At 44.5% G+C, this 57,671-nt stretch carries 46 protein-coding genes (1 of these 46 running past the window's edge); 19 read left to right on the top strand and 27 right to left on the bottom strand.

Translation table 11 applies throughout. The annotated features are described in order from the left end of the window. Window positions 1–278: 278 nt before the first annotated feature. From CLV31_RS17195 to CLV31_RS17205, 3 genes are all read right to left on the bottom strand, one after another. Window positions 279–692 (bottom strand): type II toxin-antitoxin system VapC family toxin, encoded by a 414-nt coding sequence (locus CLV31_RS17195; RefSeq protein WP_111394310.1) that lies wholly within the window; start codon window positions 690–692, stop codon window positions 279–281. Further along, window positions 676–948 (bottom strand): DUF6364 family protein, encoded by a 273-nt coding sequence (locus CLV31_RS17200; RefSeq protein ID WP_111394311.1) that lies wholly within the window; start codon window positions 946–948, stop codon window positions 676–678. Before CLV31_RS17200 ends, CLV31_RS17195 begins: the two co-directional genes overlap by 17 nt. A 160-nt stretch (window positions 949–1,108) precedes the next feature. After that, a complete protein-coding gene (locus CLV31_RS17205; RefSeq protein ID WP_111394312.1) occupies window positions 1,109–3,268 on the bottom strand; it encodes an alpha-glucuronidase family glycosyl hydrolase in 2,160 nt (719 codons plus the stop codon). Window positions 3,269–3,424: 156 nt separating this feature from the next. On the opposite strand from CLV31_RS17205, the gene CLV31_RS17210 reads away from it, so the two are divergent. Together CLV31_RS17210 and CLV31_RS17215 are read left to right on the top strand one after the other, a co-directional pair. Next, window positions 3,425–6,664 carry a UvrD-helicase domain-containing protein gene (locus CLV31_RS17210; protein ID WP_111394313.1) on the top strand — a complete coding sequence of 1,080 codons (3,240 nt, stop codon included), beginning with the start codon at window positions 3,425–3,427 and terminating at the stop codon, window positions 6,662–6,664. Then, window positions 6,661–9,498 carry a PD-(D/E)XK nuclease family protein gene (locus tag CLV31_RS17215; protein ID WP_111394314.1) on the top strand — a complete coding sequence of 946 codons (2,838 nt, stop codon included), beginning with the start codon at window positions 6,661–6,663 and terminating at the stop codon, window positions 9,496–9,498. Before CLV31_RS17210 ends, CLV31_RS17215 begins: the two co-directional genes overlap by 4 nt. 108 nt (window positions 9,499–9,606) lie before the next feature. On the opposite strand, the gene CLV31_RS17220 is transcribed toward CLV31_RS17215, so the two are convergent. Both CLV31_RS17220 and CLV31_RS17225 read right to left on the bottom strand, forming a co-directional pair. Next, window positions 9,607–10,059, bottom strand: coding sequence for a YciI family protein (locus CLV31_RS17220; RefSeq protein WP_111394315.1), 453 nt, complete (start codon window positions 10,057–10,059; stop codon window positions 9,607–9,609). Window positions 10,060–10,071: 12 nt separating this feature from the next. Continuing rightward, window positions 10,072–11,445, bottom strand: coding sequence for a TIGR00341 family protein (locus CLV31_RS17225; RefSeq protein WP_111394316.1), 1,374 nt, complete (start codon window positions 11,443–11,445; stop codon window positions 10,072–10,074). Window positions 11,446–11,848: 403 nt separating this feature from the next. Between CLV31_RS17225 and CLV31_RS17230 the strand changes: the two genes are divergently transcribed. From CLV31_RS17230 to CLV31_RS17245, 4 genes are read left to right on the top strand one after another with little or no spacing between them, the layout of a single operon-like run. Next, window positions 11,849–12,220: a response regulator gene (locus CLV31_RS17230; protein WP_111394317.1), complete on the top strand. Its 372-nt coding sequence runs from the start codon at window positions 11,849–11,851 to the stop codon at window positions 12,218–12,220. Between the two features lie 58 nt (window positions 12,221–12,278). Continuing rightward, window positions 12,279–13,076: an MlaE family ABC transporter permease gene (locus CLV31_RS17235; protein WP_111394318.1), complete on the top strand. Its 798-nt coding sequence runs from the start codon at window positions 12,279–12,281 to the stop codon at window positions 13,074–13,076. Between the two features lie 3 nt (window positions 13,077–13,079). Next, on the top strand, window positions 13,080–13,838 hold the full coding sequence (locus CLV31_RS17240; protein WP_111394319.1) for an ABC transporter ATP-binding protein: 759 nt from the start codon (window positions 13,080–13,082) through the stop codon (window positions 13,836–13,838). Further along, window positions 13,835–14,815 carry an MlaD family protein gene (locus tag CLV31_RS17245; RefSeq protein ID WP_111394320.1) on the top strand — a complete coding sequence of 327 codons (981 nt, stop codon included), beginning with the start codon at window positions 13,835–13,837 and terminating at the stop codon, window positions 14,813–14,815. The genes CLV31_RS17240 and CLV31_RS17245 overlap by 4 nt, the downstream gene beginning before the upstream one ends. Before the next feature lie 71 nt (window positions 14,816–14,886). On the opposite strand, the gene CLV31_RS17250 is transcribed toward CLV31_RS17245, so the two are convergent. Genes CLV31_RS17250 through CLV31_RS17260 form a run of 3 tightly spaced genes read right to left on the bottom strand, consistent with a single transcriptional unit; the run spans window position 14,887 to window position 17,207 of the window. Continuing rightward, entirely contained in the window at window positions 14,887–15,621 is a 735-nt protein-coding gene (locus tag CLV31_RS17250) for an energy transducer TonB (RefSeq protein ID WP_111394321.1), read from the bottom strand. A gap of 20 nt (window positions 15,622–15,641) precedes the next feature. Continuing rightward, a complete protein-coding gene (locus tag CLV31_RS17255; protein WP_111394322.1) occupies window positions 15,642–16,388 on the bottom strand; it encodes a hypothetical protein in 747 nt (248 codons plus the stop codon). Between the two features lie 27 nt (window positions 16,389–16,415). Next, the gene (locus CLV31_RS17260) at window positions 16,416–17,207 is read right to left on the bottom strand and encodes a hypothetical protein (protein ID WP_111394323.1); all 792 of its coding nucleotides are present in this window, start codon (window positions 17,205–17,207) and stop codon (window positions 16,416–16,418) included. Window positions 17,208–17,372: 165 nt separating this feature from the next. Here CLV31_RS17260 and pgi point away from each other — a divergent pair, with 165 nt between their 5' ends. Next, window positions 17,373–19,022 (top strand): glucose-6-phosphate isomerase, encoded by a 1,650-nt coding sequence (gene pgi / locus CLV31_RS17265; RefSeq protein ID WP_111394324.1) that lies wholly within the window; start codon window positions 17,373–17,375, stop codon window positions 19,020–19,022. Here the strand turns inward: pgi and CLV31_RS17270 are convergent, their stop codons facing one another. Further along, a complete protein-coding gene (locus tag CLV31_RS17270) occupies window positions 19,023–20,567 on the bottom strand; it encodes a hypothetical protein (RefSeq protein WP_146250922.1) in 1,545 nt (514 codons plus the stop codon). It lies immediately after the preceding gene. A 135-nt stretch (window positions 20,568–20,702) separates the two neighbouring features. On the opposite strand from CLV31_RS17270, the gene CLV31_RS17275 reads away from it, so the two are divergent. Continuing rightward, complete coding sequence (locus CLV31_RS17275; RefSeq protein ID WP_111394410.1) at window positions 20,703–21,110, top strand: LytR/AlgR family response regulator transcription factor; 408 nt, start codon at window positions 20,703–20,705, stop codon at window positions 21,108–21,110. On the opposite strand, the gene CLV31_RS17280 is transcribed toward CLV31_RS17275, so the two are convergent. Next, the gene (locus tag CLV31_RS17280; RefSeq protein ID WP_111394326.1) at window positions 21,107–22,315 is read right to left on the bottom strand and encodes an S-adenosylmethionine:tRNA ribosyltransferase-isomerase; all 1,209 of its coding nucleotides are present in this window, start codon (window positions 22,313–22,315) and stop codon (window positions 21,107–21,109) included. The genes CLV31_RS17275 and CLV31_RS17280 overlap by 4 nt on opposite strands. Window positions 22,316–22,378: 63 nt before the next feature. Between CLV31_RS17280 and CLV31_RS17285 the strand changes: the two genes are divergently transcribed. Beyond that, window positions 22,379–23,461 carry an o-succinylbenzoate synthase gene (locus CLV31_RS17285; RefSeq protein ID WP_111394327.1) on the top strand — a complete coding sequence of 361 codons (1,083 nt, stop codon included), beginning with the start codon at window positions 22,379–22,381 and terminating at the stop codon, window positions 23,459–23,461. Here the strand turns inward: CLV31_RS17285 and CLV31_RS17290 are convergent. After that, window positions 23,458–24,606 (bottom strand): lactonase family protein, encoded by a 1,149-nt coding sequence (locus CLV31_RS17290; RefSeq protein WP_111394328.1) that lies wholly within the window; start codon window positions 24,604–24,606, stop codon window positions 23,458–23,460. The genes CLV31_RS17285 and CLV31_RS17290 overlap by 4 nt on opposite strands. A gap of 173 nt (window positions 24,607–24,779) precedes the next feature. On the opposite strand from CLV31_RS17290, the gene CLV31_RS17295 reads away from it, so the two are divergent. Further along, window positions 24,780–27,314, top strand: a complete 2,535-nt coding sequence (locus CLV31_RS17295; protein WP_111394329.1) for a phosphoenolpyruvate carboxylase — start codon at window positions 24,780–24,782, stop codon at window positions 27,312–27,314. Between the two features lie 58 nt (window positions 27,315–27,372). Here the strand turns inward: CLV31_RS17295 and CLV31_RS17300 are convergent, their stop codons facing one another. Then, window positions 27,373–28,602 (bottom strand): BamA/TamA family outer membrane protein, encoded by a 1,230-nt coding sequence (locus tag CLV31_RS17300; RefSeq protein ID WP_111394330.1) that lies wholly within the window; start codon window positions 28,600–28,602, stop codon window positions 27,373–27,375. A 283-nt stretch (window positions 28,603–28,885) separates the two neighbouring features. Here CLV31_RS17300 and CLV31_RS17305 point away from each other — a divergent pair, with 283 nt between their 5' ends. Then, a complete protein-coding gene (locus CLV31_RS17305; protein WP_111394331.1) occupies window positions 28,886–30,295 on the top strand; it encodes a sugar porter family MFS transporter in 1,410 nt (469 codons plus the stop codon). A gap of 39 nt (window positions 30,296–30,334) precedes the next feature. On the opposite strand, the gene CLV31_RS17310 is transcribed toward CLV31_RS17305, so the two are convergent. From CLV31_RS17310 to tamL, 3 genes are read right to left on the bottom strand one after another with little or no spacing between them, the layout of a single operon-like run. Beyond that, entirely contained in the window at window positions 30,335–30,910 is a 576-nt protein-coding gene (locus CLV31_RS17310) for a phosphatase PAP2 family protein (RefSeq protein ID WP_111394332.1), read from the bottom strand. After that, window positions 30,907–31,818, bottom strand: a complete 912-nt coding sequence (hemF, locus tag CLV31_RS17315) for an oxygen-dependent coproporphyrinogen oxidase (RefSeq protein ID WP_111394333.1) — start codon at window positions 31,816–31,818, stop codon at window positions 30,907–30,909. Before hemF ends, CLV31_RS17310 begins: the two co-directional genes overlap by 4 nt. A 12-nt stretch (window positions 31,819–31,830) precedes the next feature. Beyond that, on the bottom strand, window positions 31,831–34,248 hold the full coding sequence (gene tamL, locus CLV31_RS17320) for a translocation and assembly module lipoprotein TamL (protein WP_111394334.1): 2,418 nt from the start codon (window positions 34,246–34,248) through the stop codon (window positions 31,831–31,833). 19 nt (window positions 34,249–34,267) lie between these two features. On the opposite strand from tamL, the gene CLV31_RS17325 reads away from it, so the two are divergent. Further along, window positions 34,268–35,017: a TrmH family RNA methyltransferase gene (locus tag CLV31_RS17325; protein ID WP_111394335.1), complete on the top strand. Its 750-nt coding sequence runs from the start codon at window positions 34,268–34,270 to the stop codon at window positions 35,015–35,017. Next, window positions 35,014–36,006, top strand: coding sequence for a bile acid:sodium symporter family protein (locus tag CLV31_RS17330; protein ID WP_111394336.1), 993 nt, complete (start codon window positions 35,014–35,016; stop codon window positions 36,004–36,006). The genes CLV31_RS17325 and CLV31_RS17330 overlap by 4 nt, the downstream gene beginning before the upstream one ends. A 28-nt stretch (window positions 36,007–36,034) precedes the next feature. Here CLV31_RS17330 and CLV31_RS17335 read toward each other — a convergent pair whose 3' ends face one another. The 10 genes from CLV31_RS17335 to CLV31_RS17380 form a co-directional block, all read right to left on the bottom strand. Further along, the gene (locus CLV31_RS17335; RefSeq protein WP_111394337.1) at window positions 36,035–36,295 is read right to left on the bottom strand and encodes an acyl-CoA-binding protein; all 261 of its coding nucleotides are present in this window, start codon (window positions 36,293–36,295) and stop codon (window positions 36,035–36,037) included. 120 nt (window positions 36,296–36,415) lie between these two features. Further along, window positions 36,416–37,702, bottom strand: coding sequence for a citrate synthase (locus CLV31_RS17340; protein WP_111394338.1), 1,287 nt, complete (start codon window positions 37,700–37,702; stop codon window positions 36,416–36,418). A 250-nt stretch (window positions 37,703–37,952) separates the two neighbouring features. Beyond that, on the bottom strand, window positions 37,953–38,375 hold the full coding sequence (locus CLV31_RS17345) for a BrxA/BrxB family bacilliredoxin (RefSeq protein ID WP_111394339.1): 423 nt from the start codon (window positions 38,373–38,375) through the stop codon (window positions 37,953–37,955). Between the two features lie 25 nt (window positions 38,376–38,400). Continuing rightward, window positions 38,401–38,742: an iron-sulfur cluster assembly protein gene (locus tag CLV31_RS17350; RefSeq protein ID WP_111394340.1), complete on the bottom strand. Its 342-nt coding sequence runs from the start codon at window positions 38,740–38,742 to the stop codon at window positions 38,401–38,403. Between the two features lies 1 nt (window position 38,743). Beyond that, window positions 38,744–39,175, bottom strand: coding sequence for a SufE family protein (locus CLV31_RS17355; RefSeq protein WP_111394341.1), 432 nt, complete (start codon window positions 39,173–39,175; stop codon window positions 38,744–38,746). Next, complete coding sequence (locus CLV31_RS17360) at window positions 39,172–40,395, bottom strand: cysteine desulfurase (protein WP_111394342.1); 1,224 nt, start codon at window positions 40,393–40,395, stop codon at window positions 39,172–39,174. The genes CLV31_RS17355 and CLV31_RS17360 overlap by 4 nt, the downstream gene beginning before the upstream one ends. A 4-nt stretch (window positions 40,396–40,399) precedes the next feature. Beyond that, window positions 40,400–41,668: a Fe-S cluster assembly protein SufD gene (gene sufD, locus CLV31_RS17365; RefSeq protein WP_111394343.1), complete on the bottom strand. Its 1,269-nt coding sequence runs from the start codon at window positions 41,666–41,668 to the stop codon at window positions 40,400–40,402. Between the two features lie 17 nt (window positions 41,669–41,685). Continuing rightward, entirely contained in the window at window positions 41,686–42,450 is a 765-nt protein-coding gene (gene sufC, locus CLV31_RS17370; protein WP_111394344.1) for a Fe-S cluster assembly ATPase SufC, read from the bottom strand. Between the two features lie 46 nt (window positions 42,451–42,496). Continuing rightward, complete coding sequence (gene sufB / locus CLV31_RS17375; RefSeq protein ID WP_111394345.1) at window positions 42,497–43,942, bottom strand: Fe-S cluster assembly protein SufB; 1,446 nt, start codon at window positions 43,940–43,942, stop codon at window positions 42,497–42,499. Window positions 43,943–44,184: 242 nt separating this feature from the next. Continuing rightward, on the bottom strand, window positions 44,185–44,658 hold the full coding sequence (locus CLV31_RS17380; RefSeq protein WP_026965952.1) for an Lrp/AsnC ligand binding domain-containing protein: 474 nt from the start codon (window positions 44,656–44,658) through the stop codon (window positions 44,185–44,187). 373 nt (window positions 44,659–45,031) lie between these two features. On the opposite strand from CLV31_RS17380, the gene CLV31_RS17390 reads away from it, so the two are divergent. The 3 genes from CLV31_RS17390 (at window position 45,032) to CLV31_RS17400 (ending at window position 50,422) form a co-directional block, all read left to right on the top strand. Then, window positions 45,032–45,571: a hypothetical protein gene (locus CLV31_RS17390; protein ID WP_111394347.1), complete on the top strand. Its 540-nt coding sequence runs from the start codon at window positions 45,032–45,034 to the stop codon at window positions 45,569–45,571. 87 nt (window positions 45,572–45,658) lie between these two features. Next, entirely contained in the window at window positions 45,659–47,578 is a 1,920-nt protein-coding gene (locus tag CLV31_RS17395) for a M14 family metallopeptidase (RefSeq protein WP_111394348.1), read from the top strand. A gap of 12 nt (window positions 47,579–47,590) precedes the next feature. Continuing rightward, complete coding sequence (locus CLV31_RS17400; protein ID WP_111394349.1) at window positions 47,591–50,422, top strand: alpha/beta hydrolase family protein; 2,832 nt, start codon at window positions 47,591–47,593, stop codon at window positions 50,420–50,422. 95 nt (window positions 50,423–50,517) lie between these two features. Here the strand turns inward: CLV31_RS17400 and CLV31_RS17405 are convergent, their stop codons facing one another. Both CLV31_RS17405 and CLV31_RS17410 read right to left on the bottom strand, forming a co-directional pair. Further along, window positions 50,518–51,135 (bottom strand): response regulator, encoded by a 618-nt coding sequence (locus tag CLV31_RS17405; protein WP_111394350.1) that lies wholly within the window; start codon window positions 51,133–51,135, stop codon window positions 50,518–50,520. Next, on the bottom strand, window positions 51,132–53,087 hold the full coding sequence (locus CLV31_RS17410) for a tetratricopeptide repeat-containing sensor histidine kinase (protein WP_111394351.1): 1,956 nt from the start codon (window positions 53,085–53,087) through the stop codon (window positions 51,132–51,134). Before CLV31_RS17410 ends, CLV31_RS17405 begins: the two co-directional genes overlap by 4 nt. A gap of 224 nt (window positions 53,088–53,311) precedes the next feature. Here CLV31_RS17410 and CLV31_RS17415 point away from each other — a divergent pair, with 224 nt between their 5' ends. The 3 genes from CLV31_RS17415 to CLV31_RS17425 all read left to right on the top strand — a co-directional run. Continuing rightward, window positions 53,312–54,763: a hypothetical protein gene (locus CLV31_RS17415; protein ID WP_111394352.1), complete on the top strand. Its 1,452-nt coding sequence runs from the start codon at window positions 53,312–53,314 to the stop codon at window positions 54,761–54,763. A 94-nt stretch (window positions 54,764–54,857) separates the two neighbouring features. Next, the gene (locus tag CLV31_RS17420) at window positions 54,858–56,936 is read left to right on the top strand and encodes a tetratricopeptide repeat protein (RefSeq protein ID WP_111394353.1); all 2,079 of its coding nucleotides are present in this window, start codon (window positions 54,858–54,860) and stop codon (window positions 56,934–56,936) included. A 2-nt stretch (window positions 56,937–56,938) separates the two neighbouring features. Further along, window positions 56,939–57,671 carry the 5' portion of a hypothetical protein gene (locus CLV31_RS17425; RefSeq protein ID WP_111394354.1) on the top strand. Its footprint extends 362 nt past the window's final position, so 733 of the gene's 1,095 nt are visible here — the first part of the coding sequence; its start codon is at window positions 56,939–56,941; the stop codon falls past the right edge of the window.

Consider the following 57,671-nt stretch of genomic DNA (forward strand, 5'->3'; position numbering starts at 1 on the left):
CTTATCGATCAAAGAAAGAAGTTGAGAAAAAATCGGCTGTCCGAAGAAATGTGTATTTTTCATCCGCTGTAATTTGAAGTTGTGGTAAACCTAAAATACAGCAAAAAGGGTAGGCTTCTGCTCAGAAGCTTACCCTAAATTTTAAAACCGTTTCTCGGACAGTAGTGAATAAAAATTAGCGTAGAAATACGGTCGAAATTCAATAGAAATACAGCCTTCGGCTGAAATACACACCTCAGATTTTGTTATCCTGCTTCTCCAGAAGCAGGATTTTTTTTCTAAAGCCTTTCCAAAAACTGAATGGGTGTCAAAATTGGAAGTTGAGGCTTGGAGTGCCTTAAAAATTTCTGATCATTTGTTACAATTCCTTCCATTTCAGAATTGATAGCGATAAAGTAGTGAATAGCATCCTCTAAGTCATCAAAATCAGATTCAATGGCACTAAGTACCTCATATTTTGAGCCTTCCAAAAAGTCAAATCTTTTAGCAATTACACCTGCAATTTCTTTAGTCACTTCCAAACCTTTTGCAAGCTCGAGGTAATAACAGCAAGTTTGGAGCACTGAAATCGAGATAAAGCCATGAATCTTTCTCTCTTCAAGTTTTAGGAAAAATTCATTTAATCGATCTTGGTCGGGGCTTCTTTCCAGAAAGAAATCCAAGATCACATTTACATCAAAGAAGATCTTCATAGCCCCATTTTTTGGCTTTGGCACGGTAGTACTCCTCTTTCCAATCTATTCCTTCAGGAAATTCGACCTTGGATTTCGGCAGTGACTTCATGTACTCCACCAACGTCATCCCATTGGGCAAAGGCGGACGCGGCTTTAGAAGGGTCTCAAAATGCTCCTGCACCAAATCCGACACGCTTCGGTCTTTGGACTCGGCGTAGGCTTTGATTTTTTCCAGCAGCTTTTCCTCGATGGTGATGTTGAGCTTCTTTTTCATCGTATGCGTATGATTGCCCTAATGTACGTATAAATGACTGGAAATGATATCATTCCAAAACCAGAAATAGGGTTGTAATAAAATAGAAATACAGCCTTCGGTTGAAATGCACTACCTCAGATTTTGTTATCCTGCTTTGCCCGAAGCAGGATTTTTTCTTCTACCACCTCGGTCTTATCCCCGGCGCAGTGGGAAATCTCAGGCTTTTGTAATACTCCAGATCTCCCTCGGGCTGTTCGATTTCGCTTGGAAATGGTCTTTTGGATATGGATTGAAAATACAGCAGACAGGCATTTCTCCACCATTCGGCTTCTTGAACTTGGATTCCAAGAAGTTGACTCACATGAGAAAATTGCTCTGGATCGATCGCACCATTGAGGCTTTCCCAAGTAGCTTTCATAGTTCTGGCACTTTTTACCCCATGATCATAGTGAATCCCGATTTCTTCCCAAAGTGTTTTTCCGGATTTCATGGTGTAGTCCCAGGGCAGATGATGAAACCAAAGCAGGTATTTCTCAGGAATCTGTTCCGAGTCAGACCAAGCTCTGATGATCTCCGGCGCGTATTGTTCCAAAGCTTTGCTTCCTGTAGCAGTGCGGTCAAAACCGATTCCTATGCTATCTGCTCGGTGATAATAAAGCGCAGTCCAATCCGCTCTTCCTCCGGTCACCCAAGGTCCAGGGCCGTAGTGATGATCCCATCCCATGATGTGATGCAAGCCAAGCGGAGTCATGTAGTTGACAGCTGCTTCGTGGGAATTGAGCATAATTTCCTTGATGTTGACCAGATTTTCGGGATTTTGACCAAAGGTTAGCTTGGTCCATTCCTCAGCGATCTGCTCCGAACTCAAGTAAGGATCCCAAGCCAACCGCCCAAAAGCATACCAGTTGGCTTGGCCAAAGAGATGCCCTGTCCAATTGCGGTCGGTGCCGATATTGGACACGCCGGCCATGAGGGTGAGCTTTTGGCCGGAGTCCGAACCGTCCACAATTCCAGCCACGGTAGAGGTGGGTGTAGGACGGTAGGTTTTGCTTTGCAGCACTTCCTTCCACATTGGAGACAGGTAAACAAGCTGGGTGGCCTGACCGAGATATTCCTGGGTGATTTGAAACTCAACTCCCAGATTGGTTTGCTTCACTGCCCCAAAAAGTGGGTGGAAAGGTTCCCTTGGCTGGAAGTCAATCGCACCATTTTTGACCTGAATGATCACATTCTCACGAAATTTTCCATCCAAAGGTTCAAATTCCAGATTGGCTTGCTTGTGCCTGTCTTCGTCAATTTCGTGAGAATAGACAAAAGCCCTCCAGATCAACACTCCTCCATGCGGGGCCAAAGCATCGGCAAGCATATTGGCACCTTCGGCATGCGTTCGCTTGTATTCATGCGGCCCGGGCTGTCCTTCGGAATTGGCTTTGACGAGGTATCCCCCAAAGTCGGGAATGTGTTGATACATTTCGTCGGTCTTCTTTTTCCAAAAAGCAATCACCTCCGGATCGAGCGGATCGGCAGTTTTGAGTCCTCCGATTTCGATGGGAGCGGAGAAACGGGCCGTTAGAAAAACTTTGATGCCATACGGTCGGAAGATATCGGCCAGCACTTTGGCCTTTTTCATAAAGTCTGTAGTCAAAATCCTTGCATTGGCATTTACATTGGTAAGGGAAACCGCATTGATGCCGATACTCGCATTGGCACGGGCATAGTCAATGTAGCGAGGATCGATGTAGACAGGCAGCCGGTGCCAGTCCCAAATCGAAAAGCCTGCATAGCCTCGCTCTACCGTTCGGTCCAGATTATCCCAATGGTTGAGCATGCGAAGCTGGATTTTTGGACTTTCCATTTTTACTTTATTCAAGTCAAAACTTCCGTTTTGCAGGCTTTTGAGCCATTCAAAAACTCCATAAAGCACACCTACAGGCCGATTCCCAACGATTGTAAAGTAGGTTTTTCCCTGAAAAACCACCGGCCCCATCCAGTAACCATCTTCGCCCAGATTTCGGATCGTGACCTGATCCTGAAGTCCAAAAACCTGTGCCAGTTCTTCCCGCGTTCCAAGCCAAACCTGGGTTTGGTTCAGTCGCTCGTTGGAGAAAATAGGCGCTTTTCCGGTCATTTTGGGAGCAGCGAGTTGAAGCTCTTTTTGGATGGCCTCGTAGGTAGGATTTTTCCCGAAAAAAAAGATGCCAGAGAAAAGTCGATCTGCTTCCGAGCGCATAATTGAATTTTCGATCGGTCGGTAGTCGAGCCAAAGTTCGTAGCCATCCTTGGCAAAATTGGGAAACGAAAAAATTAGCAAGAGCGCTAGAATCAGGTATTTCTTCATGGGTTTATTAGTTTCGAGGGGTTGAAAATGGCCAAAAAGCCATGGAATTCCAATTGGTTTTACGCAGTCGATTCCTGACAATAATCGTCAAAGTGATTTTTTGGCTGTAGGAAAAAGGTCCTGCTTTCCTATCTTCGACCTGTTACTTTTTGACACATGAACCAGAAACCCTTCATCATCTACAAATCCTCGGCAGGCTCGGGTAAGACCTACACGCTCACGCTGGAGTACCTCAAGTTGGCCCTGCAAAATCCAAGGTCAGGCTTTAAGCAGATTTTGGCGGTGACTTTTACCAATAAGGCCACGGCCGAGATGAAAGAGCGGATTTTGGAAGTGCTCGAGCGCATGAGTCAGCATGTGAAACCTGCTGAGTTTTTGGATCAGGAACTGATGAAGCATCTGAATCTGGATGAAAAGCAACTCCAAACCAGAGCTCGAGAGACTCTTTTGAGTATTCTTCATGGTTACGGCTATTTTTCGGTCAGTACGATTGATTCATTTTTCCAAAAAGTCATCCGATCATTTGCAAGAGAAATGGATTTGCAGGCAAAGTTTGATTTGGAGATGGATACCGATGCGGTCTTGGAGCGATTGGTGGATCGGATCGTGGAGAAGGTGGCTCAGGATAAAAATCTCCGAGCTTGGCTGATCGGCTATGCCGAGGAACAGATCGAAGATGGAAAAACCTGGGATATCCGAAACGGCATCAAAGGTTTGGGTCGGGAGATTTTTCAGGAGCGGTTTAAGGCCTTTCGGGCACTTTTCCAGGAAAGTGTGGCTCAGGAAGGGTTTTTGGGAGAATTCCGAAAACAATTGCATACTGAGCGTCGAAAACTGATCGCCGAGGCAGAAGAAATGAAAGTAAAATCGGAGTCGATTCGGGTGCAGTTCGGACTAGAATGGACTGATTTCAAAGGGGGATCGAGAAGTTTTGCGTTGCGATTTTCCCGATTGGGAGATCCAAAATTTCCTTTTCCCGAACTCACAGAAGTGATGCTTCGGGATTTGCCGGATTCTACTAATTGGTTTTCCAAAGGAGCAAAAAATGCCGCCAACATCATTTCTGCAGCTGAAGGCGGTTTGATTGCCATTCTTTTTTCTTGGCCAGAAAAAGTCCTTCACTGGAATACGCTCTCCGCTTTGCAGCGTAATCTGAATGCTTTTGGGGTTTTCCGAGATTTGATTTTGGAGCTTCGGGACCTGAAAGATGAGGAGAGTATTCTCCTGATTTCGGATGTCAATGACTTTCTCAAGCAAATCACGGAAGGTAACGAGGCGCCTTTTATCTATGAGAAAATCGGCAATCAGTACCGTCACTTTCTGATCGATGAGTTTCAGGATACCTCCGATTTTCAGTGGTCCAGCTTTCGACCTTTGCTTGAAAACTCCCTAGCCTCCGGAAATACCAACCTGCTCGTGGGCGATGTAAAGCAATCCATCTATCGCTGGCGAGGCGGGAAATTGGAGCTGCTTTTGAATGAAGTTCAGCGGCAGATCCGGGAGGATTTGATTGATGTTAAAGATCTTAAAACCAACTTCCGAAGCCTTCCAGGAATCATCGAGTTCAATAATGCACTTTTTGAGCAATTGCCGGCCTTGATGCAATCCGGTATGCAGGACTATTTCGCAGTGGATTCTCAAAATCTGCTGAATGATGCCTTTCTCGAAGTCTCTCAGAAGGTGCCTCAGAAGAAAAAAGACCTCGAGTTTCAGGGAAAAATTCACCTGGAGTTTACCGAGAAAAGCAACTCTAGAAGTTCGTCCGAGGAAGAAGAAACAGAGGAAGATGAAGCGGACGAAACCGTTTTGGCCAAACTGCCCGGCTTGGTGATGCAGCTGCAGGATCAGGGCTATGGATTAAGCGACATTGCTTTTTTGGTGCGAAAAAATGCTCAGGGAGCTGAAATTGCCGATTACCTGATGAATTACCATCGGGAAAATCCTGATTCGGGATATCGCTTTGATGTGCTTTCAGAAGAGTCTCTTTTTATCGACAAATCCATTGCCGTCAAATGCCTTTTGGCTTTTTTTACCTACCTCAATAATCCCTCGGACAAAGTCGCCCTGAAGACCCTTTGGCATTATTACGCCCTGCTTTATGAGGTCGAGCTCAGCCATTCGCTTTTTTATCAGCATAGCCTGCCAAATGCACTGATGGAAAAGGAGACTCAACTGCTTTCGATGGAAAACAGGCTTCTTCAGCTTCCTTTGGTGGAACTGATGGAGGAAGGCTTGGCCTTTTTGGGTTTGACCGAAAAGCAGCAGGATTTGGCTTATGTCTCCGGATTCAAGGAGGCGGTGTTTGATTTCGTGAAGAAGAATCGAGCGAATCTGATGGGTTTCCTCGATTGGTGGGAGCTCAATAAGGGCAAACGAACGGTGAAAATCCCCGAGGATCACGATGCCATGCGCATCCTGACGATTCACAAGTCCAAAGGCTTGCAGTACAAAGTGGTGATCATGCCGTTTTTGGACTGGGGAATTGTATCAAGCGGACAGCAGGCGCCCGTGATTTGGGCGCCTTATCCCATAGAAAATCCTACCACTGTGGTGCCGCTTACCCATCAAAGTCTTTTGAAGAATTCCAATTTTGCCTCTTTTTATGAAGATGAGGTACGTTTGGCCTACCTCGACTCGCTTAATATGCTATATGTGGCATTTACCCGTGCGGAGGAAGTGATTTGGGGCTTTTCGGATTTTACGAGAAGTAAAGAAGGCGTTAAGCTCAACCAAACCGGAAATGTACTTTACACGCTCTTTTCCACTGGGTTTCATATACCCGATCCATCCGATCAAGGTTGGAATTCTGAAATGCTGACCTTCGATTGGGGAGAGTGGGGGAGAAAAATTCCTCCAAAAAATCAAAAGCCGAAAGCACCTTTGGGTTTGCGATGGGAGATTTTGGACTGGAAGGAAAAGCTCAAAACTCGGAAATATGCCTGGGACTTTTCCGAGGACGGTCTGCAGGCCAGAAATCAGCGAAAGCTGGGTGTGATTATTCATGAGCTTTTGGCTGATTCCCAAAGCTTGGAGGACGCCTTGCGATTGCTTCGTGAGTTTACTTTCGAAGGGCGATGGGATGAGGCCACGGCTGAGGAAGTTAAGTTGCAGTTGGAAATGCTGTTTGCACTGGATCAGATTCAGGATTGGTTTGGTCCTGCCTACCAGTCGCTTTCCGAACAGGGAATTTTGCTTCCCGGAGGAGCACAAAAGCGTCCAGACCGAATCCTGATCGGAAAAGATCAAGCCTTGGTCATCGATTTTAAAACCGGAGAAAAGCGGGAAACCCATCTAAGCCAAGTCAAGGAATACATAGGCTTGGTCGCCAAACTCAGTCAACTCCCGGTCAAAGGCTATTTGTGCTATCTCGAACCCACTGAAATTTTGGAAGTATGAACCCATTTTTGAAAGAAACCGCCCAAAAGATCCTCAAGTCGGGTCGAGACCTGAAGGAAATCACTATCGTCCTTCCCAATCGACGTGCGGGTTTTTTTTTCACCCGATACATGGGAGAGTTGATCGATGAGCCGGTTTGGATGCCGGAGGTGATCACGATCGAGCAACTGTTTTACCGATTGGCGGGGAATACACCTGCGGATGAGCTGACATTGATCTTTGAATTGTACGAGCTGTACCGTCAGATTCAAACTGAGCCGGAGGACTTTGATCGCTTTTATTTCTGGGGTGAATTGATCCTGAAAGACTTCAACGACCTCGATCAGTTTTTGGCTCCTGCGAAGACCGTTTACACCAATCTGGCCGAAATCAAAGAATTCGAATCTGATTTAAGTTACCTCTCTGAGGAGCAAAAAGAGCTGATTTCGCAGTTTTGGAAGGCTTTTGAGCGGCAGAATGCATCCGAGCAAGAGCGATTCCTGAGATTTTGGCAGATTTTGGCCCAGCTCTATGAGGGCTTTCAGGCTAGACTTCGCACGGCGGGTTTAGCCTATTCCGGTCAATTGTACAGGCAGGTAGCGGAAAATACAGACCTTATCACAAAGCCTGAGAAGCATATGGTCTTTGTGGGTTTTAATGCCTTTACCCTGACCGAGGAAAAGCTGATCAAGCATTTTGTGAAGGAATTTGGGGCGGAGATTTACTGGGATGTGGATGCCTATTACTTGCATGATCGACTCCAGGAAGCGGGTTTGTTTTTCAGGGATTACCAAAAAGATCCCGTGTTGGGAAAGACTTTCCCGGAGGAAATCCCTGGTGAAATCAGTCAAAAAGCCGCTGCAATCCATACACATGCCATTCCGCTGAAAACCAATCAGGCCAATTTGGTCGGGAAACTTTTGGAAAAAGTGGGTACCGAGGAAGCCTTGGAAGAAACGGTGATCATCCTGCCTGATGAGCAATTACTTTTTCCGGTACTTCATACGCTTCCTGAGACGATTTCCAAACTCAACGTGACCATGGGTTATCCCATTCGAAATGCGCCGATCTATGCCTTTTTGGATGCGGTCTTGGACTTGCAGCGTTATGCGAAGTGGAAAGGTGGACATGTGTTCTTTTATCACAAGCCGGTGATTGACTTGCTTTCATTTTCTTACCTGAAAGCCTCAGATGCGGGATTTGCTAAGGAAATCTCAGAAAAGATCAAGCTGGATAATCTCTTGGATGTGCCAGTAGAAGTTTTGGCCAAAGAAGGTACCTTGTTTCAACTGGTCTTCCGAAAGGTCGAGCCACAGGATCTTTTTGATTATTTGGGAGAAATCATCCAATACCTCGCGCAGGAACTGAAAGAAGATGTCATTCAGCGCAGCTATTTGTATCAAGCTTTCAAACAGCTAAATCGCTTGAAGGAAGTTTTCCGAACTAACCAGGACAAGGGATTGAAGATGGACTTTGTGCTGAAGTTGTTTCGGCAGATTTTTAGGGAGTTGAAATTGCCATTCGAAGGAGAACCGCTTCAAGGTCTGCAGATCATGGGCGTGTTGGAGTCTAGAAACTTGGACTTCCGCCGTGTGATCATCTGTGATGTGAACGAGGGCAGCTTTCCTCCGGGAGGAGGAATTAATTCGATGATTCCGTTTAACCTTCGCCGAGCTTTTGGTTTGCCTGTTCAGGAGCAGAATGACGCGATATATGCCTATACTTTTTACCGTCTCTTGCATCGGGCAGAAGAGGTTCACTTGATTTACACCACAGCAGCTGATCAGGGGAAAGCGAACGAGGTAAGTCGATTTGTGCAGCAGATGCAGGCGGAGCTTCATGTCGCCAAACCTGAGACCGTGATGATTCCCGTGCAATTGACTCCCGGTAAGGAGATCACCTTGGAAAAGACGCCAGAGATTTTGCAGCGGCTTTCCGGCTATTTCAAGAAAGAGGAGAAAGATCCTGATGCGAAAGGATTTTCCGCCTCAGCGCTTTCCATGTATTTGGATTGTCGCTTGAGATTCTATTTCCGCTATGTGGCGGGTTTGAAGGAAAAGGAGGAAGTGGTGTCGGAGATCGATCCGATGACGTTTGGAACGCTTTTGCACAGTGCATTGGAGTTCCTTTATGAGGTGGAAAAGGGTAAGTCCCATCGGGATATTGATTCGCATACCATTGATCGCTTGCTGCCTCAGGTGCCCGAGGCAGTGGATAAGGCCATTCGCAAGTTTTACAAAAAGGAAGCAGGAGAGGAGTTTGAGCTGAGCGGGCAGTTGGTGATCGCCCGGGAGGTTTTTATCAAGTATGTCAAGGAAATTCTCAGCTATGATCAAAAAAATGGCCCTTTCCGGGTGATTGGTTTGGAGGAAGAATACCAAGCTGGAATACCAGTTGAAACCGCCCATGGCAGGGTAGAAATCGCACTCAAAGGCGTGATCGACCGAATGGACGTCAAAGACGGCGTGGTGCGATTGCTGGATTACAAAACAGGAAAAGACAACAAAACTGTGCGTTCGATCGCTTCGCTTTTTGATCGGGAAGATAACAAGCGAAACAAGGCGGCCATGCAAACCTTGCTTTATGCTTACTTCTATCAATACGAGCACCGAGCTAATCAGCTTCCTTTGAAACCGGGAATTTTCAATATCAAGGAAATCTACAATCCTCAGTTCAGTCCATTTCTAATCATGGATAAAGAAGAAATCTCCGATTACCGGGATTTTGCCGCCGAGTTTGAAAGCGGATTAAGCGGATTATTGGCTGAGATTTTCAACCCAGAGGTTCCTTTTGACCAGACGGAAGATGAGAAAAAGTGCACCTTCTGTGCTTACAAGGAAATCTGTGGGAGGTGATTTAGTGGGCTGTGATCAGTGTTCAGTAGGCAGGAAAAGCAGATTTTGTTAGTAGTAAAAAGTAAGTAGTAAGTGGGTTTTTTACTTGACAACTCACTATTTACAAACTTAAAAACTCTGTTTCGTCACCTTCGGATACAGCTCCGGCAGCATCATCAAGGCAGCGGAACCATACCACTCTTTCAGGTCCATTTTGAGAACTCCAGCTTGGATAGCGGGGTCGGTTTCTGTTAGAGCTTTTGCTTCTTCCAGCGTTTGCACATCGAAGATGTAAATGCCGCGGAGGTCATCATTTCCGAAGAAAGGTCCGGCCACGATCAATTTACCCATGTCGGCCATTTTGCCGATGTTGGCCATGTGTCCGGCCTGGATTTCCTGCCTTTGTTCTGGGGTATATTCCGCCACTCGGTCCCCTTTGAGGAGGAATGCCATCACATATTTTTTCATTCCGCGTTCGTCAGCTCCGAGCTTTTTGGCAAGGGCTTCATCGTACTGGCTTTGGGCTAAGCAGGAGATTATTCCTCCACAAATCAGGGTCAGGGTGATCAGAGCTTTTTTCATTTGAGCTGAGTTTTAGTCTAAAATTAAGGCAACTGTATCAGCTTTGGTTCGCACCTTGAGCCAATCATGCAATTTTTTTATTTCACTTGATCCTGGTTTGGATTTGAAGGAGGCATACGCCGCCAGAAGGGTATCTTGTTTCTTTTTCTCCAAATCTGTGAAAATCGATCGCCCAAGACTGAATTTGATTAGGTTAGGGTGGTTGATTTTGGCTTCCCGAGCTACTTCTCCACTGAGATTTCGAATTTTCGCATCCTCAGCAAGCTCGTTTTCCAAAAGGGCTATCCGTGCATCTTTATCTCGTAGAAGTTCTTCATTTCGCTCGTAGAGATCCTTCAGGATGTCATTTCTCAGGACTTGCATGTTGGTAGAGCTTCCACTTTGGTTGATTACCAGCTGAGTTTCTTTAAGTCCTAATTCGAATACTTTCTTTTGTAGAATATTGATTTCTTCTTCTGAGATTGGTTCTCCGATCAGGCTTACCTCAATGGTTCGTTCCTGTCGGTTATATGTCAATTCGGTGTTTAAAACCTGGGTTTTTGGAAACTGCATTTCCACTCGGACAAATTGCCGGGCCTGTTGATTCCAAAGCGATTGCTTGACCAATCCATAGGCCAAATACACACTGGGGATGATGGTCAAAAGGGTGAAAATTGTGATATAAGTCTGTACCCGCTTTTCTCTTTTTCTGTCCAAAAACTGCTTTTTGGGATACTTCATAAAGCGCACGATCAGGTAGGTCGATAAACTGATGAAGACCGAATTGATGAAGAACAGGTAAAACGCTCCGATAAAATAAAGTAAGTTGCCGGTCGCCAAGCCATAACCCGCCGTGCAGAGTGGGGGCATGAGCGCAGTGGCAATCGCTACTCCCGGTATCGCATTGCTTTTCTCTTTTCTTGAGCCAGCAACGATACCAGCTAAGCCTCCAAACAGCGCGATCAATACATCCCAGACGGTCGGCTCAGTACGGGCCAAAAGTTCGGATTGTGCGTCGTGAATAGGGGTGATGTAAAAATAAATCGTCGAGGTCAAAATGGAAATAAAGACTGCTACAGCGAGGTTTCGAAATGAGCGTTTGAGAAGGTCAAAATCATTGATCCCTGCGGCCAAACCGATACCCATGATGGGGCCCATAAGTGGAGAAATAAGCATGGCACCAATGATGACAGCGGTGCTGTTTACGTTTAGTCCTACCGAGGCTACAAAGATTGCGAAAATCAAAATCCAAAGATTAGCCCCTCGGAATTCGACATTTTTTGAGATGTAATCAATGGTCTCCAGCTCGTCCTCTTTTCCTTCCTCCAAGTCAAACCGATGGCGGAGATAGAGTAGCATCCTGATCAGTTTGCCACGTCGCAGCTGACTAGGTTTGTTGTTTTCCATAGGATCAAAATAAGTGAAAGATTAATCAAATTCGACTTGATAGTTGAAATCTATGGGAAAAAGTATCAAAGTAAAGCACTCATTTCCTCGGCTTCTTCAGCGTGAGTTTTCTTCATTCAAAGGAAAAAAGATGTGGATTTAAATATCAATCTTTACTTGCTATTTTTAGGGTTAAATAATTGAATTTTAATGTGTTAAATAGAGTTTAAATGAAACTAAATTTGATTAAGCTAAATAATTTAGATTAATCTAAAAAATAAAATTCCCAAGAATACCCCCGGTTGAAATTGATGAGCGCCTCTTTCGATATAAAAAAATGAAAAATCTTCATGTCGTATTTCTTTCGTTTATTTGATGGGTTCAATCTCAAACCTCCATCTTAGTAGATTCCGTATTTTTACTCATGAATCACTTTTCTCAAAGGCAGCTAGTAGTCCTGGATGATGATAAAATCCAGCATATCCTCATTCGAAAAAAAATCCAGTTGATCACCTCGGAGGTTCAGCTTCATTTTTTTGAATCTGCGGAAAAGGTCCTCACCTTTTTGAGGAACCATTCGGTAGATATTGTCATTACTGATCTCAACTTGGATACCATGGATGGTTGGGATTTTGTTGAGGAATTGGATCGCTTGGGATTCAAAGGCAAGCTTTTTGTGTTGACAGGTTCGATTATGGCTTCCGATCGATTGCGGGCACAAAATGATTCCAGAATTTCGGGGTTTTTCGAAAAACCCATTTCAGATACCAATCTTATCCAAATACTGGCCCCTTAAGTCATTTTCGAATCTCATTAAAATAAAAAAACGTATTTTCGAACATCCGAATTAAATTATGGCAGGAGAAGCAGATGATCGAAAGCCCCTGCTTTCGAAAAAAATAGATAAGTTTTTTACGGGTTTGGCAGATGCCTGGAATTTTGTCAGGCGCTTTTTTCAGGAAGTGTTTTTGCCCCCTTATGAATTCAAGGAGGTGATCCATCAGTGCTACCGAATTGGGGTGGAATCATTGCCCCTCATTTCTCTTACAGGCTTTATTGTGGGGATTGTATTTACCAATCAATCCCGACCCTCCTTGTCTGAGTTTGGGGCTACCTCCTGGTTGCCTGCCCTGATTGCAATAGCGATAGTCAGAGCCATGGGACCCCTGGTTACCGCACTCATTGCCGCCGGCAAAGTAGGTTCAAGTATTGGCGCGGAAATCGGGTCTATGAAAGTAACCGAGCAAATCGATGCCATGGAGGTTTCGGCTACAAATCCTTTCAAGTTTTTGGTGGTCACCCGGGTGTTGGCTACGACCTTCATGATTCCGATTTTGGTGATGTATACCGACTTTGTGGCGCTGATCGGTTCATTTATCAACGTCAACGGCAAAGAGCTGGTCAGTCTATCCACCTTCTTTGTCCAGGTGTTTGATGCCATTACGTTTTTGGATGTGTTTTCTTCCGTCATCAAATCCCTGGTGTTTGGATTTACCATCGGCATAGTGGGATGTTACAAAGGGTACCATTCTTCCAAAGGAACGGAAGGGGTGGGACGTGCGGCCAATTCTGCGGTCGTTATTTCCATGTTCTTGATTTTTATTGAGGAGTTGTTAGCACTCCAGATCGTCAACGCAATCAGAGGCTTGTAAATCATGGACAATCGGGAAAAAGTAGTTGTAGTAAGAGATTTATACAAATCCTTTGGAGACTTGGATGTTTTGGAAGGGGTGGATTTGGATTTGCATAGGGAGGAAAACCTTGTGGTCCTGGGCCGGTCAGGAACAGGGAAATCTGTTTTGATCAAAATCATGGTTGGACTGCTCAGGCAGGATAGTGGTACCATGCAGGTTTTGGGAAAGGAAGTTTCAAAGCTTCCATTGAAGGAACTGAATGCGCTAAGACTCAAAATTGGTTTTTCTTTTCAAAATTCCGCCCTGTACGATTCCATGACCGTTCGGGAAAATATGGAGTTTCCTTTGGTGCGAAATGTGAAGAATCTGACCAAAAAGGAAATTTCGATGCGTATCGAAGAGCTTCTGGAAGCGGTAGGCCTACCACAATCCATCAATCAGATGCCTTCAGAACTTTCCGGAGGACAAAAAAAGCGGATCGGTGTGGCAAGGACTTTGGTGCTCAATCCGGAGATCATGCTTTACGATGAACCGACTGCGGGATTGGATCCGATCACCTGTGTGGATATCAACAATCTGATCAATGAAGTGCGAGAGCGGTATAAGACCACTTCCATTGTCATCACACACGATCTGGCATGTGCCAAGCAAACCGGTGACCGCATGGCGGTACTTCTTGACGGAAAATTCAAAGCAATGGGCACTTTTGAGGAAGTTTTTCCCAGAGCTGTCGATGAGCGAATCAAATCATTTTACGATTATAATTTTATCAACTCATGAGAGGAGAAAATAAACGATCTGTCTTAGTAGGCATTTTTGTTTTTCTGGGAATTGCCATACTGGTTGTCGGCATTCTGACCCTGGGAGGACAGCAGAAAAAATTTGTAAAGGCGATCCATCTTAAAGCGGTATTTGATGATATCGGAGGCTTGCAAACAGGAAATAACATCTGGTTTTCGGGAGTGAAAATCGGTACGGTCCGGAAAATCAATTTCTACGGGGATTCTCAAGTAGAGGTGGAAATGAATGTAGAGAAATCCGTTTCCGAATTTATTCGGAAAAACTCCAAAGCGACCATCAGTTCAGATGGTCTGATCGGCAATAAAATCATCGTGATCTACGGAGGAAGTACGGATTATCCTGTGGTGGAAGAAGGAGATCGACTGGAAGCGGTGATGCCTTTGGATACGGATAAGATGATGGAGACCCTTCAGGAAAACAATAAAAATCTGGTCGACATCACCAATGACCTTAAGCTGCTTACCGGAAAATTGGCTGCAGGAGAAGGAATTGTTGGTGCGGTGATGACGGACTCGACTCTGGCCAAAAATTTCCGTTCCATCTTGGCCAACCTGGAAAGGGCTTCAGTCAACAGTAATAAGATGGTTGCAGATTTGAACTCATTTACCGCTAAGCTCAATCAGGAGGGGAATATGCTCAATGATTTGGTGACCGATCAGTCCATTGTCCCAGACCTGAGAGCTACCATGGAAAATCTCAAAGCGACCAGTGCCAATACCGAATTGTTGACCAAAGAGTTTCAGACTATCACTGAAAAACTCAATTCTCCCGATAATTCCTTGGGAATGTTGTTGAATGATCCGGAGTTTGCCAAGTCTTTGAAAAGTACCTTGGAAAACACAGACTCAGCGACTTTCAATCTGAACAAAGGCATGGAAGCACTGGAGTATACCTGGCCCTTCAATAAGGGATTCAAGCGAAAGGCAAAAGCGGAAGAAAAGGCAGGCGGAAATTAATCCTAAACCTCACCATCAAAAAAGCCAAAGTTGAATTTTTCAGCTTTGGCTTTTTTGATTTGGCAGAAGGGTCATCCAAGACTAAAACGGATGGGCAAATAGAGCCAAGCCTTCACAGGCCGACCTTGATGATCTAAAGCTGGTATGTAGGAGCCCTTAAACTTCTCGACCATTCTCAGTCCTTCTTTGACTAGATTTTTGTCCATTGTGGCTTCATTGGCTACCTCATATTCCAAAAGCTCCCCAGTCTCCGAAATCAACAGGGCCAAGAAAACAGTTCCAGAAATCCCGGCTCTTCTCGGTGCGAGGGGGTAGGCTAGGTTTTTTGCTAAAAAATCAACCCAAGCCTCCAATTCATATCCGGGCATAAAGTCATCATAGTGGAGCTCGTAAGTTTCTTCCTTATTCGCTCTCCAAATCTCAAAGTGTTTGTAATCATGCTTGATGACTTGGCCTTTTTTGACTCCTTGGTCAAAATATAGGGTCAGGGATTTTTTATTGTCCAAGTTGAGAAGCGTTTGACTGATCAGATTGCCCAGCGTATCGTAGGTATCGGTGACTTCCTGATTAAATTTTTCCTCAGCATTGTAGCTGACTTTGATTTGTCGGATCCGTCTGTTTTGGTCATCAAATACTAGATAAAACAGGTCTCCCGAGGGAGTCTTTGATTCAGTCATGGTATATACCTTATTGTCCAAATCTTTTTTTGAGATTTCATAAAAGTGCCGGTTGAGCGGGGTGGTTTTTTGCGCGAGCGTGCCCAAGGCAAAAAGCAAAAACGGAAGAAGAAAAGAGAGTTGTTTCATGTTATAACGATTAGATTTGTTTATTGTCCAAGATTAAATGGGATCGTGATCCATTTGCCTTCAGGAATTCCAAAAGCATTTTGGGCAGGCAAGAATTTCCAATCCCAGTTCTTTACCAATTCCAGAAAGCGGTCCGCGTATTTTTTTTCGGCATCCAGGGGATTTGCCCATTCCACTTCTGAGACTTCTCCGGATTCAGTTACATAGAGAGCCACAATTATTTTTTGATTATTGGCGGGCATTTCGGAAGGCTTAATGCCGAGGTGATTACTCAAATAATTCCTCCACTCTTCCTTGGAATTGATCAAAAAGGGTTCAAAATCATTTTCATAAGTCATCATGGGCTCTTCCTCTCCCGATCGGATGATTAGATAGTTATTGCCTCCTTCGTAAAGCACCTGACCTACCTGCTGTTGATCAAAAAAGTAAGTGGTCAGAAATTTCCCGTTGACCAGATTCAGGGTTTTCTTCCACTGAATTTTCCCCATGGGATCGTAGTGTTCGGTGATTTGTTCCTGAAATTCCTCCTTGGGTTTTGCAGTGCGGATGATGCGGTTGATTTTATTGTTCAGCGAGAAAATCCGCTGGATTTGGGTAGAGTCAGGAGTATAGGATATCAGTTTGTTGAACGAGTGATGGACTGAATCATTCGGTGCGATTTCATAGTAATGCCGGTTGAGTCGGATCACCTGCTGCTGAGCTTTCAGGATATTTTCCTTCCACGGTAAAGTGAAAAAAAACAGCATAAAAATCGCGTTGAATTTCATATGGTTAGTCAAATAAAGGCCCGGTGGTTAGGGCCTATTGAAGTTGATGATCAGTTGTGCACTTTCTATCCTTCCACCTGCTCTATAATGATAATAAGTCCAGGCCTCTACCGGATTTCCCCACTCATCCATTGCCGGCAGAAATCCCTTTTTCCAAGCTTGAAGGGCTTTCAAAAATTTATCTGCCACCCGCTTTTCAGCTCCCAAAGGATTTGCCCAAACAACCTCTTTAACCGTTCCAAATTCGTCCACAAGTACGCCAATAACCACATGATGCCGGATGCTAGGCCATTCATTTTTTGAAAATTTAGTACGTTCTCTCAGAAAAAAGCCGAAATCGCTCTTTTTTTCATTGGGCCTAGGTTCAAAATCATTTTCCAGGGTTTGTCTTGGACTTTCATATCCGGGTCGAAAGATCGAGTATTTGTGTTCTCCCCGATACATCACCTGAGCTACCTGTTCTCCATTAGTGAAATAACTCGTAATAAATTTACTGTTAGCCAGGTTGGCGGTGGTTTTAGACTTTAATTGACCGTCAGCATCAAATTGTTCTATCGTCTGTTCTTGATATTCATCGACAAGAGGAGAGGTCCTGGTAATTCGGTTGATCTGATTATTCCGAGTAAATACCCGCTCAATTTTAGTCGAATCAGCCGTGAAGGAGACCAGTTTGTAAAATACCTGATTTAGGGAATCTTCTTCCGGGATTTCGAAATAGTGCTTGTTGAGAGGAATTGGACGAATGGACTGCCCTGATGCACTAAATGAACCACTCCCAATGGTGAAAAGTATAATGAGATAAAAACAAACTCGAATCACTGCGAATCAACTAAATCGATGTGTAAAATATGTCAGAGCCTAGAGTTTTGCAAGGAATCAACCAAGTCTTTTATTCTTGCCATTTCTTAGATGGTCCATTTCTCTGGGTCAGGGTTCTAAAGACGGGGATTAATCTTATTTTTGCCCAAACCTTACCTATTTCCCATGAATGCAAAAAATCCCACCACTACTCCAGCTTGGGGTAGATTGGTTGATCTTTCTGAAAAATACAAATCCCTTTCCATCCCACATCTTTTTGAAAAGCCTGAGCGATTTGAGCGTTACAGTTTACTGCACGAAGACGTGTTGGTGGATTTTTCCAAAAACCGAATCAATGGGGAAATTTTTTCAGCCCTGATGGACCTTGCCAGGGAGGCAGACCTCCACGAAGCAATTGAGCAGATGTTTGGCGGCAGCCCGATCAATCAGACTGAAAACAGAGCCGTTCTTCACACAGCCCTCAGAAATCGATCCAACCATCCCGTCAATGTAGAGGGTAAAAATGTGATGCCTGAAGTCAATGCCGTTTTGGCACAAATGAAGGCTTTTGCTGACCAGATTCATGGCCAAACCTGGCTTGGCTACACTGGTAAACCGATCAAGTCATTGATCAATATCGGTATAGGAGGATCAGATCTCGGTCCGGTAATGGTCACCGAAGCCCTCAAGCCTTTTCAAAACCCTAACCTGGAGATCTTCTTTGTATCCAATGTGGACGGGACACATATCTCCGAAACGCTTAAGAAAGTCGATCCGGAGACCACCTTGTTCTTTATTGCATCCAAGACTTTCACCACCCAGGAAACCATGACCAATGCCCATACCGCGAGATCGTGGTTTTTGGATCAGGCAAAAGATGAATCTGCGGTTGCAAAGCACTTTGTGGCTCTTTCTACCAATACCAAAGCAGTCGCCTCTTTCGGGATTGATACAGCTAATATGTTCCAGTTTTGGGATTGGGTAGGCGGAAGGTATTCCTTATGGTCTGCCATTGGTCTTCCTATTGCCTGCGTGATTGGGTTCGAAAATTTTGAAAAGCTCCTCTCCGGTGCTTATTCCATGGATGAGCATTTCAGACATTCGGTGTTTGAGCGCAACATTCCTGTGGTCTTAGCCATGATTGGGATTTGGAATACCAATTTCCTCGGCGCTGCTTCTGAGGCGATTTTGCCGTATGATCAATACCTGCACCGCTTTGCTGCTTACTTTCAACAGGGAAATATGGAAAGCAACGGTAAGTATGTGACACGCGATGGTCAAAAGGTCAACTATACTACCGGACCGATCATCTGGGGCGAACCCGGCACCAACGGGCAACATGCATTTTATCAATTGATCCATCAAGGTACGCACTTGATTCCTTGTGACTTTATTGCTCCTGCCATTTCTCATAATCCTATCGGAGACCACCATCAGAAGCTGCTGTCCAATTTCTTTGCGCAGACCGAAGCCCTGATGAAAGGAAAGTCTCTGGAAGAAGTCAAGGCAGAGATGGAAAAGGCCGGAAAGTCGGCAGATGAAATCGAGAAAATCGCTCCTCATCGTGTATTTGAAGGAAATCGTCTTACCAACTCCATTCTGGTGAAAAAGATCACACCATATACCTTGGGACAATTGATCGCCATGTATGAGCACAAGATTTTCGTTCAGGGAGTGATTTGGAATATTTTCAGCTTTGACCAATGGGGTGTGGAACTTGGGAAAGTATTGGCCAACGGAATTCTTCCGGAACTGTCCGGTGAGGAAGAGGTGAAATCTCATGACAGCTCCACCAACGGGCTGATCAATGCTTATAAAACTATGAGAAAAGGCTGATCAGGGAATAAAAATCCCATGAAGGTCCAACTCGAATAATTTCGGGGGAACATTCACGCCGCCAAGGCTGATGCCTTCTCCCGAAATTTTTGTTTCCGGACTATTCATGAAAACAATTCCCTCCGTTTGTCCAAGGTTGGCGGGACTTCCCAGAAAAAACCGGAACCCTTCAGTGCTGCCGATATTTGCTCCGCCAAAGGAAGGAAATGTCCAAATAAACGAACGGGACAATATTCCGCTGTTTTCATAGCCAAGAAGAACCAGATTTTTGCCGTCAGCGCTGATATCCGCTGCGGTGATGAGGCCTTGGGTATCTACATTTCCCACGAGGTTTGCCACATATTTTCCGGGAGATTCGGGCAAAGTGTAATGCTTGGTCCGGTTATCCTGCCAGTTTTTCGAAAACAGATGAAGCTGTCCATTGGCAAAGGCCATGGCTTCACAATCAAAATTGTGAGCATTGACCCCGGGGTTGAATTGAACCTGATCCGGATAGGAAAATTCGATCAGGTCCGCATGGACCGAATTTTGAGAAAGGAGAGCCTGGATGGAGATTTTCAGGATACGGAGGTTAGTTCTGTTCCCTGCATTATTTCCAAAATCTCCAATAAACAAATGTGTCGAGCTCGTGGCCAAGTCTTCCCAGTCTTCGTTGGAGGTTCCCTCGACCCGAATCGTTCGGTTCACCGCTCCAGTTTGGGGATTGAGTTCATAGATTTCAGCCGGGTTGCCACCGTCATTGATGGAGAAAAGCTTTCCCTGAATCCAAGCCAAACCGGATGTTTCCCGTTGACTGGAGGGCAGTTCTACCTGTGCGTAGGAGATGAGTTCGGTAGGATATCCTTGAGCGGAAAGGGTAAAGTTTCGCTGGTTGATGGAAAAGTCCTTGGGAAGAAAGGTATCCGGATCACTGTCACCCGCCAATCTGAATTGGAATTGATTATGAGTAAACGGAAGGGGACTGACCGGAATTCGAATTTTTTTGCCGGATGTGAATGTCATTTCGACTTTCGAAATCCCACTGCCCGGTACATAGCTGTAATAGAAGCCTGATTTTTCAAAAAAAGTAGATCCAGTCGATCCGGTTAAATTTGGCGGATTCGCCAGATTTCTTTTCGAAAATGTCAGCAAGCCATGGGAAGCAAAAGCTTTAGCGATCAGACTGGAGGTAGGTGTACTTATTTGAAACTCTCCTTTCAGTGTAATGGGAAGAAAAGCTGACCCGGTATTCGATTCCGCACTTTTGCCCTCATAAGTGTAGGATCCATAGGGAAGTTCTGTCGAATAAGGAGTGGTGAATTCGTTGGGATTGATGCGCAATTCGTGAGTTTTCCCGGATTGAATTTCCCTGAAAACCATCGCAATTTCTGAGGGATAACTATGTGTCCAAGTAGTAGACGCCTGCAATCTTCCTCCCGGTGTCGGCGTAGTAGCAAGCTCCAAACCGGTAATAGTCATCCGAGAGATATCCTCTTTTGGTTTTTCATCTTCTTTGCAGAATTGGAGAAAAACAAACACGCCAAGAAAAAATAATTTTGACCTCATGATGGAATAGTAAACTCTAAAAACAACATTATTTGAGCCAAAATAAGTCGGATTCACCTTTTTGTGAAATTTGAAGAAACTATTTGTAAACAATATCACCCCGCTAAAAGTTGGATTAACAAAATATTCCTGGGTATGAAAGAACTGTTAGAGGGTATAAAAAGGAATGGGAATGGGGAAAAGAAAATTTTCCACCACGAATCCAAATTATTGGTTAAAGATGCTGTTTTTGTCCGTCACGAGGGAAATCTTATCAAGGTAAAGTACGAAGATATCCTCTGGCTTAAAGGAGATGGAAACTACACCACATTAATTACCAAGACGGCTGTTTTCTCTGTGAGAAACATCCTAAAGGAATTTGAATCGGTTTTGCCAACCGATCAATTTTTGAGAATTCACAAAAGCTACATCGTCCAGATTTCGGAAATCGTCTCCATCAATCCCAAAGAAGTTAAAGTGGGAAATGACTTGGTGCCAGTCGGCCGGACTTACTACCATCAGCTCATCAGCGGGATTCAGAAGGTAGGCAACCTCGGGGATTAAATCCAGAGTAAACTGCTGTCCCCGTAGCTCAAGAATCTATAGTTTTTATCAAGTGCCTCTTGGTAAACATTTCTCCATTTGCCCCCTAATATCGCGGATATAAGTAAGATTAAGGTGGATCCCGGCTGATGGAAGTTGGTGATCAAGCCGTCCACCAGTTGAAATCGGTATCCCGGAAAAATAAAAATCTCCGTCGTCCCCATAATCGTATCCGTGGCTCGGATATTCATTTCTTCAATAATGGCCTGGAGTGATTGCTCCCGAGAAGGAACATGGTGATGGCTTGCATAAGGGTAAAGCTTTTCGATTTGGAAATCACTTCCTTTTCTTTCGATCAACTTCACGCCATACCAGTATAGACTCTCCAAGGTCCTTACAGAAGTGGTTCCCACAGCGACGATTTTTCCGGAATGGGAAAGGAGTTTTTCGACCGTTTCCCGCTTGATTTCCATCTGCTCGCTATGCATGGGGTGCTCAAGTACATTCGCTACTTTGATCGGCTGGAAGGTGCCCGCGCTGACATGAAGAGTGACCTCTGCTTCCTCAATACCTTTAGTCCGAAGTTTTGCGAATACTTCTTCCGTGAAATGCAAACCGGCCGTAGGGGCTGCTACGGCGCCTTCTTTTTTGGAATAGACGGTCTGATATCTTGATTTATCATTTGCTGTTGGTTTGCGGTTGAGATAGGGAGGGAGGGGTACTTCTCCACTGGCTTCTACCAAATCCACAAAAGCGATCTCATAGTTTTCCCAAGTAAATTCGACCTGCTTATTTTCACGATTTACAATTCGGGCAGAAAGGATGACTTCTCTGCCATTCACTGCTATTCTTCCTTTCAGGACTTCTCCATCCTTCCATTTTTTGGCATTCCCGATCATGGTTTCCCAAGTGACAGGATGCTTTGCCAACATGATTTCAGGTATGACCGTAGTGGGAGCCACAGGTTGAAGCAGGAAGATTTCGATTTTTGCCCCGGTTTCCCGCTGGAAAATCAATCGCGCAGGAATTACCTTGGTATTGTTATACACCAATAGCGTATTGCCAGGCAAAAGCTCTGGGAGATCGAAAAAGTGATAATGGTCAATTTTCCCGTTTTGATAGTGAAGGAGTTGGGAGGCATCCCGTTTTTCCAGAGGGAACTTGGCAATTCGCTCTTCGGGAAGTGTATATTCGAAGTCTTTTAGGTCGATCTTTGGAATTTCCATGAGATAGGCTGATTCGGCTGCAAATATAGCCAACCCTTTTATTCCAATTCCGGTTACTCAGAAATGACCCCAAGCTCTACCATTAAATTTTCTTATATCAAGAGAAACCTGATTTTCAGGTTTGATGCGGGCACTTCCCGAGGAGTGTTGAAAACCCGCGAGGTGTATTGGATTAAAGCTATCCATGCTGATCACCCAGAAGTCGAAGGATGGGGAGAGGCCGCTCCGTTGGTGGGGTTAAGTCCGGACTATAGCCCTGATTTCGAGAATTTCTTGGTGAAAATGCTCCAGACGGCAGAAAATCAGCCGTGGTCGCAGAGCGGGAAGGAAATCATAGACCAAGTCAGATCAATGGTCCCCTTTGAATTTCCCTCCATTCGTTTTGGGCTCGAAACTGCACTTTTGGATTTGATCCATGGAGGGAAGAAGAAAATTAGTTCCAATCCATTTTATGACCTGAATGAGCCGATTCCAATTAATGGACTGATCTGGATGGGAGACCGGGATTTCATGCTGGAGCAAATCGATCAAAAGCTGACAGAAGGCTTTGACTGCATCAAGATGAAAATAGGAGCCATAGATTTTGAGCAAGAAATCGCACTGTTGAAATATATCCGGAGTCGATTTTCCCCTGAGGAAGTAGTGCTAAGAGTAGATGCGAATGGTGCATTTTCAAATCAGAAAGCTTTAGAAAAGCTCCGTCGGCTCGCTGATTTGTCGCTGCACAGCATCGAGCAACCGATTCCTGCCGGAAATTGGAAAGCGATGCATCAACTCTGCCAATCCACTCCCTTGCCCGTTGCATTGGATGAGGAATTGATCGGAGTGAAGGAAAAGGAACAACTCCTGGATACGATTCAGCCTCAGCATATTATTTTGAAACCTACCCTGCTAGGTGGGATCCAGGAGACCCAAGCGTGGATTGGTCTTGCCGAAGAAAGAGGAATTGGCTGGTGGATGACCTCTGCTTTGGAAAGCAATATCGGATTGAATGCCATTTCCCAATTGGCATCATCTCTTCATCCAAGTATCCCTCAAGGATTGGGGACGGGCAAACTCTACCTTAATAATCTGGAATCTCCTCTCGAAGTACATTCAGGAAAAATCCACTATAACCCATCCCTCCCTTGGGAGTATCCCGCTTAATTGGGTAATCGATGCAGATAGACGGGTTTGTGGACCGTGGCTTTCCATGGCGTGAGGCTGAGTGTGCCTGAGACTGCATCCCTTTCGAAAATCACAATATCATTGCTGGCCTGATGTGCTGACAGCAGGTATTTTCCGTCGTCAGTCAGGTTGAAGTTTCTGGGTATGATGCCTCCTGAAGGGATATTTTGGATTCTTACATATTCTCCGTTCGACTTTTTTGCAAAGACCGAAAGGGTATTTGCCTCTCCTCGGTTGGATACATAGACGTGTTTTCCGTCAGGGGAAAGACGGATTTCTGCGGCACCGACTGCGCCCTCAAATCCTTCATCCAACAGGCTGAGTCGTTGCTTGGGAGATAGAACTCCATTTTCGTATGAAAACACATCGAGCATGGCGCTCATTTCTTCTACCACCAAGACTTCCTTCCCATCGGCAGAAAAGGCCAAGTGTCTCGGGCCATCGCCGGGAGTCATGGGTAACTCGCCGGAAAGGCTCAATGGAGCGGCGATTGAAGGATTGAAGTCGTACACATAGATTTTGTCTGTGCCCAAGTCAGCCACTAAAACCCGCTTTCCCTCCCGGTCAAATAGCGTGGAATGCACATGGGGAGCTTCTTGTCGGGACTTGTTGACGCTTTTGCCTGTATGTTGGATTTTTTGGACAAAATCCACCTGGCCTCCTTGACTTACCCGGAATACACTCAGACTTCCTCCGGTGTAGTTACTTAGGATCAAAAAATCCTCGTTCGGAGAAAGAGCAATATGGCAGGGATGGTCCCCCTGAGAATCGTCTTGATCAAGTAAAGCCAACTCATTCGTTTCCGGATTTCTGGAAAAGCTCAAGACTTTACCCCCTTGAATCCCCGATTCCTCTTCAAGTGAAAATACTTTTTTCCCATCCTTACTGGACACTACAAAGGAAGGATTGGCAATCCCTGCTGCGATTGTTTCGATGGTCATGAGATTTTCATCCGGAGAAAAATACAAGTAGTTGATCCCGTGGTGGATCGAATCGGTATAAGTGCCAACCAAGAATTGGTAACTTTTAGGAGTAGAAACGGAATTCATGCTTTCAGGCTGGGTTTGAGAAGGCGTGCAGGCTGCAAGTAAAAGCAGAAAGAGTAGGGAAGGTGCGAGTTTCATAGCCTGAAAATAGAAAAAAATCCCGGTGTTTTTCTTTTTGCAAAAATCAAGAAAACAGCCATTTTAGATAGTGAAAATAAAATTTTGGATTAAAAAAATTACTAATAATTCAAATTTTTGTCATAAAGATAGAATAATTGCTAATTTGCTTATCCTATCAAACCAAGACCCTGATGCACCAGATTTACGATACGCAGGTTGCCAAGCGATTTACCATATACAACAGCCTGTTCTTAGATCTCCCTTTTGATGATATCTACGTCACCGGCACGCTGTTACCTTTTTTGGGTAGGGCTTGCGAGACAGGCTATGCCTCTGGCAAAACTCCCAGACAGATCATTGATGGTTTTTTTGAAGAAATGATGCCGGGGCAATCTGAAAAAGAGAAATATGACTTTTTGTTTCAGATGATCCAATACGTGGAGCGTCAGGTCGTGTTGTTTGATTCAATTGAAGATGCGGCTTACGAAAAAATCAATGATATCTCGGGAAAAGGCTCGGTAAAGGCCCTGATCAATCGGGTAGAAAATGACCGGAAAAAGGAAGCCCTTATCCAGAAATTGAAGAATTTCTCTGTCCGGCTTACGCTTACTGCCCATCCCACCCAGTTTTATCCGGGTAACGTCCTGGGAATTATCACTGACCTGGAAAGTGCCATTCGAAACAATGACTTGGAGAGCATCAATTTGCTCCTACAGCAATTGGGAAAGACCGGATTTATCAACAGAGAAAAACCCACTCCCTTTGACGAGGCGGTCAGCTTGATCTGGTATTTGGAAAACGTGTTTTATCATGCCATTCCGGACATCATCATCCGCCTGCTCAAAGGATTGGATCAACCACTCCATTCCTGGGAAAACCCGGGGATCTTGAAAGTGGGGTTCTGGCCAGGCGGGGATCGGGATGGAAATCCGTTTGTGACCCACGACATAACTCTTCAGGTGGCTGATCGATTGAAAAAATGGCTCATGCGCTGCTATTATCGGGACCTGCGAAAGCTCAGAAAACGTCTTACTTTCAAAAATGTCGAAGAACTGATCACCAAAGCGGAAAGAGGGATTTATTTTACCTTATTTGAAAACAAGGAAGTTTATTCCTCCAAAGAAGATCTCCTGGCCATCTTATTGGAGGCCAGAGAGGCTTTGATTACCCATCATGACGGATTGTTTTTGGATTTGCTGGATCAGTTTATTCTGAAAGTTAAGATTTTCGGATTTCACTTTGCGCATATGGATTTGCGACAGGACAGTCGAAAGCATGACGGGTTTTGGGAAGAGGTATTCACGATTCAGGGAAAGGAGTTTACGGGCTCGGAGGAAGAATTGATCTCCAAAGTGATGAAAACGAAAGGATTGCCGGCTTTGGACCATTTCGAAGAGTCCTTCCACCGGGAAATGCTCCAATCGATGGCTTCCGTAAAGTCTATCCAAAAGAGTAATGGAGAGGAAGGGCTTCATCGCTACATCATCTCCAACTGCCAATCCGTGCTGCATATACTGGAGGTTTATCAAATGGCCAAACTGACCTTTGGAGTAGAACATGGAAAGCTCCCCTTGGATATTGTGCCGCTTTTTGAGACGATAGATGATCTGGCGAGTGCACCGGAAATCATGACCAAGCTCTACCAAATGCCAGAATACAAGCTCCACCTTCAAAATCGGGGTTGGAAACAAAACATCATGCTTGGATTTTCGGACGGGACCAAAGATGGAGGATACCTTAAAGCGAACTGGTCCATTTTGGAGGCAAAGGAAGAATTGACCAGAGTCTCCCGTGAGCATGGGATTCAGGTGGTCTTTTTCGATGGTAGAGGAGGTCCCGTGGCGAGAGGGGGAGGAAACCTGCATAATTTCTATGCCTCTCTGGGTGAAAAAGTGGAAAATTCGGAAATCCAGGTCACCATTCAGGGTCAAACTATTTCATCCAACTATGGAAAAATTGTCTCCTGTACATATAATTTTGAGCAATTGCTCAGTGCAGGACTAGAAAATCATCTCTATCCCGATGCAGAGAAAAATCTGAATGAATCTCAGCGTGAATTGATCCAAGCCTTGGCAGATGCGGGATATCAAGCTTACAAGCAATTGAAAAGTCACCCCAAATTTGTCCCTTATTTGGAACATGTGGCGCCGCTTAAGTTTTTTGGAATGACCAATATCGGGTCTAGGCCTTTGAAGCGGGGAGGAGCGTCAGGATTGAAATTTGAAGACCTGAGGGCCATTCCCTTTGTTGGTTCTTGGGCGCAGATGAAGCAAAATATTCCAGGATTTTATGGCGTTGGTACCGCCTTGGCCGCTCTGGAAAAGGAAGGGAAAATGGAAGAACTCAAAAAGTTATACCAAGAAAGCCTGTTTTTTCGGACTTTGTTGAGCAATTCCATGCAGTCGCTGAATAAGTGTTTTTATCCTGCTTCTGCATACCTCAAAGAAAATCCGGAGTATGGAGAATTTTGGGGGATTCTGTATCAGGAGTTTTTGCAGTCTGTGGAGAAATTAAAGGAAATCTCCGGTATGCAGGAATTGTTGGAAGACAACCCGGTTTCCAAAGCTTCCATCGAGATCCGCGAGCGAATTGTCCTTCCGCTGATCACGATTCAGCAGTACGCCATCCAATGTGGACTTGAAAATGGCTCATCTACTGCCATTTTGGATAAACTGATTCTGAGAACTATGTTTGGGATCATCAATGCCATGCGAAATGCCGCGTAAATTTTGAATCAAAAAAGGTGGTTTAAAAGCCACCTTTTTTGGTTGGAGTTAGGCTAGCTCAAAATGACTCATTGATATTCAGATAAAACCCTGAATTTCCTTTTTGCCCAAAGGCATAATCAGCCGCGATAGTGGTTCTTTTCTCCTTGTTGATCATCACTCTCAATCCAACGCCGTATCCGGGGTTGATTTTTTCGAATAGTTTTTCGCTGAAATCCTTAGGTCCCATCATTTCCAATGGCCTACCTCCACTAAATGTCGCGCTGTTTACAAAAACAGTTCCGCCAAAAGTTTCTTTGGATTTTTGAAGCGGGAATCTCCATTCGGCTTCCCCATACACCATATTAGCCCCTCTGAATCTTCCCTGGGCATAGGCGCGACCACTCCGGCCAAACATATCCCAACCGATTGAAGGGAGGTTCATATAAGGTAAATCACCAGAAATCAAGAAATTGCCCATAGCCCAAACTCCGATTAAATTCCGCTTTCGTTTTTGATCGAGATTGAAATAATGTCTGTAGTCCAAGAGCAAGGTGCTTGAGGATCGGTCCGAACCTAAAAAAGTCGGGTTGATTTTATATTGAAACCAGGCAAAGTTTTTTTCATAAGGAGATACAGCTACGTCTCGATTGTCCATGACTGCATTAATTGTGATTCCGGAAAGGGTATACCGATCGGAGTCGAAACCTCTGGAAAGGTTGTATTGGTCGTGGGCAAATAGATTATCGGGGTCAGCCGATTCGTTGAGGAAGTTTTTGATCCGGGTATGGATGTCGAGGTGATAACCCATTCCCAGATAAAAATTTGAATCTCCAATTCGTTTCAAAAATGCCTCATAGAACCGGATCAGAGTGAAATCCATCTGTTGTTCGCCCCAATACACTCCAAATCTGTTGGGGTTTTCCGAAAGTTCGTTTGGTGTAGAACTTCCCAAACCAAAGGTGGGCTGTGAAGTCAGGAAGTATCTCCAATCTCCGATCAACAAGGCGCTGTTGTCGGATAGATAGATATTGTGCCGAGAACTGAAAATCCATTGCTTTTTCGTGGTATAGAGAAGGTTTCCGACCAGATTGGACATTTTGGTGGTTTGTGGGTTTCCCATGTACCAAGTAGCCGAAGGCGCAAAACCAAACATCCATCCATTGGCTGGATTGGAAGCAATAGCCGGAAGGGGGATAAAACTAAAGTGGTAAATTTTGTTGGGAGAGTAAGAATCGACAGTGTCTTTTTGCGCGTAGCCAGAGAAAGAAAAGGTCAATAAAAAAGCGAGATAAAGGCTGGATTTCATAGGCTCAAGGAGGGGCTGGCTTCCTGACTTAATTCTAGGTATTCTAGCATTCTGGATCAAATTTAATTTTAGTGAATTTCACTCCTTTGATAGGGTTTACTTGCATTTATTGCAAAAGGAAAATCGCACAAAAGACCTTTATCTTCTACACTAAATAGAGGTATTTATAGAGAGAAGATTAAGGTTTATATAGAAATTCTAAGATCGGATGGGATAGGGCAGGATTGCATGCTCCCGAAAATCGGGTATTTTTTGGTGCCTAATTCCTAAAGCATTTCCCGATATGACCCTCACGCCTTCCCCCACCTACAATCAAACCTACATCTGGCTGATATCGCTCACCGCAGCATTGGGAGGATTTTTATTCGGCTATGATTGGGTGGTGATTGGTGGAGCTAAGCCCTTTTATGAACCATACTTTGGGATCACTTCGGTGGAAGATCAAGGCTGGGGAACCAGTTCGGCTTTGGTGGGATGCATGGTGGGGGCGGGGCTGTGTATTTGGATCAGTGACCGATTGGGAAGAAAGCGACTGCTGATATTTTCCGGCTTTTTGTTTTCACTTTCTGCATTGGGTACCGCCTTGGCCGAGACCTTTTGGGCTTTCAACCTGTATCGAATTGTGGGAGGAGTGGCCATGGGAATTGCGTTGAATCTTTCTCCACTTTACATCTCCGAACTGGCACCATCTGATAAGAGAGGCAGGCTGGTGACGATCAATCAGCTTCTGATCATGTTTGGCGTATTGCTGGCACAGCTGGTCAATTGGCAGATTTCCCTCTTGGATACCCAACTTTCGGACCAGGCGGGTTTTGACGAAATCGCCCAAAGCTGGAATGGTCAGGCGGGCTGGAGATGGATGTTTGGCGCGGAGTTGATACCTGCCGCTTTGTTTTTTGTATTGATGTTTTTTGTTCCGGAGAGTACAAGATGGCTTGTGAAAAACAATCAGCTGGATGAGGCAAAGAAGATATTGACCAAAATCGGGGGATCACAGTATGCCGAATCATCAATTCAAGAGACAAGGTCCACCTTGTCTGGGGGCGATTTGGGACAGGTCAATCTGAAAGAACTTTTTCAAAAAAATATCCTCAAACTTCTTGCAATAGGCGTCTTTTTGGCCTTTCTCCAACAATGGAGCGGCATCAATGTCGTGATCTATTATGCGGCAGATATCTTTCAGGCTGCCGGCTATAACCTCAAACAGATGATGCTCAACATTGTCGTGGTAGGAGGAGTGATGGTACTTTCCGTTTTCGTCACTCTGGCTACCGTGGACCGGTTCGGGAGGAAGCGGATTCTTTTGGTATGCCTTGCAGCAATGACGTTTTTGTATGCAGGAATCGGCTATTCATTTTTTGCCGAAGTTGGAGGCTCACTGGTGGTGGTATTGGTATTGGCCAATGTGATGTTTTATTCGATCTCCTTGGCTCCCTTGCTTTGGGTGCTTTTGTCGGAGATATTTCCCAATAAGGTACGGGGAGCAGCCATTTCTGTCGGTGCCTTAGCGCATTGGGTGGGTAATTTTACACTCACCTATTTCTTTCCTGCCATCAAAGAAAATCTGGGCTGGGCGAATAATTTTTGGCTTTATGGAGCAATATGTGCCTTCGGCTTTTTGGTAATCTGGGTCGTTTTGCCTGAAACCAAAGGGAAATCCCTCGAAGAATTGGAAAAAGAATTGGGAGGGTGAGATCTTCAATCACCTTGGATTTCAGACTTTTTTGGTGGATTATTTGAGGATTTTTTTGACGAGTTCTCGTTTCACAAAAACGATAAAAAACCAGGAGATCCAGGCCGCCAAGGTACCCATTACTGCCCCTAAGAGGATATCCCAGGGATAATGTACGCCTAGATAGATTCGGGTATAGCTCACGACAAAGGCATACAGGTATAGCCAACGAAGTCCTTTGATTTTACCTTTCAGTTTCCGGTTGAGGAATACTGCCAACCCAAAGGTGTTTGCAGCATGAGAGGAGACAAAACCATATAAGCCTCCACATCTTCCATAATTATGGATGATGCCTTCCCATCGGGGATCGTGGCAGGGGCGGAGTCTTTCAAAGAAAGGCTTCATCAATCCGGAAGTCACTTGGTCTGCGATAAGTATGGTCAGCATGATCCCACCAAAGACCCACCAGGAGTTTTTGGGGTCAATCCGGTAAATTTTGTAAATCAGAAAAAGGAAGAGCGGGAGCCAGGTAATGGTCTCGGTCATTTGGAAAATAATCGGATCCAAGGCTTCCGAATGGAAGGAATTCAACCAAAGAAAAAGGTCTTCATCCCACTTTTTGACTGTTTCGATCATGATTGATAGGAAAGCCAGTCCAACCCTTTTTTGAGATGCTTGAGGGTAAATTCCTCCTCGCTTCCTGGCCTGGGCTGATGCATATAGGTCCATTCGGCCTGTGGAGGCATACTCATCAAAATACTTTCTGTCCTTCCGTTGGTATCCAATCCGAATTTGGTGCCTGCATCCCATACCAGGTTAAACTCCACGTAGCGACCTCTTCTTAGATTTTGCCATGCTTTTTCCTCCGGACCAAACGGAAGCTTGGCATTTTTATGCATAAAATAGCCGTAAATCTCAGGGAATAATCGGCCAAGCGCCAGACTGAAATCGAGGATAGCCTGAAACTGACCATCAGATGAAGCGCTCAACCTATCGTAAAAGATACCTCCTATACCCCGTGTTTCGTCCCGGTGCTTGAGGTAAAAGTAATCGTCTGCCCAATTTTTAAACTTCGGATAATACTCTGAATCAAAAGCATCGCAGGTTTCTTTGAGTTTTTGATGAAAATAGGCCGCATCCTCAGGAACGATGTAATGGGGGGTAAGGTCAATTCCCCCACCGAACCAATGTATGCCGTTTTCCATTTCAAAATACCGGATATTCATGTGGATAATCGGCACTTTGGGACTGAAAGGATGGAGCACAATAGAAACTCCTGTCGCAAAAAAGTCAGCTTGATCCAGCCCCAGTTTTTGCAGGATTTTTTCTGGAGTCGCTCCATGAACCGCTGAAAAAGCAACTCCTCCTTTTTCGATGATCGCTCCATCTTGGAAAATCCGGGTTCTCCCTCCGCCGCCTTCGCTTCTTTCCCATCGGTCCTCGATAAATTTCCCCTGGCCATCTCTCTCTTCCAAGCCTTTGCAGATATACTCTTGCATTTGCTGGTAGATTAGGGCTATTTCCTCTTTTGTTTTTCTGCTCATTAGATCAATTTCTCAGAATGGATATCCAATTCCAAAGTTAAATACCGTTTGTCCTCTTTTGCCGAATGGCTGTCTGAAACTGAGATTATCCAGCACCCATCGGCTCCCTTCGGGCTGCGAGGGATCAATGGCTTTGGTCGCCAAATCCAAGCGGATGACCAGAAAGTCAAAGTCCATCCGGATACCCCAACCGGCTCCCAGCGCAATTTCTTTGTAAAACCGATCATATCGGAAATCTGCCCCGGGTCTGGCTGCATCTCGGCCAATCATCCACGCGTTTCCGGCGTCGATAAACAAGGCCATGTCAAAGTACCCGAAAAGCTTTCTCCTGTATTCAAGCATGCTTTCCAAAATCATTTCGGCGGGCTGCTCGGTGGTAAAGTCATATTCACCCCTTGTACCTCTCGTCGGGCTATAGCTTCCTGGTCCCAATCGCCGTGCCTGCCAAGCCCGAATACTGGTTCCACCTCCTGCAAAGAAATACTTTTCATAAGGCAAAATCCCCGCACTGACTCCATACGGTCTAGCCATTCCAAAATTGAAACGATAGGCAAAAGTCTGTTTTTCATTTACGGGGTAATACCTCCTGAAATCAATTTGTCCTTTTAGCCATTGGAAATTGGCAAATTCGATTCCCGGTTCATCGTTGCTTTTTACGTTAAAAAAGTTGAGGGAGGTGCCTCCACTTTCCCCAAATACTCGGAGCAATGCAGCTTTGCGGGTTTTGAAGTCACCATATCGATTAAAATTAATAATCGTCTGACCCGAAAAACTGCTTATAAATGAGGGTAAAAAAGACCAAATCAGGTTATTCCCTTCCTGCTGAAGGTTGGTGAGGATTTGTGCAAACTCATTTTGTATAAATGGGGTCCGGATATAGCTGATATCAGCGGCATTGACCGTGAAGGTTTGCCGGTTGTTTTGGGTAGACCAATTGTAGGCCAACAGACCATTAATGGCATTTCTTCTGTATTCGGGACGATTGGTAAACAAATAACCAAACTGAACTCGGGTATTTGGATTGTATTTCCCGAATTTTTGTAAGGAGCTGGGGGCAAAGGGGATTAAAAAACGCGGAAAAATTACAGAAACAGAAGTATTTAGTTCACTGCTTTGATAGACTCCTTGACCTGTGGCTGAAGCGACACCTTCCAGTCCAGCCCTGAAATTGAACTCTAAGATTTCACCTGCTCTGAAAAAGTTTCGATTACGAAGGGCCGTGCTAAAGAATGGACCGGGAAGCTGCTCTGTGATCGTCATCCCGAGCTGATTGGTCAGTTGATATTTTTGGTTGGGCTGCGTAAATATATTGGCAGTCAGTGAGGTGCCTAAGGTATCGAAGGTAATGTTGACGAATCTGAACAAATCCAGATTGTTCAAAAGCCGTTGGGTTTCAATGGCTTTGGTCCGACTGTATGGAGCCCCTTTTTGCAGTTGAACACGTGAGGCAAGGATTTTGGCCGAGTATCGGTCCCGATAAAAAGAGAAATTGATATGGTTATACCGGGTTTGTACTCTTCGGTCTGCGAATTCATCACTGGGAGGATTGATTCGAAATACAATTGAATCCAGGGTATAGACTTCATGTTTTTCCGAAAAAGTGGGTTTTTGAATGACCTGCTCCAATCGGATGGTTTTGGCAGCAGTATCCTGGTAGGCTATGTAATTGATATACGACCTCGAAAACATGTAAAAGCCGTTGTTTTTCAACAGTTCCTCAATTCGGTTTCGTTCAGCTGCAATATTATCCTGCACATAGATCTCCCCTTTCTTTATCAGCGAATTTTGGGGATTGAGATTGAGGATGCGTACAATTTCTTCGTTTTCACTTCGTGTATAGACCGAATCCAGTATGTAGGGTTTGTTTTCTGTGATTTGGTAGGTGACGAAAGCCTTCTGATTTTTGGTTTCCACCTCATAATTGACTTTGGCATCAAAAAAACCATGATTGACCAAATACCCTTTCAAATTACGATAGGTTTTCTCAGTCAGAGTACTATCCAGGATGACCACGGGGTTGCCTGTTCTCATCAGTGCGTTGCCAAATTCTAATTTCCTTTCCAGACCGGCGACCTTGGATTCTAATTTCTCTTCCTTTTTGCGGAGTTTGCGATCCAGGGGCAGTGAATCTTGTTGAATTCCGATTTGCCTAAGTTTTTCCTTGGTATCCGCCAATTTTTCAGCAACAGCGGTGCTGTCGTAAAAATTTCTCCCGAAACGATAAATCAAAACACCCACAGAAGTACCTAAAAATCGAGTATTTGGTTCTTGTTCGATCAATTTGAGGAGTTCTTCCTGATCGGATCTTTCCACCCCTTTTAAATCATTCTCATAGACGATATACTGGCCTTCCTCCAGGTTTTTAGTCAATGAGCAACTCAAGCATAACCAGAGCAGAGCAATAAAAAGTATATATTTGGAGGATTTCAAATCGGATTAAACTGAGGGAATGCTAAGCAAAAATACGGTTAAGTTTATAAAATCCTTACATCAAAAAAAATACCGAAGCGAAGCGGAGAGGTTCTTTGTCGAAGGGGAGAAAAGTGTGGTAGAGGTGTTGAACTCGGATTTCTTGACAGAATTACTTTTGGTGACAGATGATTTTCAGCAGAAATATCCCGATTTGATCCGTTCGTATAGCGGAGAATTACTCAACGTTACCCGGCATCAGTTGGAGCAAGTGGGCCTTTATCAATCGAATGATTCCGCTCTTGCCGTAGTGAGGATGAAAGCAAACGAGGCCTTTGTGCCTGATCCTAAGGAGCTTGTTTTGGCACTCGATGAGGTCAGAGATCCGGGGAATCTTGGGACCATCATCCGGATTGCCGACTGGTTTGGAATTTCCAAGCTGCTGTTTTCTCCTCAGACAGCTGAATTTTATAATCCCAAAGTAATCCAGGCTACCATGGGTTCATTCACCCGGGTCAAGTTTTTCTATGAAGACCTAGAGGAGGCTTTGTCCAGATGGCAATTGCCCGTGTATGGGGCATTTTTGGATGGGGAAAATATCCATAGTTTGGCCAATCCTCTCCCGGGAGTAATCGTGATGGGCAATGAATCCAAAGGAATCTCGGCGGAGGTTGAAAAGTGGGTAAGTAAAAAAGTGACTATTCCGGGGTTTGGAAAGGCAGAATCTCTTAATGTGGCAATTGCTACTGCGATTCTGTGTGACAATTTCAAAAGGCTTTTAGGTTCATGAGAGAAAAGCTTGGACAAACGCTTTCCAAAGTTGGAATCAATGGGTTTTTACTGGGCTTGTTTGTGGCTATAGCCCTTGCCTCAGTTTTCCCTGAGGTAGGGGCTGAGCAATCCGGTCTGCCTTGGAAGCCGGTCATCAATATAGGAATTGGCTTGGTTTTCTTTTTTTACGGAGTCAAACTTGATCCCAATCAACTTAAAGCAGGGCTTTCCAATTGGAAACTCCATCTCCTGATCCAATTGTCGACATTCTTATTGTTTCCCGTTCTGGTATGGGTAATGATGTCAGTGATTCCATGGATCAGTGAGGATTTTAAGTTGGGGATTACCTATTTGTCCGCTCTTCCATCCACGGTGAGTGCCTCGGTTGTCATGGTATCTATTGCAGGAGGAAATCTCCCCGGGGCTATTTTTAATGCGAGTATTTCCAGTCTGTTGGGGGTGATACTGACTCCGGTTTGGATGGGAGTATTGGCGGGAGGTGTCGAGGGTGAGGTAGATTTTTGGACTACCTTGGGAGAGCTTTCGGTTAAAGTCTTGCTGCCTGTGGTATTGGGAATACTATCTCATGGTTGGCTTTTTCCGAAATTGAGCAAAGCCCTTCCCAAGCTGAAGTATGTGGACCAGACGGTGATCATGATGATTGTGTTTACGTCTTTTTCCGAGTCTTTTGCCCAAAAAATATTCTCTTCCTACTCCTTGGGAATCTTACTGAGTGTAGCCGTCACCATGTTGGCCATTTTTATAGGAATGATGCTTCTCTTACATTCTTTGAGTGTAATGTTGGGATTCTCTGTTCAGGATCGGATTACTGCCCTTTTTTGTGGCTCCAAAAAATCATTGGTTCATGGTGTAGTCATCGGAAAGGTGATCTTTCCTGATCCTGCCGTGTTAGGTTTGGTGTTACTTCCCGTCATGCTTTACCATATCCAGCAGTTGATTTTGGGTAGCATGCTGGCGGGCTATTTTGGGAGAAAAAATAAAGCCTGAAGGTGATCCAGGCTTTCAGGGTTGGACTTTATAGGTATTTGCCGGCAAGCTCTTCCACGAGATCCAAATAGGCTTGGGTAGCCTCTTCTTTAGACTTTCCTTTCAAAGTCAACCAGGCATTGTATTTGGCTGCTGCCTTAAAATCAAATCCTCCCGGTCTTTCTCCTTCATTATCCCCCTCGGTAGCCTGCTTATATAATCCGTATAGCCTCAACAGCTCCTCATTGCTGGGTCTTGTGGTAAATCTCTGGGTAAGAGATACTGCCTCTTCTAGTGTAGTTGGTTTCATGGTAAACTGAAAGTTGTGTTTTGAGTTTCCAAATATGAGGAAAAAAACAGGAATGAAAATAGCGGAAAAAGAAAAAACCAGCCTTCAGAAGGCTGGTTTGAGCACTCAGGATTGAGCTGATTATCTCTTGTTCATGCTAACGTAGTCTCTTTCGGTAGCTCCGGTGTATACCTGACGAGGTCTTCCGATAGGCTCACCGTTTTCTCTCATTTCTTTCCATTGAGCAATCCAGCCCGGGAGTCTTCCCAATGCAAACATCACGGTAAACATATCGGTAGGGATACCCAAAGCACGGTAGATAATTCCAGAATAGAAATCTACGTTAGGGTAGAGTTTTCTGTCTACAAAATACTGATCGTTCAAGGCGGCGTATTCCAGTTCTTTGGCAATGTCCAAAACGGGATCTTTGACGCCAAGTTTGTTTAGAACATCATCAGCGGCTTTTTTGATGATTTTAGCTCTTGGATCGAAGTTTTTGTACACTCGGTGTCCAAAGCCCATCAATCGGAAAGGATCGTTTTTGTCTTTGGCTTTGTCCAAATACTTCTTGGCATCTCCGCCGTCAGCTTTGATGGCCTCGAGCATTTCGATCACGGACTGGTTTGCACCACCGTGTAGCGGACCCCAGAGCGCATTGATTCCGGCAGAAATAGAAGCGTAAATAGATGCTTGAGAGGAGCCAACGATTCTTACAGTGGAAGTAGAGCAGTTTTGCTCATGATCTGCATGAAGGATCAACAATGCATCCAAAGCTTTGGCGACAATTGGATCTACTTCATATCGTTCTGCAGGTAGCGCAAACATCATTTTGAGGAAGTTGGAGCAATAATCCAGGGAATTGTCCGGATAGTTTACCGGGTGTCCAACTTTATTTTTATAAGCCCAGGCCGCAAAGGTTGGCATCTTGGCAATCAAACGAACGATACTGAGATTTACATCCTCAGCACTTGCATTTGGGTTTAATGAATCCGGATAAAATGCAGAAAGCGAACAGATCAAAGAAGAAAGGACTCCCATCGGGTGGGCATTGGAAGGGAATCCATCGAGTATTTTTTTGATGTCTTCGTGCACGAGCGTGTGCATGGTGATTTCTCTGGTGAAATCCTCGTATTGTTGTTGGGTGGGCAATTCACCATAAATCAAAAGGTAGGCTACTTCGATAAAGCTTGACTTTTCTGCCAAGTCTTCGATTCTGTATCCTCTGTATCTTAGAACTCCCTCTTCACCATCCAAAAAAGTAATGGAACTGGTAGTTGAACCTGTGTTTTTGAAACCTGAATCAAGGGTGATCAGGCCAGTAGCACTTCTCAGTTTCGCAATATCAATAGCAGGCTCGTTTTCGGTGCCGATGATCACCGGGAATTCGTATTCTTGCCCATTGTAGGACAACTTGGCGGAGTCAGACATAAATCGTTAGTTTGGATTCGTTTTAATTTTAAAAACTCTAAAATCGCGCTTAAGTTAATAAAATTGACCGTTTTTTAAGGATTTTATTCCACGACAGAACGCAATATTATTTGGCAAATCTCAGAGGGTTAGCATTGAATAATAACTTGTTGGAAATAAAGTATTTGCCCCCGGAAGGATTATAACTTGTCTTAATAGACATGATAAATCCCAGAAGCAGCAGACAAAAAAAGCCCCGAAGGGCTTCTGATTAGTCGCAGAAATGTTCAAATACTTCTACCAGGTGATCACCGATCATTTTGGCATTTCTTCCTTCGATATGGTGTCTTTCGATAAAGTGCACCAATTCTCCATCCTTAAACAAGGCCATTGCCGGAGAAGAAGGAGGATAGGGCAACACCAGTTCACGTACTTTAGCTACTGCATCACGGTCATTTCCTGCGAAAACAGTGGCGAGCGTAGTTGGTTTTTTTGAAGCGTTTTCTAAAGCAAATCTAACCCCCGGACGCGCTGCACCTGCAGCACAGCCACAGACAGAGTTGACTACCACGAAAGTGGTTCCTTTGTGATTGGGTCCCAGGTGTTCGGCAACTTGTTCAGCTGTCCGAAATTCCTCGAATCCTACGTTGGAGAGTTCCGCTCTCATTGGAGCGATTAGTTCTTCAGGATACATATTATTGAGTTTTTATTATACAGTTTTAAAGAAATCCTAATTCGAGTTTGGCTACCTCGGACATCATATCTTGAGAGTAGGGTGGATCAAATGTCACTTCGACTTCCACATTGTTGACTCCACTGATTTGCTGGATTTTGTCCTTGACCTCTGAGGGTATAAATTCAGCAGAAGGGCAATTGGGTGAAGTTAGGGTCATCTGTACATAGACATTGTTGACCGGGTACACGGTAATCTCATAGATCAATCCCAATTCGTAGACATCCACCGGAATCTCCGGATCATAGACCTGCTTGATAGCCGTGACCACCTTGTCTCGCAGGTTGTCGACTTGGGTGGTGCTTTCGGTAGGTTTTTCAGCTTCCATATCAGGCATTTTGCTTGGTTTGAAGAGCCAGTGCGTAGAGCTTCATTTGTTTGATCATTGCAGCCAATCCATTGGATCGTTGGCTTCCGATGATACTCCCCATTCCGATTTTTTGAATAAAATCCAGATCAGCATGAATGATTTCATTCGGTCTTCGATTATCCAAAACACGAATCAATAGAGAAATCAGTCCTTTGGTGATGTCAGTATTGGAATCCGCTTGATACTGAACTTTCCCGTCTTTTTCATCTGCGATCAACCAAACTTTTGACTGACACCCTTTGATGATGTTTTCTTCTTTTCGCTCGGAATCAGGAAATGGTTTCAGATTTCCTCCCAATTCCATAATGTAGAAAATGGTGGACTCTTTGTCATCACCTAGGATTTCAAATTCTGAAACAATTTCCTCCTGTACCTCCTTGATCGTGCTCATTTGTTTTTCAATCGTGCGATTTGGGCGACACTTTCCGCCAGCTTTTCAATTTCTGATCTGGTATTGTAAACCGCAAAGGAGGCTCTTACAGTTCCCTCGATTCCAAATCGTTTCATCAAAGGTTGTGTACAGTGATGACCCGTTCTCACTGCAATTCCTTTGGCATCCAGCATTTGTCCTACATCAAAAGGATGCATTCCATGGATGTTAAATGAAAGTACAGAGACTTTTTCGGAGGCTGTTCCAACCGGGTTAAATCCTTTGATATCATGCATCAGTTCATTGGCATGTGCCAAAAGTCCATCTTCATGAGCCCTGATTTTGGATTTGGTTAGCTCTTGGATAAAATCCAGAGCTGCTTTAAAAGCAATCACATCAGCAATATTGGGTGTACCGGCCTCAAATTTGAAAGGAATCTCATTATAAGTGGTTTTTTCAAACGTCACTTCTTTGATCATTTCTCCTCCACCTAAGAAAGGAGGCATTTCTTCCAAAACTTCTCTTTTGCCGTAAAGCACCCCGAGACCCGTTGGACCATAGAGTTTGTGTGCCGAAAAAGCCAAAAAATCACAGTTCAATTCCAGCACATCAATGTCGAGGTGGGAAGTGGACTGAGCACCGTCCAAAAGGACTTTTGCACCCACAGCATGGGCTGCGTCAATAATTTTTTTGACGGGATTGATTGTCCCTAATGCATTGGAAGCATGGACGACACTGACCAATTTGGTCCTTGGTGTCAAAAGTTTTTCGAATTCCTTCCAGACTAACTCACCCGCTTCATTGATCGGGATTACTTTCAGTATCGCGCCTTTTGCCTCACATAGCATCTGCCAAGGCACGATGTTGCTGTGGTGCTCCATGGTAGAGATGAGGATCTCGTCACCCTTTCCGATAAATTTTCTTCCAAAAGTCTGGGCAACCAAGTTGATACTTTCGGTAGTCCCTTTGGTGAAAACAATTTCAGCGGCTTCTCTTGCGCCGATAAAATCTTTGACTGCTTCACGGGTTTCCTCGTAGTCGCGCGTAGCACGGTCAGCTAGCGCATGGGCACCACGATGAATATTGGAATTGTCTTTTTCGTAGTAATCCTGCAAGGCTTTTAAGACTGCCTTGGGTTTTTGAGTAGTTGCGGCATTATCAAAATAAATCAAAGGCTTGCCATGCACTTCTTGATGAAGTACAGGAAACAGGCCCCTGATTTGATCGATAGGTAGACTCATGAGATTAGAATTTGCTTCCCAAGCGCTCCTGAATCAGGTTTACGACATGATTGTGGAAGCTTTCTTCTTCGATTTTTTCCAGCACCTCACCTGCGAATGCATAGAGTAAAAGTCCTTTCGCGGAAAGCTTGTCAAGTCCCCTCGCTCTGAGGTAGAACAAAGCCTCTTCATCCAGCTGACCTACGGTACATCCGTGAGAGCACTTCACATCATCTGCCCAAATTTCCAATTGAGGTTTAGTATTGACGATGGCATCTTCGGAGAGGAGGATATTGTTGTTTTGCTGGAAGGCATTGGTTTTCTGAGCATCCTGACGAACGAAAATCTTTCCATTGAAAACTCCGCGGCTTTGGTCGGCGAGAATTCCTTTGTAGAGTTCGTTCGAATCAGCGTGAGGGATAGTATGATCGACATTGGTATGGTTGTCCACGTGGGTTTTACCGTTGAGCAAGTACACGCCAAACATGTTACCCTCGGAATTGCTGCCCAGAAGATTCAGACTCAGATTATTTCTCACCATATCTCCGGAAAGAGAAATATTCACCGAGGTGAATTTGGCATCTTTCAGAATGTCCGTTTCAATATTGCTGACCTCGATGGTGTTTTTTCCTTCGTTCTGAAGTCTGTAATAGCTGATTTGGGAATTCACTCCGCCTTTTACCTCCACCACCTTGTTTACAAAGTAGGCAGAGTCACTAAGGCTGATGCTTTGATCAATGAAGGTCACCTCGGCAAAGTCACCCACTTCAATCCAAACCCTAGGTTGAATAACCTGTCCAAGGTTTTCTTTGTTGAAAGAAAGCAATAGGATTGGTCTTTCGATCTGGGATTTTTTTGGAACGGAAATGAAAATTCCATCTACAAATGAAGCTTGATTCAGCGCTGCAAAAGGATCTTTAGAGGCCTTGGCAATGCTTCCAAGGGAAGTTTCAGGCTTATCGGAAAGTTTGGAGATTTCCACTCCTTCAATCGTCGAGGAGAGTTCAGGAAGAAATGCTCCGTTGGCAAAAACCAATACATCACCTTCGAAACCTTCAAACAAAGCCGATTTCACTTGGCTCGGAGTGACTTCAAAAGGAAGGGCAGTGGAGAAGTTGGTTAGGGCATTATCCAGCTTCTTACTGATGTTGGTGAATTTATATTCTTCTGCTTTCACGGCAGGAATCCCCTGATTGAGAAAGCTTTCCTTTCCTGAGTTCCGAATGGAATGGAAGTTTTCCGGGCTTGCTGCAAAAAGCGCTTGAAATGTATCTTGTTGGGTCAAGGTACTCATGTTTATTTGTTTTGGGATCAGACAGTGGCTGCGGAATCGACTTCTTCTTTGATCCAGTCGTAGCCTTTTTCTTCGAGCTCGAGAGCGAGCTCCTTAGTGCCGGATTTTACAATTCTTCCTTTGTACAACACGTGCACGTAGTCAGGAACTATGTAATCCAACAAGCGCTGATAGTGTGTCACCACGATCGTTGCGGTTTTGTCTGATTTCAATTTATTTACCCCATTGGATACGATTCTTAAGGCATCGATATCCAATCCAGAGTCCGTTTCATCCAAAATGGAAAGGACAGGCTCCAACATGGCCATTTGGAAAATCTCGTTTCTTTTTTTCTCTCCTCCCGAAAAACCTTCGTTGAGTGATCGGCTGAGTAATTTCTGATCGATTTCCACCAAAGCCATTTTCTCTTTCATCAGCGAAAGAAACTTTACTGCGTCCAAAGGTTCTTGACCTCTGTATTCACGGACTTGGTTGAGCGCTGTTCTCAGAAAGTTGGTGGAGGATACCCCGGGGATTTCCACAGGATACTGGAAAGCCAAGAATACACCTTCTCTTGCCCGGTCTTCTGGAGCAAGCTCCAAAAGGTCTTTACCTTGGAAAATCACTTCTCCTTCGGTTACTTCATATTCTTCACGACCTGCGAGTACAGAAGCCAAAGTCGACTTACCGGAACCGTTTGGTCCCATGATTGCGTGTACTTCACCTGCTTTTACTTCAAGATTGATCCCTCTCAGGATTTCGTTTCCCTCGATGGATGCGTGGAGGTTTTTTATGCTTAACATGTTTCTGATTTTTCAATTTTTAAGTGTTCCAATTTTTCAATTGGATTTAACCAACGGAACCTTCTAATGTGAGCGCAAGTAGCTTTTGTGCTTCTACTGCAAACTCCATCGGGAGTTGGTTCAATACTTCCTTGGCGTAGCCATTTACAATCAAGGCTACCGCATCTTCGGTGGCGATGCCTCGCTGGTTGCAGTAGAATATCTGGTCTTCACCGATTTTCGAGGTAGTGGCTTCGTGCTCTACTTTGGCGGTAGGATTATTGATATCGATGTAGGGGAAGGTATGTGCTCCGCAACGGTCACCCATCAGCAAAGAGTCACATTGGGAGAAGTTTCTTGCATTGTCCGCACGCTTCATCACCTGCACCTGTCCTCGGTAGGAGTTTTGGGATTTTCCTGCGGAAATACCTTTAGATACGATTCTTGATTTGGTGTTTTTGCCAATATGGATCATTTTGGTACCTGTATCGGCTTGCTGATAGTTGTTGGTGACAGCTACAGAATAGAATTCACCGACAGAATAATCACCCTTTAAAATACAAGAAGGGTATTTCCAAGTCACGGCAGAACCTGTTTCTACTTGAGTCCAAGAGATTTTGGAATGATCTCCGGCACAGATTCCCCGCTTGGTTACAAAGTTGTAAATACCGCCTTTTCCTTCTTTATCTCCAGGGAACCAGTTTTGCACGGTAGAATATTTTACCTGTGCATGCGCTCCAGCATAAATTTCAACCACTGCTGCGTGAAGCTGATTTTCGTCACGCTGAGGCGCAGTACAACCCTCTAGATAAGAAACATAGGATTCATCCTCCGCTACAATCAAGGTTCTTTCGAATTGACCCGTATTGGCGGCATTGATTCGGAAATAGGTGGATAGCTCCATCGGGCATCTTACTCCCTTTGGAATGTAGCAAAAAGAACCGTCTGAAAATACAGCTGAATTGAGAGCCGCATAATAATTGTCGGTCATAGGCACGACCGATCCTAAGTATTTCTTTATCAGTTCAGGATGCTCCTTTACTGCTTCGCTGAATGAACAGAAAACAATTCCAAGTTTTCCTAGGGTATCCTTAAAAGTGGTTGCCACGGATACGGAATCCAGGACAGCATCGATGGCGATTCCCTGAAGTCTTTTTTGCTCATTGAGAGAAATACCCAATCTCTCATAAATTGCGATCAATTCTGGATCAACCTCGTTAAGATTTTTAGGCTTTTTTGACTGTTTGGGCGCAGAATAATATTTCAAAGACTGAAGGTCTATCTTTGGATAGTGTACATTTGCCCATTGGGGTTCAGTCATGGATTGCCAAGTCCTAAAAGCTTTAAGTCTCCACTCCAATAACCATTCTGGTTCTTCTTTTTTTGCAGAAATCCATCGAATGATATCTTCATTTAATCCGGTCGGCGCTTCATCGGCCTCATAATTGACCGACCAACCGTGTTCGTATTCTTTGGAGGTAAGCTCTTCTAAAATCTGATTGTCTTTGCTCATTTGCTGAGTTATTTAGACTAATTATATTTTGACTGCGAAGGTACAACATCTAATCAAAAAAATATGTTCGAAGTCATATTAAAAATCTATAAGACATAGTTGCTTTGCCCTAATTAATAGGCGTAAATGCTTAATAGATAAAATTTTGGGACAAAAAACAAAAGCCGGTATAATCTCCGGCTTTTATTTTTCAAGGGCGATATTACAGTATTCCAATTAAATTAGATTTAATCTAAATAGTGTTATTTCTCTTTGTCGAAAAATTGTATGGGTCTGTTGATGCTCTCTTCCAAAACAATCAATGTTTCAGTCCGATCTATTCCATCCACTTTTTGGATTTTGTCTAAAACCAGCCGAAGGTGATTGGTGTCTCTGCAGATGATTTTTGCAAAAATGGAGTAATTGCCGGTAGTATAATAGGCGCTTACGACTTCTGCTATTTCTTTCAGTCTCTCGATGACGGTATCGTAAAGAGAGCTTTTTTCCAGGTAGATGCCTAAAAAGGCCGAGATGTCATAGCCTAATTTTGAAAAATCAATGTTTAGCGTTGCACTTTTCACAATGCCCATGTCCTCCAGTTTTTTCATCCGTACATGGACCGTCCCGGAAGACACAAAGACTTTTTTCGCGATTTCTGTGTAGGGAGTTTTGGCATCCTCGTTTAGGAGGGAGATGATTTTGAGGTCTATGTTATCGATATCTAAAATTTTGTCCATTTTCCTATCAAGGATTTAGATGATTGTTAATAAAGGATGCGGTAAATTAGAGATTGTTCAAAATATTGCAAAATTATTTTTTCAATTTGTAATTGAAGTCAAAATCTATTTACTTTGGGCTTGTAGATTAATTTCAGTTGAAAATTTGGCAGGAAGATTTTTGATAAGCATTAAAATTGGTCAAGTAATTAAATGCCAAATATTTAACTTTCAACTTTGAAAACTTTTAATCTCTAAAGTTATATTTGGGTTTATATTCTGAAAAGGGTCTTGCCGGTGGCAAGACTTTTTTGTTTTCTTGACCAAGATTTAAAATGCAAAAAAATGCATTTCAAATTTTTTTTAATGTATTTTTGATTATACTTTTGTTCAAATGGTAATCAGGATGAATGTCAAGCGCTTAGTTATCGCACTTTCCTTTGGAGTATTGTTAGCTTTTCCGATTCAAGGCGGAAGTGCAGTTGCCCAACAAAATGCAGAGAATTCTGAAACGAGTTTAGCGTTGGTACACTTCAACAAGCTTACGCTTCAGAATAAAACCCCACTTACTTCAAGCAGCTTAGAAAGTTCCAAGCCGGAGGATTTGAACGTGGAGACATTATCTGCTGTCGAAGAGAATATCGCCCGAAACTTAAATTCTCATTGGGCCTGGCCAGAATATACCCTCGAAATGATCGATAGTTATTCGCCTTTTTTGTTTAGAACCAAGAAAAGTCAAAGTATTGAGGAGATCAAGTTGCTGGTTCAAGTCAATGCAAAAGGACGGGTTTCTGGATTTGAAGTGATCAATGAAGTCGATCGGGGATTGGTGGAGCGACTGGATCACATGATTAGAAAATTACCTGATTGTAAGCCGGTTCCAGGATATCCATCCTACTCTTCAGCTACCTTTGAAATGGTGATCCAAAAGTAATTCGACCGGTTATCCGGTCTTTTTTTTGAACGGTTGGTTGGGCTACAAGTCGAATTTTTATTTTTAAAAATCCAACCGATCCATTCCATGAAAAAAAGCTTACTTCTTTCAGCAGCCTTTTTGGCTTCAGGGATAGCATTTTCCCAAGTAAGGCCTTTTCAGCCTGAGAAATCTTTTCCCGAAAAGAACGAAAAATCCAAATTTTATACCGTCTCTGGAGAAAGACACGGACCTTCCTTTTTCAAGAAGTTTGTCTTTCCCGAAGTAGAATATTCACCCGGAGAAAAACTCACCTTTGACAAATACCATACGGTGGATGTGATGTACCACTGGTATGAAAAATGGGCTCAGCAGTTTTCTGAAATAGTGGACCTGTATGTGATTGACCATTCGTTTGAAGGGCGGCCGATTTACCAAATGACCATAACCAACAAGAAGACTGGTAAAGACACAGATAAGCCCGCCGCCTATTTTGAAGGAGGTCGCCACTCGGGTGAAATCACATCCAGCGAATCTATCCTTTGGCTGACTCAGCATTTATTGGAGAATTATGGAAAAGACGCCGAAATCACTTCCTTAATTGACTCTAAGGCGATTTACTTGAGGCCCCAAAACAATCCTGACGGTTCCAATATGTATCTGTTTACAGAGCAAAGGAACCGCAGTACGGTCAGACCAAACGACACGGACCGAGATGGATTGCTTGACGAAGACCCGGAGGAAGATCTGGATGGAGACGGAATTATTTATCAAATGAGAAAAAAGGCCGAAACTCCTGAAGAAAAGGAAAAAGCCAATTTTGTGATCGATCCCAGAGATCCGAAAGGCCGATTAATGAAACGGACATTTCCGGGCAAGGGGGAATACCTGGTATATACTGAGGGCATAGATAATGATGGGGACGGAAGCTTCAATGAAGATGGAGTAGGAGGGCTTGATCTTCATCGTAATTACCCTGAAAACTGGAGACCAAATACAGGCGGAGATCTTACCGGACGTGGGTACACTCAATTTGGCGCCGGGGAATACCCTCTCAGTGAAATTGAAACTAGATCCACAGCCCTTTGGGTGCTCAGTCATCCCAATATTTCAGTAGTCAACTCCATGGATACACGCGTGCCGATGCATTTGCGGCCTCCTTCGACTTCCAAATCTGAAGAACGCATGTACCCTCAGGATTTGGCTATTTATAAAGAGATGGATCAGCTGGGTCTTTCATTCACGGCTTATCCCTGGGCAGGGGATGTGTATGAAACTTACTCGACAAGATACAAAGTCAACTCCATGACAGGTGACCCACTCAAGCCAGAACCTCTTTTCGGTCACGGACCTGATTTTGGCTATTTCTATTATGGAAGTATTTGGTATGGAGATGAACTCTGGAACGGTGGTGCGATGAAAGATTATGATGGTGACGGGATTTATGACGAATACGATGGTCTGATGTGGGATGACGAAGCCAATGAAAGCCGTGGGTTCAAGCCTTGGACTTCATTCAATCATCCACAATTAGGGGAGGTCGAGTTGGGTGGCTTTCATCCCAAGTTTTTCGCTCAAAACGGTCCTGCCTGGCAACTTGAAAATTGGGCCAAAAAGCAAGCACTTTTCAACCTGGCTATGGCCAAGAGGTTGCCTCAGTTGACTGTGAATGATGTGAAAGTCAAAAAACTGCCTGGGGGTGAATTTGAAATCACTCTGGAATGGACTAATTCCGGGAAATTACCGGTCGCGTTGGAACAGGCTAAGCTGGTAAAAATCGTTCAGGAAGATCGAGTTTCTTTGGACTTTGATAAGGAACTGACCAAAGGTTACGAAAATGCCAAAGTGAAAATCACTACTCCTTCTTTATATGACAAAACCATTTACTCTGGCTATACCGGAGTGGGAGAGAAGAAGACCGCAACTTTCAAAGTGAAAGTGGAAGGCAATGAATCAGTGAAAGGAAAAATCAAGCTTTCCTCTACCCGGGGAGGCTATTTTGAAAGAGAATTTACCCTAAACCAATAAGTGAAAATTACCATGTTACAAGTAAAGCAATGGACGTGGGTGGTAGGATTGGTCTTGCTGACGCAGATTTCATTTGCCCAGCAAAAGCGATCCTTAACTCACGCAGATTATGATGGCTGGGAGAGCCTTTCCTCCGAAAAAATCACCAAAAACGGCCAATTTGTCGGCTATCAGATTTCTCCCCAAGATGGTGATGGAAGAGTGGAGGTTGTTCCTTTTAAGACTCCAGCTCAAAAAGTAGTTATCCCCAGAGGTACTTCATTCAGTTTCTCTCCTGACGACCAGTTTGCAGTAGGGAAAATCACGGCCCAAAAAGACTCAGTTCGGGTATTGAAACTTCAAAAGAAGAAGTCCGATGACCTGCCTAAGGATAGCCTGTTTATTCTGAATTTGTCCACACGGAAAGTTGAGAAATTGGCAAGAGTGAAGTCTTTTGCAATCCCTACTGAAAAAGGAAGCTGGATTGCTATTCACTTCGAAAAAGAACTTCCAAAAAAGGATGCTCCTAAAGATTCGATAGCTACTAAATCCGATTCGACTGCAAAAGTTGAAAAATTAAAAAAAACCGATGGAACCAAGCTTTTGGTTCGCTCACTTGACGGTACCAAATCCTGGGAGTTTGAGCGGGTGAAGTCCTACAGTTTTGCTCCCAATGGGGACTTTCTTCACTATACTCTCGCAGAGGAGGAAAAAGAAGACAATGCTGCCGTTTACCTCCTGAATTTGGCTACCGGAGAGAGTAAACTGGTACATGAGAAGATGACTACCTATTCCAATCTGGTCTTCTCCCCCCAATCAGCTAAGCTGGCTTTTATAGCCACGGATGATTCTTTAAAGGCGAAAAAGCCCATACACACCTTATATATATATGATGTGAAAAAAGGAGATCTGGCTACCCAAGTAGAAAAGAGCGGTTTGAAATTGGAAAACAGCCGAATCAGTCCGGATGGAAGTGTAAGATTCTCGGAAGATGAAAAACGTTTGTTTTTTGGTGTGGCAAGAGATTATGTGGATTATGCCTACGAAAATGATACGACTATCCTCGAGGAGGAGCGTGTCAGCTTAGATATTTGGGGGTGGCAGGAGGCTGAAATCCAACCCATGCAGCTGAAAAACAAATCTCAGCAGGAACGAAAGACCTATTTGGCAACCTTGGATCTCAGTAATTTTTCGATCACCCAACTCGGCACTCCCGAGGTAGAGAATGTGATGTTGGAAAACAAAATCACCAAGGATTTTGCACTTGCCTGGACAGATGCCCCCTATCGAAGAAATTACAGCTGGGATATCCAAATAGGCAGGGACCTGTATTGGGTAGACTTCAAAACCGGAATAAAGACACTGATTGAGCAAAATGCCTCTGGTTCACCCAGACTTTCCCCGGAAGGAAAATATGCTTATTGGTACGACTCTCGAGACAGTTCTTGGGTGGCCTATGATATTCAAGCTCAAGCAAAAATCAATCTGACCAAGGCGCTTCCGGTTCCTTTCTTTGAAGAATTGCATGATTCCCCATCCTTACCGGGAAGCTATGGTTCAGAGGGATGGTTGGCAGGAGACGCTGCTATTTTGGTCAATGATCGATTTGACATCTGGAAAATTGATCCCAAAAATCCTGCTTCCGCAGTCAATCTCACTTTGGGTGAAGGACGCAAAAAGCAAATCACGTACAGAAGAGAGCAACTCAAAGCCGATGAAAGATCCATCGACCCAAAAGAACCGCTGATCCTTTCAGCTTTCAATGAAGTGAATAAAGAAAACGGCTTTTTCACCTCTAATTATGAAGGACAGACTGCGCCCAAGCAATTGCTCATGTCAGCCCATCGGTATTTGGGATTGAGAAAAGCCCAAGAGTCCAATCAGGTGATTGTCCGCCGATCCACTTACCGTGAAAATCCGGATATCTATTTGACGGATTTGACTTTCAAAACCCTGACAAAAGCTTCAAATCTTAACCCTCAGCAGGCTGGAATCAAGTGGGGAAGTGTGGAATTGGTTTCTTACCTGACTAATGACGGGACGCCGCTCCAAGGATTGCTCTTTAAGCCGGAAGGGTTTGATGCCACTAAAAAATATCCGATGATGGTGTATTTCTACGAGCGAAACAGTGAGACTTTGCACAATTACCGCGCTCCAGCTCCAAGTAGATCTACGATTAATATTCCCTATTTCGTAAGCAATGATTACCTGGTTTTCGTGCCGGACATCAAGTATGATCTTGGCCTTCCGGGACCAAGTGCCTATGATTGTATCATTCCTGGTGTACAGGCAGTGATTGCGAAAGGCGGAGTGGATACCGAAAATATGGCTATCCAAGGCCAAAGCTGGGGAGGCTATCAGGTGGCTTATCTGATCACCCGAACCAACATGTTTAAAGCAGCAGGTGCCGGTGCTCCGGTAGTCAATATGACTTCAGCTTATGGCGGAATCCGTTGGGGAACAGGCATGAGCCGCATGTTCCAATACGAACAGACACAATCCCGAATAGGAGGGACGCTCTGGGAAAAACCGATGTATTACCTCGAAAATTCTCCCTTGTTCACCATGGACCGAGTGCAAACTCCCGTCCTGATCATGCACAACGATGCCGATGGGGCAGTGCCTTGGTATCAGGGAATCGAGATGTTTATGGCTTTAAAGCGATTGAATAAGCCAGCTTGGCTGCTTCAGTACAATGGAGAGGACCACAATCTGGTGCAGCGAAAAAATGCCAAAGACTTATCCATTCGCCTAAGTCAGTTCTTTGACCACTACCTCAAAGGTGCCCCGGCTCCGCTTTGGATGACCGAAGGGTTGCCTGCGGTGGAAAAAGGAAAAACCCTCAAGTACGAGTTAGGAAACTAAAAGCAAAAGCCCCGAATTTTCAGTATTCGGGGCTTTTTGCTTTCATTTTGCAACTTTCCCAAAGTTTCAAACTTTGGGAAAGTTTAATAAGTGAATCAAATCATTCCGGCTTTGGAAGCCAAATGAATCAAGGCCGCAACATTTTTTGCTTCAAACTTCATCATCAGATTTTTTCGGTGGGTATCCACTGTGGTGGAACTGATAAAAAGCTTTTCGCCAATTTCCTGATTGGTCATGCCCTCGGCGATCTGCTCCAGCACTTCCTTTTCCCTTCGCGTCAAAATGGGGACTTCTTTTTCTGTATGATTTCTCAGGGCTTCCACTGCCTCAAAACTCAAATAGGACTTAAAGGCTTTGGCTGCCTGAATTGCTTTGAGCAATTCTTCCTTGCTCGCGTTTTTCAGCACATATCCGTTCGCTCCGCTTTCGATCATTTTCTCCACAAAGCTTCGCTGGTTAAATGTGCTCAATCCCAAAATCCGAATTCCCGGATAGCGCTTTTTTACTTCTTTACAAAGTTCAATCCCCGACATGCCCGGCATGCTGATGTCCATCAAAATGACCTCCGGTTCGTCTTTTTCCAAAAAAGCCAGACAGGATTCACCGTTTGAAGCATGCCCCATCCACTCGATGTCTTCTTCTTGCTGAAGCAAGGATCGGATTCCCTCGATAACGAGGTAATGGTCATCCACGATAAAAAGCCTTGTTTTCATGGCAATTGGATTTCGATGTGTATGCTGCTTCCTTTTCCGGGAGCGGTATCCAGAGTGAATTTAGCTCCCAAATACTCCAGCCTACTCTTGATATTGGTCCAGCCAATTCCGGTGCTAAGCAGCATTTTGGAGTGCTCAAATCCCTTTCCGTCATCTTCCACGTCCAGCAAAATCAGGTTTCCGTTTTTGGTCAGTTGAACCAAGGCCTGTTTGGCTTCCGCGTGTTTCAAAATGTTGTTCACCAGTTCCTGAATGATCCGATAGATGGATAGTGCGGCACTTTGCTCGAGTTCGGCTTCGTCGATTCCTATAGAAATGTAGTTGATCTTCAACACCCCACTTTGTTGGATATCGTTGCAAAAATCTTTCAAAGCAGCATCCAAACCGAATTTGATCAGGTTCTCAGGCATCAGGTTGTGGGCTACTCTTCTCATTTCCATAATGGAAGTGTCCAGCATGTCCAGACTCCGTTCAAAAAGCCGGGCATTTTCAGGGGTTAATATCAGATTGCCTTTCATGGTTTGAAATGAAAATTTGATTCCGGAAAGCAGTCCTCCCAATCCATCGTGGAGGTCCTTGGCAAGTCTGCTTCGCTCTTTTTCTTCACCTTTCAATACTGCTTCGGTTGCAGTCAGTTGTTTTTCGGTTTCGAGTTCCTTGATCCGCTGAAGCTGAAGCCTCTGTTTGTGTTGGTTTTTTCGATGGATCAAAATGGCTATTGCAGTTAATGATAAGGCCAAAATGACTAAAATCCAGATGAGGAGTTGCCTTTTTTGATTGACTGCAAGTTGAGTTGCATTTGATGCTTCGAGTTCAAGAATTTGGCTTCGCTGCTTTTCAACTTCGTATTTTTTTTCGATTTCGAGGGTTTTTCTTTGAACCTCCTCGTTCACTAGCCGGTCTGCCAAAATTTCCGATTCCTTTGCCGTCTGTCTGGCTTTTGGGATGTCCTGAAGAGCAAAATATACATTCGAAAGTTGTACTAATGACTTTTGCCTTTCCAGCGGATATTCGGTTTCAGAGGCTAAATCGACCGATTTTTTAGCCAAATCCAGAGCTGCCGTCGGATTTTTCTCATACATCCTAACAATGCTCAGTCCTCTCAGCGCGATGATTTCTCCTTCTTTGACTTCCATTTGCCGAAACAAATCCAAGGCTTCCAAATACGATTTCTCCATGCCGGAAACATCATTTTCCTGATCATAGGAATCCCCAAGATTCAATAATGCCGTTCCTTGCATATTAAGATCATCGGTGTCTTTTCCGATTTGCAGGACTCGTCGATAAAGAGCAATTGCCTCGGAAGTTTTACCCAACTTGGAATAAGACAACCCAAGGTTGTTCATCACTGTCCCGACCATGCGTTGGTCCCCGGCTTTTTCATAAAGCTCCATCGCTTCCAACCCTACTTCAATGGCCCGATCGTGTAATTTCAGATCAGAATACATCACCTGAAGCAGATTAAGGATAAAGCTTTTCATACCCTCATCTCCGATTTTTTCGAAGATCATCTTTCCTTGTTGGTAATACTCTGCGGCAGTTTCGTACTCAGAAAGGTAGCGATACACCGAGCCGGTATTTAGCAAGGCTTTTCCCAGTTGGACAGAATCTTTGATCTCCCGAGCCAATTCAATTGCCTTCAGGTTGTAATAAAGGGAGGAGTCAAAATTTCCCTGGACGTTGAGCACATAGGTGTAATTGTGTGAAAACTTGATCTCGCCGACACTATATCCAATTTTCTTGCTCAGGTTTAGCCCTTTTCGATAATACTCCTTGGCCAGTTCCGGTTCTGAGTTTTCATATTGCTGACCGATTTGAAAGTAGAGTTCTACTGTTGATATTTCTTCCTTCGCCTTAGGCAAAAGCGCAAGAAGACTGTCCAGATTCAAGACTTGTTGCCCAAGGATGGATTTTGAAACCAACAGAAACATGAGAAAAAACAATTTCTTCATAGGCGGATGGAAGGGAGCTATAAATACTCCCAATAATCTACTTCAATTCTTCAAGGATTCCTCAGTCCTGAATCGCTTTCGTTTCCTTCAAACCTACCCGATTTTAACCTCTCACTTCTCCCTGTTTTACAGGATTTTTTGAGTAGGGTATAAAATCCTGTTTTTACAGGATATCAGGACCTAAGGACTTCACCTAGGTTTAGACTTTCTAAAACCCGGAAATTATGAAGACCTGGCTTTTCCTCCTTTTCGCATTTTTGATTCCCGCTTTTGTCTTTGCCCAGAAAAATGTCATCCCGGCAAGCCAGATTCCGACATTGAATCTTAAGCTTCCCGAAGGAAGCAAGCAGGACAAACGGTTCCTGTCCACGGTGGCGGCTGCTTCACTGCTTGAAACCGAAGTGAATGATCCAAATGTCAGCATAAGTGAGGTAGAGGTGTATACGCTTCCGCCCACACCGCAATCTGGATTTGATGCGGAAGTTTTGGTTTCTGAGTTAGAAAAATCCGGCTTTGAGATTTTACCCACGGATGACGACCGGATCGATTGGTTGGTCAAAGGACAAACTGCCTTCCTGATTTATTTTTCCATGGACAAGACCGAAACCAACTTTTACCTAGGCAAATCCAACACCGTTCCAAAACCTACCCAAGGCCAGCCAGGCCAGCAAATTACTCCAACTTCACCTCAGCCCACAGCTCCTGTATACATTCCACCTTTGCCTCCTTCCAAGTCAAGTACTTCGCCTTCTGTAAATCAACAAGCTCCTGCTCCAAATCCTCCAGCCTCATCCCAATCCCCAGCTCAAAATCCTTCTTCAAATTCATCTCTTCCAAAGACTCCGGTAGCACCATTCACTGGTTTTCAGTTTACGACCAGCAATTTTGATGACGGTTGGATTTCCAGTATTCAGCCGGACTGGGTGTTGGCACAAAAAGGCGAAACGAAGGTCTACCTGTTTTTTGTGCTTCCCTACCGAAGCGAAAATTTCAGTGGAACCGGGGTGATGGACAGGGATTTTTATTGGGATAATCATGTGGCGCCTACCTTCAATACTACCACCAAAGCCTACCAAGACGGAGGGGAGTTTGTCAGTTCCATGCAGCCCAAATACGTGGAGGGTTGGGGCCAAGACCCTCAGACAGGGCAGCGGAGATTTCTTGGGATGTATTTGACTGTCTCTCCCAATGCCGCAATGTTGACAGTTGCAAGTACTGTGGATGAGAATAGCATGAGGCAAATTTTTCCAAAAGCATCCGACCGATGGACTTCTGATCTGGTAGCCATGAGCCGATACAACAAGTTTGCCATCGGACCGAATGACCTGAACGGCACCTGGCAAAGTGGCGGCAGTCAAATGACCCAATGGTACGATTCCTTCACTGGAGCCTATGCCGGGGCGACGATCGCTTCCTCGAGTGCTACATTTTTCTTTACAGGGCCGACTTACTCCAGTATTCATAACGGCGCCACGGGAGCAGTGGGAGCGATGAATACCTTTCAGCAAGAGTACATAGGGAATTCAACTATTTCGAATTGGACCATTACGCTCACCAACCGCTACCAAGGCAAAACCCAGCAGTTTGACGCACATTTCCAGGCGGTGAAGGGCGGACGTTTGCTCTATCTCAACAATGGGGCAGGGGAGGAATACTTGCTGGTGAAGATTCGCTGATCTCTGTTTCACATCAAAAATCCCCTTTTTACAGGATGTTGGGAGAGTAAGCTTAGGGCTAGCTTTCCAAAGAAATCAATATCTCACCGACACCATGAAAAATCTGTTTTTGGCTGTAATGATCCTTTTTTTCGGGATTCTTCTGCTTGGATCTGCTCAAGTCTTAGCCCAGGAAAGGCCTCCCACAAAGGAGGAATTGGAAAAGATGATGCAAGAGTTGGATCCTGAAGCCAGGGAAATGATGAAGAAAATGGGTATTGGGGTTCCCGATTTGAATAAGTTGAGAACTGCAATCTCCGGATCATTTGACGGCAGCGGGGAGGAGAGGATTTTTCCTAAAAAAGATGAAGTCCGTATCGCAGCAGCAAAAAAAACTGTTCTAAAAGGTGTTGATCTGGCTCCCTACCTAGCCAAAGTTCATTCGGCAGTTTCATCCAAAATGGGCTCTGAAGCAAGCAATAACGCCAGCGAACTTTTCGGAATGGCGGGTTCACCAGCTGAAGGAGCCCAGATTGCTAATGGACTTTGGATGTTTGGCTCAACGGCCTATGCAATTTTGGTCTTAGGAAATACCCTGCAATCTGACCCAAACAATCCCGATTACCTCAACAATTACGCGGCTTTTCTCACCATGGCAGGGGCTGAAGAAGCGGCACTTCCCATCCTGAAACACCTCAATACCAGCTATCCTAAAAACAGCACGGTCCTGAATAACATGGCCCAGGCTTGGTTTGGATTGGGAGATATTCCCGAAGCCGAAGCTTACATCGACAGCGCACTCATGTTGTATCCCGGACACTCCCAAGCCAACCTAACGAAGAGCGTAATTGAAGAGAAAAAAGGCAATAAGACCGAAGCGGCAAAAGCCCTGAAGGAAAGTATCAAATCTGGTTATAGCCCTGAGAAGGAAGAAAAAATCAAGGAATTGGGGCACCAAGTCACTGGAAAGGATATCACTTGGACCACGGAATTGAACGAAGATCCTTTGGGTTTTGGGCATATGAACTGGCCTGATTACCCGATGAATGTCCAAGAAAGCGAATACTTAGAAGGCGAATGGGAAGCCTACCGTGCTGAGATCACAAAGCTTTCTGCTAGGTATCAGCAGCAATTTGCTCTTGCGCAGAATGAGTATGCAATAAAGATCCAAGAGAGAGCCATAGAAATGCTGAATCCCCAATCCAACCTTCACCTCCCAAAAAAGCAGATGGTCTTTTCCTCCAAAATCGCAGCAAAAATGGAATACTACGATCAGGAAAATCCTGATCTGGAATTGCAGCGCTACGAGGAGCAACTTGCCAATCGGGACAAGCTGGAGGAGATGCTAAGGGAAATAGAGGATAAGCATGGCCTTATTTATAGAGAAGCAATGAAGAATATTCGGGATGGGGAAGGCTCAACCGATGCAGATAGAAAGGCATATTGTCAAACTAAAGATAACCTCAACAATAATCTGCTGAGAGAAAGCAATACCCTCCTCCGGGATGAAAACAAGAAGTGGATTGACTACTGGAGATTTGCCATGAGCCGTAGGCTCAACTATCTCCAATACACCCTTTGGCCGGAAGAATTTGAGTTGGAAAAACTCCGGGCGATGATCACTTGGCTGGGAATGATTGGCGGACAGGAAGTCAGGTTTGCAATTCCTTGTGAGGTTCCGGAGGAGGAAGAGGTATTGGGTTTGGTTTCGGGCAAGTTGGGAGATTTCTATGACATGACTTGCAAGGAAAAAAGCGAGATGAACCTGATCATCGGTTCCGTTACCATCGAGTGCAACAAGATGACCACGCAGCTGGACTCCAAGTTTTTCAAGTACACCGTCAAGGAAAATATGGATACTGACCAGATCATCCAGGGTTCGGTTGAAATCGGCCTTGATTGGGATTTGGCCAAGGCTTCCGAGTTGGGTCCGGTTAAGGCCGAGTTGAAAGGTGAACTCTACGGTTTTGTTGAGTTTGACGGGAATGGAGTCACGGATATCGGCGTGAAAGCTGGGGCAAAAGCAGCCGTAGGTTCCAATTTTATCAGTGAGGATACCAATAAGGCTACACTCGGATTTGTAGACGATAAATCTGTAACCCTAATAGGGACAGAAGCCCGATGGGGATGGAACAGTGGCCCTTCCATGGAAGGAAAAGGAATACTTCAGGGCATGACCACCAAAATCAACTAGCCATGAAACCCATTATGAAAGGCTATTTTGTCTTCCTTTTTTGCTTTCTGGCATTTTTAAATGCAAAATCCCAGGATTGCGAACCGGCAGAACTTGCCAAAATCCCCGGCTCGTGGAAATCCAACAAAGACGGCTCAATCCAAAATTTAAGTACCGCGGATGTGATGCAAGAGCGGGCTGTATTAGCAAAAATCCACGAATCCGTAAAGGGCAAATACACGCCGATTGGAGGTGTTTTGAGTTTCTCCAATTCCTTTTCTATTCCCCTTGGAGAAGGAAAAAATTGGGCGGCCAATCCTTATGGTCAGTCGATGAGATTTTTGGAATATGTCTGCAAAAGAGATCCTAAAAACCCACAGGCTTATGTTCCCAATCTGGAGACTTCAGCTGTGGTGACTTTTTATGTTAATCAGATTTCTGCTTCTCAAGAGCTAGGCGGTGCATTTAACCTGTTCCCAGCGGAGCTTCCTGAGGATCATCCCAATGGATATTTTATCCTTGAAAAGTGTCCTAAGCAGCAGGGGGATCGACTTTTATGGGAAGTCCAAATTCCTTCAGACAGGCATTCCTTGGGAGAAAGGGTTTACATCCTGACCTACAAGGACAAAAGTCCGATGGTTCCGCTGACTAAGGGCGAATATTTGAAGCTGAAGATTCCGCTTCTAAAAAAATCCCACGAAGAATCCCTCAGCTACCACAAGGAGATCGATCCCGATTTTGATGCAGCTAGCAAAC

Source organism: Algoriphagus aquaeductus (assembly GCF_003253485.1).
Classification (GTDB): domain Bacteria; phylum Bacteroidota; class Bacteroidia; order Cytophagales; family Cyclobacteriaceae; genus Algoriphagus; species Algoriphagus aquaeductus.

What these genes read in the sequence shown, in the direction of transcription:
- CLV31_RS17195 (WP_111394310.1), bottom strand. Translation starts at nt 692, where the DNA reads ATGAAGATCTTCTTTGATGTAAATGTGATCTTGGATTTCTTTCTGGAA.
- CLV31_RS17200 (WP_111394311.1), bottom strand. Translation starts at nt 948, where the DNA reads ATGAAAAAGAAGCTCAACATCACCATCGAGGAAAAGCTGCTGGAAAAA.
- CLV31_RS17205 (WP_111394312.1), bottom strand. Translation starts at nt 3,268, where the DNA reads ATGAAGAAATACCTGATTCTAGCGCTCTTGCTAATTTTTTCGTTTCCC.
- CLV31_RS17210 (WP_111394313.1), top strand. Translation starts at nt 3,425, where the DNA reads ATGAACCAGAAACCCTTCATCATCTACAAATCCTCGGCAGGCTCGGGT.
- CLV31_RS17215 (WP_111394314.1), top strand. Translation starts at nt 6,661, where the DNA reads ATGAACCCATTTTTGAAAGAAACCGCCCAAAAGATCCTCAAGTCGGGT.
- CLV31_RS17220 (WP_111394315.1), bottom strand. Translation starts at nt 10,059, where the DNA reads ATGAAAAAAGCTCTGATCACCCTGACCCTGATTTGTGGAGGAATAATC.
- CLV31_RS17225 (WP_111394316.1), bottom strand. Translation starts at nt 11,445, where the DNA reads ATGGAAAACAACAAACCTAGTCAGCTGCGACGTGGCAAACTGATCAGG.
- CLV31_RS17230 (WP_111394317.1), top strand. Translation starts at nt 11,849, where the DNA reads ATGAATCACTTTTCTCAAAGGCAGCTAGTAGTCCTGGATGATGATAAA.
- CLV31_RS17235 (WP_111394318.1), top strand. Translation starts at nt 12,279, where the DNA reads ATGGCAGGAGAAGCAGATGATCGAAAGCCCCTGCTTTCGAAAAAAATA.
- CLV31_RS17240 (WP_111394319.1), top strand. Translation starts at nt 13,080, where the DNA reads ATGGACAATCGGGAAAAAGTAGTTGTAGTAAGAGATTTATACAAATCC.
- CLV31_RS17245 (WP_111394320.1), top strand. Translation starts at nt 13,835, where the DNA reads ATGAGAGGAGAAAATAAACGATCTGTCTTAGTAGGCATTTTTGTTTTT.
- CLV31_RS17250 (WP_111394321.1), bottom strand. Translation starts at nt 15,621, where the DNA reads ATGAAACAACTCTCTTTTCTTCTTCCGTTTTTGCTTTTTGCCTTGGGC.
- CLV31_RS17255 (WP_111394322.1), bottom strand. Translation starts at nt 16,388, where the DNA reads ATGAAATTCAACGCGATTTTTATGCTGTTTTTTTTCACTTTACCGTGG.
- pgi (WP_111394324.1), top strand. Translation starts at nt 17,373, where the DNA reads ATGAATGCAAAAAATCCCACCACTACTCCAGCTTGGGGTAGATTGGTT.
- CLV31_RS17270 (WP_146250922.1), bottom strand. Translation starts at nt 20,567, where the DNA reads ATGAGGTCAAAATTATTTTTTCTTGGCGTGTTTGTTTTTCTCCAATTC.
- CLV31_RS17275 (WP_111394410.1), top strand. Translation starts at nt 20,703, where the DNA reads ATGAAAGAACTGTTAGAGGGTATAAAAAGGAATGGGAATGGGGAAAAG.
- CLV31_RS17280 (WP_111394326.1), bottom strand. Translation starts at nt 22,315, where the DNA reads ATGGAAATTCCAAAGATCGACCTAAAAGACTTCGAATATACACTTCCC.
- CLV31_RS17285 (WP_111394327.1), top strand. Translation starts at nt 22,379, where the DNA reads ATGACCCCAAGCTCTACCATTAAATTTTCTTATATCAAGAGAAACCTG.
- CLV31_RS17290 (WP_111394328.1), bottom strand. Translation starts at nt 24,606, where the DNA reads ATGAAACTCGCACCTTCCCTACTCTTTCTGCTTTTACTTGCAGCCTGC.
- CLV31_RS17295 (WP_111394329.1), top strand. Translation starts at nt 24,780, where the DNA reads ATGCACCAGATTTACGATACGCAGGTTGCCAAGCGATTTACCATATAC.
- CLV31_RS17300 (WP_111394330.1), bottom strand. Translation starts at nt 28,602, where the DNA reads ATGAAATCCAGCCTTTATCTCGCTTTTTTATTGACCTTTTCTTTCTCT.
- CLV31_RS17305 (WP_111394331.1), top strand. Translation starts at nt 28,886, where the DNA reads ATGACCCTCACGCCTTCCCCCACCTACAATCAAACCTACATCTGGCTG.
- CLV31_RS17310 (WP_111394332.1), bottom strand. Translation starts at nt 30,910, where the DNA reads ATGATCGAAACAGTCAAAAAGTGGGATGAAGACCTTTTTCTTTGGTTG.
- hemF (WP_111394333.1), bottom strand. Translation starts at nt 31,818, where the DNA reads ATGAGCAGAAAAACAAAAGAGGAAATAGCCCTAATCTACCAGCAAATG.
- CLV31_RS17325 (WP_111394335.1), top strand. Translation starts at nt 34,268, where the DNA reads ATGCTAAGCAAAAATACGGTTAAGTTTATAAAATCCTTACATCAAAAA.
- CLV31_RS17330 (WP_111394336.1), top strand. Translation starts at nt 35,014, where the DNA reads ATGAGAGAAAAGCTTGGACAAACGCTTTCCAAAGTTGGAATCAATGGG.
- CLV31_RS17335 (WP_111394337.1), bottom strand. Translation starts at nt 36,295, where the DNA reads ATGAAACCAACTACACTAGAAGAGGCAGTATCTCTTACCCAGAGATTT.
- CLV31_RS17340 (WP_111394338.1), bottom strand. Translation starts at nt 37,702, where the DNA reads ATGTCTGACTCCGCCAAGTTGTCCTACAATGGGCAAGAATACGAATTC.
- CLV31_RS17345 (WP_111394339.1), bottom strand. Translation starts at nt 38,375, where the DNA reads ATGTATCCTGAAGAACTAATCGCTCCAATGAGAGCGGAACTCTCCAAC.
- CLV31_RS17350 (WP_111394340.1), bottom strand. Translation starts at nt 38,742, where the DNA reads ATGGAAGCTGAAAAACCTACCGAAAGCACCACCCAAGTCGACAACCTG.
- CLV31_RS17355 (WP_111394341.1), bottom strand. Translation starts at nt 39,175, where the DNA reads ATGAGCACGATCAAGGAGGTACAGGAGGAAATTGTTTCAGAATTTGAA.
- CLV31_RS17360 (WP_111394342.1), bottom strand. Translation starts at nt 40,395, where the DNA reads ATGAGTCTACCTATCGATCAAATCAGGGGCCTGTTTCCTGTACTTCAT.
- sufD (WP_111394343.1), bottom strand. Translation starts at nt 41,668, where the DNA reads ATGAGTACCTTGACCCAACAAGATACATTTCAAGCGCTTTTTGCAGCA.
- sufC (WP_111394344.1), bottom strand. Translation starts at nt 42,450, where the DNA reads ATGTTAAGCATAAAAAACCTCCACGCATCCATCGAGGGAAACGAAATC.
- sufB (WP_111394345.1), bottom strand. Translation starts at nt 43,942, where the DNA reads ATGAGCAAAGACAATCAGATTTTAGAAGAGCTTACCTCCAAAGAATAC.
- CLV31_RS17380 (WP_026965952.1), bottom strand. Translation starts at nt 44,658, where the DNA reads ATGGACAAAATTTTAGATATCGATAACATAGACCTCAAAATCATCTCC.
- CLV31_RS17390 (WP_111394347.1), top strand. Translation starts at nt 45,032, where the DNA reads ATGGTAATCAGGATGAATGTCAAGCGCTTAGTTATCGCACTTTCCTTT.
- CLV31_RS17395 (WP_111394348.1), top strand. Translation starts at nt 45,659, where the DNA reads ATGAAAAAAAGCTTACTTCTTTCAGCAGCCTTTTTGGCTTCAGGGATA.
- CLV31_RS17400 (WP_111394349.1), top strand. Translation starts at nt 47,591, where the DNA reads ATGTTACAAGTAAAGCAATGGACGTGGGTGGTAGGATTGGTCTTGCTG.
- CLV31_RS17405 (WP_111394350.1), bottom strand. Translation starts at nt 51,135, where the DNA reads ATGAAAACAAGGCTTTTTATCGTGGATGACCATTACCTCGTTATCGAG.
- CLV31_RS17410 (WP_111394351.1), bottom strand. Translation starts at nt 53,087, where the DNA reads ATGAAGAAATTGTTTTTTCTCATGTTTCTGTTGGTTTCAAAATCCATC.
- CLV31_RS17415 (WP_111394352.1), top strand. Translation starts at nt 53,312, where the DNA reads ATGAAGACCTGGCTTTTCCTCCTTTTCGCATTTTTGATTCCCGCTTTT.
- CLV31_RS17420 (WP_111394353.1), top strand. Translation starts at nt 54,858, where the DNA reads ATGAAAAATCTGTTTTTGGCTGTAATGATCCTTTTTTTCGGGATTCTT.